General features: G+C 71.6%; 57 protein-coding genes (1 of these 57 only partly in view). 42 read left to right on the forward strand and 15 right to left on the reverse strand.

All coding sequences use genetic code 11. The features are described 5' to 3' along the window. Positions 1–48: 48 nt before the first annotated feature. The 3 genes from mycP (at position 49) to ABZW18_RS19620 (ending at position 2,839) form a co-directional block, all read left to right on the forward strand. Entirely contained in the window at positions 49–1,203 is a 1,155-nt protein-coding gene (gene mycP / locus ABZW18_RS19610) for a type VII secretion-associated serine protease mycosin (protein ID WP_356189085.1), read from the forward strand. A 22-nt stretch (positions 1,204–1,225) separates the two neighbouring features. Then, entirely contained in the window at positions 1,226–1,969 is a 744-nt protein-coding gene (locus ABZW18_RS19615) for an SseB family protein (protein WP_356188984.1), read from the forward strand. A 96-nt stretch (positions 1,970–2,065) separates the two neighbouring features. Then, positions 2,066–2,839 carry an MIP family channel protein gene (locus ABZW18_RS19620; RefSeq protein ID WP_356189087.1) on the forward strand — a complete coding sequence of 258 codons (774 nt, stop codon included), beginning with the start codon at positions 2,066–2,068 and terminating at the stop codon, positions 2,837–2,839. Between the two features lie 23 nt (positions 2,840–2,862). Here ABZW18_RS19620 and ABZW18_RS19625 read toward each other — a convergent pair whose 3' ends face one another. Next, positions 2,863–3,252, reverse strand: coding sequence for a DUF1844 domain-containing protein (locus ABZW18_RS19625; protein ID WP_356188986.1), 390 nt, complete (start codon positions 3,250–3,252; stop codon positions 2,863–2,865). Positions 3,253–3,635: 383 nt separating this feature from the next. On the opposite strand from ABZW18_RS19625, the gene infC reads away from it, so the two are divergent. The 9 genes from infC (at position 3,636) to ABZW18_RS19670 (ending at position 12,553) form a co-directional block, all read left to right on the forward strand. Next, complete coding sequence (infC, locus tag ABZW18_RS19630; protein WP_356189089.1) at positions 3,636–4,283, forward strand: translation initiation factor IF-3; 648 nt, start codon at positions 3,636–3,638, stop codon at positions 4,281–4,283. 126 nt (positions 4,284–4,409) lie between these two features. After that, on the forward strand, positions 4,410–4,604 hold the full coding sequence (gene rpmI, locus ABZW18_RS19635; protein ID WP_014175142.1) for a 50S ribosomal protein L35: 195 nt from the start codon (positions 4,410–4,412) through the stop codon (positions 4,602–4,604). Positions 4,605–4,705: 101 nt separating this feature from the next. Then, a complete protein-coding gene (rplT, locus tag ABZW18_RS19640) occupies positions 4,706–5,089 on the forward strand; it encodes a 50S ribosomal protein L20 (RefSeq protein ID WP_006141703.1) in 384 nt (127 codons plus the stop codon). A 152-nt stretch (positions 5,090–5,241) separates the two neighbouring features. After that, on the forward strand, positions 5,242–6,096 hold the full coding sequence (locus ABZW18_RS19645) for an RNA methyltransferase (RefSeq protein ID WP_356188988.1): 855 nt from the start codon (positions 5,242–5,244) through the stop codon (positions 6,094–6,096). A 44-nt stretch (positions 6,097–6,140) separates the two neighbouring features. Next, the gene (locus tag ABZW18_RS19650) at positions 6,141–7,271 is read left to right on the forward strand and encodes an ATP-binding protein (protein ID WP_356188990.1); all 1,131 of its coding nucleotides are present in this window, start codon (positions 6,141–6,143) and stop codon (positions 7,269–7,271) included. A gap of 151 nt (positions 7,272–7,422) precedes the next feature. Then, positions 7,423–8,547 (forward strand): phenylalanine--tRNA ligase subunit alpha, encoded by a 1,125-nt coding sequence (gene pheS, locus ABZW18_RS19655; protein ID WP_356188992.1) that lies wholly within the window; start codon positions 7,423–7,425, stop codon positions 8,545–8,547. Then, complete coding sequence (gene pheT, locus ABZW18_RS19660) at positions 8,547–11,075, forward strand: phenylalanine--tRNA ligase subunit beta (RefSeq protein ID WP_356188994.1); 2,529 nt, start codon at positions 8,547–8,549, stop codon at positions 11,073–11,075. The genes pheS and pheT overlap by 1 nt, the downstream gene beginning before the upstream one ends. A gap of 246 nt (positions 11,076–11,321) precedes the next feature. Next, positions 11,322–11,663 (forward strand): metalloregulator ArsR/SmtB family transcription factor, encoded by a 342-nt coding sequence (locus ABZW18_RS19665; protein ID WP_356188996.1) that lies wholly within the window; start codon positions 11,322–11,324, stop codon positions 11,661–11,663. Beyond that, positions 11,660–12,553, forward strand: coding sequence for an SRPBCC family protein (locus ABZW18_RS19670; protein WP_356188998.1), 894 nt, complete (start codon positions 11,660–11,662; stop codon positions 12,551–12,553). Before ABZW18_RS19665 ends, ABZW18_RS19670 begins: the two co-directional genes overlap by 4 nt. A 136-nt stretch (positions 12,554–12,689) precedes the next feature. On the opposite strand, the gene ABZW18_RS19675 is transcribed toward ABZW18_RS19670, so the two are convergent. After that, complete coding sequence (locus ABZW18_RS19675; RefSeq protein WP_356188999.1) at positions 12,690–14,144, reverse strand: PLP-dependent aminotransferase family protein; 1,455 nt, start codon at positions 14,142–14,144, stop codon at positions 12,690–12,692. Between ABZW18_RS19675 and ABZW18_RS19680 the strand changes: the two genes are divergently transcribed. Together ABZW18_RS19680 and ABZW18_RS19685 are read left to right on the forward strand one after the other, a co-directional pair. Next, complete coding sequence (locus tag ABZW18_RS19680) at positions 14,143–15,039, forward strand: DMT family transporter (RefSeq protein WP_356189001.1); 897 nt, start codon at positions 14,143–14,145, stop codon at positions 15,037–15,039. The genes ABZW18_RS19675 and ABZW18_RS19680 overlap by 2 nt on opposite strands. A gap of 108 nt (positions 15,040–15,147) precedes the next feature. Further along, the gene (locus ABZW18_RS19685) at positions 15,148–15,354 is read left to right on the forward strand and encodes a DUF1918 domain-containing protein (RefSeq protein ID WP_356189003.1); all 207 of its coding nucleotides are present in this window, start codon (positions 15,148–15,150) and stop codon (positions 15,352–15,354) included. A gap of 22 nt (positions 15,355–15,376) precedes the next feature. Here ABZW18_RS19685 and ABZW18_RS19690 read toward each other — a convergent pair whose 3' ends face one another. Next, positions 15,377–16,627 carry a family 10 glycosylhydrolase gene (locus ABZW18_RS19690; protein ID WP_356189005.1) on the reverse strand — a complete coding sequence of 417 codons (1,251 nt, stop codon included), beginning with the start codon at positions 16,625–16,627 and terminating at the stop codon, positions 15,377–15,379. Positions 16,628–16,805: 178 nt separating this feature from the next. On the opposite strand from ABZW18_RS19690, the gene ABZW18_RS19695 reads away from it, so the two are divergent. Continuing rightward, complete coding sequence (locus ABZW18_RS19695) at positions 16,806–17,663, forward strand: 3-hydroxybutyryl-CoA dehydrogenase (RefSeq protein WP_356189007.1); 858 nt, start codon at positions 16,806–16,808, stop codon at positions 17,661–17,663. 390 nt (positions 17,664–18,053) lie between these two features. Next, a complete protein-coding gene (locus tag ABZW18_RS19700) occupies positions 18,054–18,311 on the forward strand; it encodes a hypothetical protein (protein WP_356189009.1) in 258 nt (85 codons plus the stop codon). A 15-nt stretch (positions 18,312–18,326) separates the two neighbouring features. Here ABZW18_RS19700 and ABZW18_RS19705 read toward each other — a convergent pair whose 3' ends face one another. The 3 genes from ABZW18_RS19705 to ABZW18_RS19715 form a co-directional block, all read right to left on the reverse strand. Then, positions 18,327–18,857: an NUDIX hydrolase gene (locus tag ABZW18_RS19705; RefSeq protein ID WP_356189010.1), complete on the reverse strand. Its 531-nt coding sequence runs from the start codon at positions 18,855–18,857 to the stop codon at positions 18,327–18,329. A gap of 61 nt (positions 18,858–18,918) precedes the next feature. Beyond that, positions 18,919–20,256 (reverse strand): transcriptional regulator, encoded by a 1,338-nt coding sequence (locus tag ABZW18_RS19710; protein WP_356189012.1) that lies wholly within the window; start codon positions 20,254–20,256, stop codon positions 18,919–18,921. A gap of 91 nt (positions 20,257–20,347) precedes the next feature. Continuing rightward, positions 20,348–21,289 (reverse strand): hypothetical protein, encoded by a 942-nt coding sequence (locus tag ABZW18_RS19715; RefSeq protein ID WP_356189014.1) that lies wholly within the window; start codon positions 21,287–21,289, stop codon positions 20,348–20,350. Positions 21,290–21,459: 170 nt separating this feature from the next. On the opposite strand from ABZW18_RS19715, the gene ABZW18_RS19720 reads away from it, so the two are divergent. Then, positions 21,460–21,813, forward strand: coding sequence for a hypothetical protein (locus ABZW18_RS19720; RefSeq protein ID WP_356189016.1), 354 nt, complete (start codon positions 21,460–21,462; stop codon positions 21,811–21,813). 27 nt (positions 21,814–21,840) lie between these two features. Here ABZW18_RS19720 and ABZW18_RS19725 read toward each other — a convergent pair whose 3' ends face one another. Then, positions 21,841–22,704, reverse strand: a complete 864-nt coding sequence (locus tag ABZW18_RS19725) for a polysaccharide deacetylase family protein (RefSeq protein WP_356189017.1) — start codon at positions 22,702–22,704, stop codon at positions 21,841–21,843. 250 nt (positions 22,705–22,954) lie between these two features. Between ABZW18_RS19725 and ABZW18_RS19730 the strand changes: the two genes are divergently transcribed. Continuing rightward, on the forward strand, positions 22,955–23,308 hold the full coding sequence (locus tag ABZW18_RS19730; protein WP_356189019.1) for a YciI family protein: 354 nt from the start codon (positions 22,955–22,957) through the stop codon (positions 23,306–23,308). Between the two features lie 8 nt (positions 23,309–23,316). Next, complete coding sequence (locus tag ABZW18_RS19735) at positions 23,317–24,540, forward strand: RNA polymerase sigma factor (RefSeq protein ID WP_356189091.1); 1,224 nt, start codon at positions 23,317–23,319, stop codon at positions 24,538–24,540. A gap of 116 nt (positions 24,541–24,656) precedes the next feature. On the opposite strand, the gene ABZW18_RS19740 is transcribed toward ABZW18_RS19735, so the two are convergent. Continuing rightward, positions 24,657–25,490 (reverse strand): alpha/beta fold hydrolase, encoded by an 834-nt coding sequence (locus tag ABZW18_RS19740; RefSeq protein ID WP_356189021.1) that lies wholly within the window; start codon positions 25,488–25,490, stop codon positions 24,657–24,659. A gap of 277 nt (positions 25,491–25,767) precedes the next feature. Beyond that, the gene (locus ABZW18_RS19745) at positions 25,768–26,547 is read right to left on the reverse strand and encodes a LysR substrate-binding domain-containing protein (protein ID WP_356189023.1); all 780 of its coding nucleotides are present in this window, start codon (positions 26,545–26,547) and stop codon (positions 25,768–25,770) included. 58 nt (positions 26,548–26,605) lie between these two features. On the opposite strand from ABZW18_RS19745, the gene ABZW18_RS19750 reads away from it, so the two are divergent. The 8 genes from ABZW18_RS19750 (at position 26,606) to ABZW18_RS19785 (ending at position 35,268) form a co-directional block, all read left to right on the forward strand. Continuing rightward, entirely contained in the window at positions 26,606–27,010 is a 405-nt protein-coding gene (locus ABZW18_RS19750; protein WP_356189025.1) for a DUF5997 family protein, read from the forward strand. A gap of 701 nt (positions 27,011–27,711) precedes the next feature. Next, a complete protein-coding gene (locus tag ABZW18_RS19755) occupies positions 27,712–28,902 on the forward strand; it encodes an FAD-dependent oxidoreductase (RefSeq protein ID WP_356189027.1) in 1,191 nt (396 codons plus the stop codon). Positions 28,903–28,912: 10 nt separating this feature from the next. Continuing rightward, a complete protein-coding gene (locus ABZW18_RS19760) occupies positions 28,913–29,851 on the forward strand; it encodes a sigma-70 family RNA polymerase sigma factor (RefSeq protein ID WP_356189029.1) in 939 nt (312 codons plus the stop codon). Positions 29,852–30,284: 433 nt separating this feature from the next. Continuing rightward, positions 30,285–31,313, forward strand: a complete 1,029-nt coding sequence (gene argC / locus ABZW18_RS19765) for an N-acetyl-gamma-glutamyl-phosphate reductase (protein WP_356189031.1) — start codon at positions 30,285–30,287, stop codon at positions 31,311–31,313. A 97-nt stretch (positions 31,314–31,410) separates the two neighbouring features. Next, on the forward strand, positions 31,411–32,601 hold the full coding sequence (argJ, locus tag ABZW18_RS19770) for a bifunctional glutamate N-acetyltransferase/amino-acid acetyltransferase ArgJ (protein ID WP_356189033.1): 1,191 nt from the start codon (positions 31,411–31,413) through the stop codon (positions 32,599–32,601). Further along, on the forward strand, positions 32,598–33,506 hold the full coding sequence (gene argB / locus ABZW18_RS19775; RefSeq protein WP_356189035.1) for an acetylglutamate kinase: 909 nt from the start codon (positions 32,598–32,600) through the stop codon (positions 33,504–33,506). Before argJ ends, argB begins: the two co-directional genes overlap by 4 nt. Further along, a complete protein-coding gene (locus ABZW18_RS19780; protein ID WP_356189036.1) occupies positions 33,503–34,696 on the forward strand; it encodes an acetylornithine transaminase in 1,194 nt (397 codons plus the stop codon). Before argB ends, ABZW18_RS19780 begins: the two co-directional genes overlap by 4 nt. Before the next feature lie 5 nt (positions 34,697–34,701). Then, the gene (locus tag ABZW18_RS19785; protein WP_356189038.1) at positions 34,702–35,268 is read left to right on the forward strand and encodes an arginine repressor; all 567 of its coding nucleotides are present in this window, start codon (positions 34,702–34,704) and stop codon (positions 35,266–35,268) included. 110 nt (positions 35,269–35,378) lie between these two features. Here the strand turns inward: ABZW18_RS19785 and ABZW18_RS19790 are convergent, their stop codons facing one another. Genes ABZW18_RS19790 through ABZW18_RS19800 form a run of 3 tightly spaced genes read right to left on the reverse strand, consistent with a single transcriptional unit; the run spans position 35,379 to position 38,055 of the window. Then, the gene (locus tag ABZW18_RS19790) at positions 35,379–36,113 is read right to left on the reverse strand and encodes an FAD:protein FMN transferase (protein ID WP_356189093.1); all 735 of its coding nucleotides are present in this window, start codon (positions 36,111–36,113) and stop codon (positions 35,379–35,381) included. Positions 36,114–36,144: 31 nt separating this feature from the next. Then, positions 36,145–36,714 (reverse strand): FMN-binding protein, encoded by a 570-nt coding sequence (locus ABZW18_RS19795; protein WP_356189040.1) that lies wholly within the window; start codon positions 36,712–36,714, stop codon positions 36,145–36,147. Between the two features lie 12 nt (positions 36,715–36,726). Then, positions 36,727–38,055, reverse strand: coding sequence for a ferredoxin reductase family protein (locus ABZW18_RS19800; protein ID WP_356189094.1), 1,329 nt, complete (start codon positions 38,053–38,055; stop codon positions 36,727–36,729). Positions 38,056–38,290: 235 nt separating this feature from the next. Between ABZW18_RS19800 and ABZW18_RS19805 the strand changes: the two genes are divergently transcribed. The 6 genes from ABZW18_RS19805 to ABZW18_RS19830 all read left to right on the forward strand — a co-directional run bounded on the left by ABZW18_RS19805 (position 38,291) and on the right by ABZW18_RS19830 (position 45,480). Further along, on the forward strand, positions 38,291–39,484 hold the full coding sequence (locus tag ABZW18_RS19805) for an argininosuccinate synthase (protein WP_356189042.1): 1,194 nt from the start codon (positions 38,291–38,293) through the stop codon (positions 39,482–39,484). A 152-nt stretch (positions 39,485–39,636) separates the two neighbouring features. Next, positions 39,637–41,094, forward strand: a complete 1,458-nt coding sequence (gene argH, locus ABZW18_RS19810; RefSeq protein WP_356189044.1) for an argininosuccinate lyase — start codon at positions 39,637–39,639, stop codon at positions 41,092–41,094. A 222-nt stretch (positions 41,095–41,316) separates the two neighbouring features. Then, positions 41,317–42,288, forward strand: a complete 972-nt coding sequence (locus ABZW18_RS19815) for an aldo/keto reductase (protein WP_356189046.1) — start codon at positions 41,317–41,319, stop codon at positions 42,286–42,288. A 96-nt stretch (positions 42,289–42,384) separates the two neighbouring features. Then, the gene (locus ABZW18_RS19820; RefSeq protein ID WP_356189048.1) at positions 42,385–43,209 is read left to right on the forward strand and encodes an alpha/beta hydrolase; all 825 of its coding nucleotides are present in this window, start codon (positions 42,385–42,387) and stop codon (positions 43,207–43,209) included. Positions 43,210–43,357: 148 nt separating this feature from the next. After that, positions 43,358–43,909, forward strand: coding sequence for a helix-turn-helix domain-containing protein (locus tag ABZW18_RS19825; protein ID WP_356189049.1), 552 nt, complete (start codon positions 43,358–43,360; stop codon positions 43,907–43,909). Continuing rightward, a complete protein-coding gene (locus ABZW18_RS19830) occupies positions 43,906–45,480 on the forward strand; it encodes an MFS transporter (protein WP_356189051.1) in 1,575 nt (524 codons plus the stop codon). Before ABZW18_RS19825 ends, ABZW18_RS19830 begins: the two co-directional genes overlap by 4 nt. A 162-nt stretch (positions 45,481–45,642) precedes the next feature. Here ABZW18_RS19830 and ABZW18_RS19835 read toward each other — a convergent pair whose 3' ends face one another. Next, positions 45,643–46,311, reverse strand: coding sequence for a lysophospholipid acyltransferase family protein (locus ABZW18_RS19835; RefSeq protein ID WP_356189053.1), 669 nt, complete (start codon positions 46,309–46,311; stop codon positions 45,643–45,645). Positions 46,312–46,581: 270 nt separating this feature from the next. On the opposite strand from ABZW18_RS19835, the gene ABZW18_RS19840 reads away from it, so the two are divergent. From ABZW18_RS19840 to ABZW18_RS19850, 3 genes are all read left to right on the forward strand, one after another. Beyond that, positions 46,582–47,727, forward strand: coding sequence for a glycerophosphodiester phosphodiesterase (locus ABZW18_RS19840; protein ID WP_356189055.1), 1,146 nt, complete (start codon positions 46,582–46,584; stop codon positions 47,725–47,727). Between the two features lie 294 nt (positions 47,728–48,021). Beyond that, on the forward strand, positions 48,022–48,603 hold the full coding sequence (locus tag ABZW18_RS19845) for a sigma-70 family RNA polymerase sigma factor (RefSeq protein WP_356189057.1): 582 nt from the start codon (positions 48,022–48,024) through the stop codon (positions 48,601–48,603). 117 nt (positions 48,604–48,720) lie between these two features. Further along, positions 48,721–49,224: a GNAT family N-acetyltransferase gene (locus ABZW18_RS19850; protein ID WP_356189058.1), complete on the forward strand. Its 504-nt coding sequence runs from the start codon at positions 48,721–48,723 to the stop codon at positions 49,222–49,224. 30 nt (positions 49,225–49,254) lie between these two features. On the opposite strand, the gene ABZW18_RS19855 is transcribed toward ABZW18_RS19850, so the two are convergent. Together ABZW18_RS19855 and ABZW18_RS19860 are read right to left on the reverse strand one after the other, a co-directional pair. Continuing rightward, complete coding sequence (locus tag ABZW18_RS19855; protein WP_356189060.1) at positions 49,255–49,710, reverse strand: hypothetical protein; 456 nt, start codon at positions 49,708–49,710, stop codon at positions 49,255–49,257. Next, positions 49,703–50,071, reverse strand: coding sequence for a hypothetical protein (locus ABZW18_RS19860; protein ID WP_356189061.1), 369 nt, complete (start codon positions 50,069–50,071; stop codon positions 49,703–49,705). The genes ABZW18_RS19855 and ABZW18_RS19860 overlap by 8 nt, the downstream gene beginning before the upstream one ends. Before the next feature lie 133 nt (positions 50,072–50,204). On the opposite strand from ABZW18_RS19860, the gene ABZW18_RS19865 reads away from it, so the two are divergent. From ABZW18_RS19865 to cbiE, 6 genes are all read left to right on the forward strand, one after another. Continuing rightward, entirely contained in the window at positions 50,205–50,855 is a 651-nt protein-coding gene (locus ABZW18_RS19865) for an HAD family hydrolase (protein WP_356189062.1), read from the forward strand. Positions 50,856–51,260: 405 nt separating this feature from the next. Continuing rightward, positions 51,261–52,325 (forward strand): ATP-binding cassette domain-containing protein, encoded by a 1,065-nt coding sequence (locus tag ABZW18_RS19870; protein ID WP_356189064.1) that lies wholly within the window; start codon positions 51,261–51,263, stop codon positions 52,323–52,325. Further along, positions 52,322–53,074, forward strand: a complete 753-nt coding sequence (locus ABZW18_RS19875) for a methionine ABC transporter permease (RefSeq protein WP_356189066.1) — start codon at positions 52,322–52,324, stop codon at positions 53,072–53,074. Before ABZW18_RS19870 ends, ABZW18_RS19875 begins: the two co-directional genes overlap by 4 nt. 109 nt (positions 53,075–53,183) lie before the next feature. Beyond that, entirely contained in the window at positions 53,184–54,041 is an 858-nt protein-coding gene (locus tag ABZW18_RS19880; protein WP_356189068.1) for a MetQ/NlpA family ABC transporter substrate-binding protein, read from the forward strand. Positions 54,042–54,215: 174 nt separating this feature from the next. Next, positions 54,216–54,854 carry a GNAT family N-acetyltransferase gene (locus ABZW18_RS19885; protein ID WP_356189070.1) on the forward strand — a complete coding sequence of 213 codons (639 nt, stop codon included), beginning with the start codon at positions 54,216–54,218 and terminating at the stop codon, positions 54,852–54,854. Positions 54,855–55,131: 277 nt separating this feature from the next. After that, a protein-coding gene (cbiE, locus tag ABZW18_RS19890) for a precorrin-6y C5,15-methyltransferase (decarboxylating) subunit CbiE (protein ID WP_356189072.1) crosses the window boundary here: on the forward strand, positions 55,132–56,088 show its 5' portion. Its footprint extends 288 nt past the window's final position; the window shows 957 of its 1,245 coding nt (coding positions 1–957); the start codon lies at positions 55,132–55,134; its stop codon lies off the right edge, out of view.

Here is a 56,088-nt window from a genome sequence, read left to right on the forward strand (position 1 = left end):
CGGACGGTCGTCGGCGCCGGACCCCGCCGCTGGGCCCGCGCCGCCGCGCTGATCAGCACCTCCGCCGCGCTCGCCCTGCTGCCCGCCGTACCCGCCCAGGCCGACGCCATACGGAGCCAGGAGTGGGCCCTCGACGCGATCAGGGTCGAGGACGCCTGGCGCCTGACCAAGGGCGAGGACGTCACCGTCGCCGTCCTCGACACCGGTGTCGACGACCAGCACCCCGACCTCGCGGGCCAAGTCCTCCCGGGGAAGGACCTGGTCGGCTTCGGGGCCGGCCGCGGTGACCGGCCCTGGGCGCGGCACGGCACCGCCATGGCCGGAATCATCGCGGGCGGGGGCCACGGCCCCGGCCGCCAGGACGGCGTCCTCGGTGTCGCCCCCGAGGCGAAGATCCTTCCGGTCCGGGTGATCCTCGAGGACGGCGATCCGGCCCGGAAGAAGGCCCGCGGGGTACGGGGCAGCGCGCTCGCCGAGGGCATCCGCTGGGCAACCGACCACGGCGCCGACGTGATCAACCTCTCGCTCGGTGACGACAGCAAGTCGGCCCATCCCGAGCCCCAGGAGGACTCCGCCGTCCAGTACGCGCTGAGCAAGGGCGCCGTCGTGGTCGCCTCCGCGGGCAACGGCGGTGAGGAGGGCGACCACATCTCCTACCCGGCCGCCTATCCCGGCGTGATCGCCGTGACCGCGGTCGACCGGAACGGCAACCGCGCGCCCTTCTCCACCCGCCGCTGGTATGCCACGGTCTGCGCACCCGGCGACGATGTCGTCATCGCCGACCCGGACCGCCGCTACTACGAGGGCTGGGGCACCAGCGCCGCCGCCGCCTTCGTCTCCGGCTCCGTCGCGCTCGTCCGCTCCGCGCACCCGGACCTCAGCCCCGTCCAGATCAAGAAGCTTCTCGTCGACACCGCGCGCAACAGACCCGAGGGCGGGCGCAGCGACGACCGCGGCGCCGGACTGGTCGACCCGGCGGCGGCGATCAAGGCGGGCGGGAAGCTGAAGGCCCGTCCGCAGCAGCCGGCTTCCGCACCGTACGAGCAGCGCTACTTCGGCGCCGGACCCGACGAGGACGGCGTCGCGGGCGCCGCGACGGGTGTGCTCGCGCCGATCGCGGGCGGCGTGGGCGCGGTCCTCGTGGTCGGCGCCGTCGGACTCTGGCAGGCAGGCCGCCGCAGGACGCCCGGACAGTTCCGCTGACCCGGGCCGATACCCTCCTTCCGTGGCGCTCAAGAACATCCCGGATTCCGGATTCTCCGACGACGACGGCAATGCCGACCCCCGGCTTGCGGCGGCGCTGGCCGCGTACGCCGAGGACCGTGCCGCGGAACCGCAGGTGCTGTCCGCCCTGCCCGCCGCCCGGCTGCTCGTGCCGGTGGTCGCCGTCCTCGGTGAGGTGGAGATGGGACCCGACGGGCTGCGGCGCGAGAAGACCAGCGACATGGCGGTGCCGACCCTGGAGGGCCCCGGCGGCCGCCGGGCGCTGCCCGCGTTCACCTCCACCGCGTCCCTGGCCCGCTGGGACCCCGAGGCCCGCCCGGTGGCCGTACCGCTGCACCGGGCGTTGCAGGCCGCCGCCCACGAACAGGCCGACACCGTCGTACTCGATCTCGCGGGACCGGTGCCGTACCAGCTGACCGGACCCGCGCTGCTCGCCCTCGCCGAGGGCCGGGACAGCGCCGACCCCTTGGCCGACCCGGCCGTAGCCGAGGCCGTACGGACCGTGCTGGCCGGTGAGCCCGGCGTGCTGCTGGCCCACCTCGCCCCGGGCGGCGGCGCCGACGGCACCCTGGCACTCGGCCTCGCGCCGGAGGCGCCGGCCCGTGAGGTGGCGCAGCGGGTCGCGGCCGCACTGGCCGGGGACGAGGTGCTGCGGGCCCGGCTCGTACGCGGCCTGGACCTGGCGCTGCTGCCCCCGGACACCGCGCTCCCCGGGGAACCGCTCTTCGTCCGACAGGCGTCTTGATCTGATTCGCCCCACAATGCAAGGAGACTTTGTGATCTTTGCTGAGGAGGCGAGATGGCCGAGACGACGACGCGCACGACCGGCAGGGCGCAGCCGATCGATACGCGCACGGTCGCGGCGGAATTCCTCGGAACCCTGCTGCTCGTGTTCTTCGCGGTCGGCTCGGCCGTCCTCGGCGCCGAGTACGTCGGTACCGTCGGCATCGCACTGGCCTTCGGCTTCGTCCTGCTCGCGCTTGCCTACGCGCTGGGCCCGGTGTCCGGCTGCCACCTCAACCCGGCGGTCACCCTCGGCTTCCTGCTCGTCCGCCGCATCACGCCCCGGAAGGCCCTGGAGTATGTGATCGCGCAGCTCGTCGGTGCCGTCGCCGGCGCCGCGCTGCTCTTCATGGTGGCCAAGCAGGTGCCGGGCCTCGAGACGACCGGAGCCTTCGGCACCAACGGCTACGGGTACCGGTCGGCGGTGGGAATCAACATCTTCGGCGCGTTCGTCACCGAGATCGTGCTGACCTTCCTGGTGGTCTACGTCTATCTGACGGTGACCCGCAATCTGGTGCTGGTCGGCCTCGCAGGGCTGCCGATCGGTCTGGCCCTGGCCGTCACCAACCTGGTCGGCATCCCGCTCACCGGCACGTCGGTGAACCCGGCGCGCAGCTTCGGCCCCGCGCTCTTCGCCGGCGCGGACGCGCTCGCGCAGATCTGGCTGTTCCTGATCGCACCCCTGGTCGGCGGGGCGCTCGCCGCGCTGGTGCACGGCTTCACGCACCCCGCCGAACCGGTCGGCGTCACCCGCGCGGCGACCGGGGCGCCCGAGCAGGACCCTCCGGGGCCGGACGTGCCCCCGCCGGACGCCAAGCCGGATCAGCCGTAGACCGGGTCAGCCGTATACCCGGGTCAGCTGTAGAGAGGCCCGGTGAACTTCTCGCCCGGCCCCTGGCCAGGCTCGTCCGGCACCACGGACGCCTCGCGGAAGGCCAGCTGGAGCGACTTCAGCCCGTCCCGCAGCGGCGAGGCGTGGTACGAGCCCACCTCGGTCGCGCTGGCGGTGACCAGTCCCGCCAGCGCGGTGATCAGCTTCCGCGCCTCGTCCAGGTCCTTGTGGTCCTTACCCTCCTCGGCGAGGCCCAGGTTGACCGCGGCCGCACTCATCAGGTGCACGGCGACCGTGGTGATCACCTCGACGGCGGGCACGTCCGCGATATCGCGGGTCATCGTGTCGAAGTCGGGCGCCTGCCCCTCTTTCTCGGGCTTCGGCTGCTCAGGGGGCGGGGTGGCGTCGCTCATGGCTCTGGCTTCACTTTCGGTGGGCGGTTGGCCTCAGCCTATGGCCCTCACCGGCTCGAGTGGGGGCCGCCCCCGGACGCTGGTATGCTTACTGATTGACCGGCCGGACATGCATGTGCCCGGCCCGCAAGTGGAGGCTCCGATCTCCCACCTGGCCGACCTCTGAGGTCGGCGGGTCACCGGTCAGGCAGGGCCCGTCGTTCCGTACGGACGACGTGGAGCTGCCCGATGCGCCCCGCGGTAAGACGCGGCGGTGTTCCGGTTCGTGAGGAGCCCCGCCTGTGTCCCGTCCGGGGCGTTTTTCACGTCCGGGTGCGGGGGTCGACAGACAGACGTACGCGGCTGTCCGCCAGACATTCGCGTGGTGCAACCGAGGAGGCCCCATCAGCGCCGAGCCCCGCATCAACGACCGGATCCGAGTCCCCGAGGTGCGACTCGTCGGTCCCAGTGGCGAGCAGGTCGGCATTGTGCCGCTTGCCAAGGCACTGGAGCTTGCGCAGGAGTACGACCTCGACCTCGTCGAGGTCGCGGCGAGCGCCCGCCCGCCCGTGTGCAAGCTCATGGACTACGGCAAGTTCAAGTACGAGTCGGCCATGAAGGCCCGTGAGGCGCGCAAGAACCAGGCGCACACGGTCATCAAGGAGATGAAGCTCCGGCCGAAGATCGACCCGCACGACTACGACACCAAGAAGGGTCACGTCGTCCGGTTCCTCAAGCAGGGCGACAAGGTCAAGATCACGATCATGTTCCGTGGGCGCGAGCAGTCCCGCCCCGAGCTGGGTTTCCGGCTGCTGCAGCGGCTGGCGGAGGACGTCCAGGACCTCGGTTTCGTGGAGTCCAACCCGAAGCAGGACGGTCGAAACATGATCATGGTTCTCGGTCCGCACAAGAAGAAGACCGAGGCAATGGCCGAAGCCCGCGAGGCGCAGGCCGCCCGTAAGGCGGAGCGCCAGGGGGTTGCTCACATGGACCAGTCCCCGGGCCACTCGGACTCGCTCGAGGAGCCTTCCGAGCACCCCGCCGAGGCGTGACACCGGGGCCGCAAGGCCCGCCCCGGGGCAGCTGCCCCGGACCCGACCCAGACAGCTGACGCTTTCGCATGCCGGTTTCACCGGTTGACCGAACCGGAAGCGCCACCGACGAGGAGAGACGGCGACATGCCGAAGAACAAGACGCACAGTGGTGCCAGCAAGCGCTTCAAGCTCACCGGCTCCGGCAAGGTGATGCGCCAGCGCGCCGGTCGCCGCCACCTTCTCGAGCACAAGCCGTCCACGCTGACGCGCCGCCTTGCCGGCAAGACCGAGATGGCCCCGGCCGACGCCAAGAAGATCAAGAAGCTTCTCGGCAAGTGATGTCACCGCCCCCGAATCTCAGGGGCGAACGTCGGGCACCGGGACCTATTCGATTCCGGGCCGCGTGAGTCACCCCGCGGCCCCGTACAAGGAGTTAACAAGTGGCACGCGTCAAGCGGGCAGTAAACGCCCACAAGAAGCGCAGGGCGATCCTCGAGCAGGCCAGTGGCTACCGTGGCCAGCGCTCCCGCCTGTACCGCAAGGCCAAGGAGCAGGTCACCCACTCCCTGGTCTACAACTACAACGACCGCAAGAAGCGCAAGGGCGACTTCCGGCAGCTGTGGATCCAGCGGATCAACGCCGCCGCCCGCGCCAACGGCATCACCTACAACCGCTTCATCCAGGGTCTGAAGGCTGCCAACGTCGAGGTCGACCGCAAGATCCTCGCCGAGCTCGCGGTCAACGACGCCAATGCCTTCGCCGCACTCGTCGAGGTGGCGCAGAAGGCGCTGCCGAGCGACGTGAACGCGCCGAAGGCCGCCTGACCGAGGCGCACCCCGAGCGTGAACGGACCCGCAGGCCCCGGCCTGCGGGTCCGCCGCTTTTTGCAGCCGCCCCTTCCCGTACGCCGCCCCGTCCGCAGTCCGCACGGCAGTCGAAGAAGTCCGAAACAGTTCCAAGGAGTGAGCCGCCGCCGATGGGCCCCGCCGAGCCGATCTCCCCGCGTTCCCCCCGCGTCGCCGCCGCCCGCCGGCTGGCCCGCCGCAACTTCCGCGTGAAGGAGCGCCGGTTCATCGCCGAGGGCCCGCAGGCCGTACGCGAGGCGGCCCTCCACCGCAGCGGCGGCGAGCCCACCCTGACCGAGCTCTTCGCGACCGCCGATGCCGCCGAGCGGTACGCGGACATCGTCGAGGCTGCCCACGCCGCCGGAGCGCGCGTCCACAGCGCCGCCGACGAGGTCGTCGCCGAGATCTCGCAGACCGTGACCCCGCAAGGGCTCGTCGGTGTCTGCCGGTTCCTGGACACGCCGTTCGAGGGGATTCTCGCGGCCCGCCCGAAGCTCGTCGCCGTCCTCGCCAACGTCCGCGACCCCGGCAACGCGGGGACCGTACTGCGCTGCGCCGATGCCGCCGGAGCCGACGCCGTGGTCCTCACCGACGCCTCCGTCGACCTCTACAACCCCAAGTCCGTACGGGCCTCGGTCGGCAGCCTCTTCCACCTCCCCGTCGCGGTGGGTGTGCCCGTCGAGCGGGCCGTACAGGGCTTCAGGGACGCCGGAGTACGGATCGTCGCCGCCGACGGCGCGGGCGAGCGCGACCTCGACACCGAACTCGACGAGGGCGTCCTCGGCGGCCCCACCGCCTGGATCTTCGGCAACGAGGCGTGGGGCCTGCCGGAGGAGACCCGGGCCCTCGCGGACGAGGTCGTACGCGTCCCCATTCACGGCAAGGCCGAGAGCCTCAATCTCGCTACCGCTGCCGCCGTGTGCCTCTATGCATCCGCTCGTGCGCAGCGTGCTTCCGGAGGGTGCCGCTCCGTCACCTCGAACTAGTAGGGTTGCGGCCCGGGGGGCCGTAAAGAGGGGGGTGTGGGGATATGGACGTCGGAACTTCGGCTCCGCGCACGGATGGTGCGAACGCACCCGGCTCCCTCGCCGCCTGGGACCCCGGCCTCATGCCACTCGGTCTGAGCCCCGACGACCTGCCTGACGGCCTCATCGTGGCCGACGAGACCGGCCGGGTCTTCTGCTTCAACGCCGCGGCGGCCCGGATCACCGCCCGCCGCCCCGAGGACGTGATCGGCCTGCCGGTGGATCGCGCGCTGCCGCTGGAGGACCTCGACGGCCGCCGCTGGTGGACCGTTACCGATCCGTACGGCGGCCTCGCCACCCGCATCGGGCAGCCCGAGCGCAATCTGCTGCTGCCCGGCGGCCGCGAGGTGCTGGTCTCCGCGCGCTATGTACGCAGCCGGCCCACCGGGCCGGTGCACCGGCTGGTGGTCTCGCTGCGCGGCACCGAGGCGCGCCGCCGCACCGAACGCAGCCACGCCGAGCTGATCGCCACCGTCGCCCATGAGCTGCGCTCCCCCCTCACGTCGGTGAAAGGGTTCACCGCGACACTGCTCGCCAAGTGGGAGCGGTTCACCGAGGACCAGAAGAAGCTGATGCTGGAGACCGTGGACGCCGACGCCAACCGGGTCACCAGGCTGATCGCCGAGTTGCTCGACATCTCCCGGATCGACTCCGGCCGGCTGGAGATCCGCCGCCAGCCGGTGGACATGCCGACCGCGGTGCACCGGCATGTACAGGGGCACATCGGAGCAGGTCAGGACCCCGATCGTTTCCGGATCGCCCTGGTGCGGCCGCTGCCCGACCTGTGGGCCGACCCGGACAAGGTCGACCAGGTGCTGGCCAATCTGCTGGAAAACGCGGTGCGCCACGGCGAAGGAAGGGTCACCATTGAGGTGGCACCCGCCCCCACCCGTACCGCAGAAGGAACGGCAGTCACCGTGAGCGACGAAGGCCCCGGCATCCCCGAGGAGTCGATGAGCCGCGTCTTCACCCGCTTCTGGCGGGGCAGCAAGCGCGGCGGCACCGGGCTGGGCCTGTACATCGTGAAGGGCATCGTGGAGGCACACGGCGGCACGATCGAGGTCGGCCGGGCCTCCGGCGGCGGCGCCCAGTTCCGATTTACGTTGCCCGTGGGCACGCCGGCCTTCATGACCTGAGCGTCCCCCGGGCTCCTCCGCCCCCCACCTCCGGTGGGAGCACCCCCGCCTCGCGCCCCGTAGACTCGACCTTTGGCACCCCGGGCAGCCTCGGCAGCCCTGCCACCGAGCGTGGGCAGCGCCACCCAGCCAATCGGAAACACGGGAAGAGATGTCGGCACCCAATAAGTCGTACGACCCTGTTGAGGTCGAGGCACTGAAACCGGAACAGATCGCCCGCATGCGCGACGAGGCGCTCGCCGCCATCGCCGCGGCCGGCGACCTCGAGGCTCTGCGCGAGGCCAAGGTCGCCCACGCCGGCGACCGCTCGCCACTGGCGCTGGCCAACCGAGAGATCGGCGCGCTCCCGCCACACGCCAAGGCCGACGCGGGCAAGCGGGTGGGAGGCGCCCGCGGTGAGGTCAATCGTGCCCTCAAGGCCCGTCAGGAGGAGCTGGAGGCCGACCGCGACAACCGCGTACTGGTCGAGGAGGCAGTGGACGTCACGCTGCCGTACGACCGCACCCCGGCCGGCGCCCGGCACCCGCTGACCACGCTCTCCGAGCGCATCGAGGATGTCTTCGTGGCCATGGGCTACGAGGTCGCCGAGGGCCCCGAGGCCGAGGCCGAGTGGTTCAACTTCGACGCGCTGAACTTCCCGCCGGACCACCCGGCCCGCGCCATGCAGGACACCTTCTTCGTCCAGGGCCCCAAGGGCGCGGACGAGGACTCCGGTGTCGTGCTGCGCACCCACACCTCGCCGGTGCAGGTCCGCAGCATGCTCGACCGCGAGCCGCCCATCTACGTGATCTGCCCCGGGCGGGTCTTCCGGACGGACGAGCTGGACGCCACCCACACCCCGGTGTTCCACCAGGTCGAGCTGCTCGCCATCGACGAGGGCCTGACCATGGCCGATCTCAAGGGCACGCTGGACCACATGGTGCAGGCCCTGTTCGGGGAGGGCATGAGCACCCGGCTCCGCCCGAACTTCTTCCCCTTCACCGAGCCGTCCGCCGAGATGGACATGCAGTGCTACGTGTGCCGCGGCGAGTCGGTCGGCAACCCGGACCGTCCCTGCCGCACCTGCGGCAGCGAGGGCTGGATCGAGCTCGGCGGCTGCGGCATGGTCAATCCGCGGGTGCTGATCTCCGCGGGCATCGACCCGGAGAAGTACAGCGGATTCGCCTTCGGGTTCGGCATCGAGCGGATGCTGATGTTCCGCCACAACGTCGAGGACATGCGAGACATGGTCGAGGGTGACGTGCGTTTCACCCGGCCTTTCGGGATGGAGATCTGATGCGGGTCCCGCTTTCCTGGCTGCGGGAGTACGTCGACCTGCCGGCCGGTGAGACCGGTCGTGACGTACAGGCCAAGCTCGTCGCCGCAGGGCTCGAGGTCGAGCGGGTCGAGCACCTCGGCACCGGCCTCAAGGGCCCCTTGGTGGTCGGCAAGGTGCTGGCCATCGAGGAACTGACGGAATACAAGAAGCCGATCCGCTACTGCCAGGTGGACGTCGGCGACGCTGGGGGAGGGACCGAGGAGCCGCAGAACATCGTCTGCGGCGCCCGGAACTTCCGCGTCGGCGACAAGGTCGTCGTCGTCCTCCCCGGCGCCGTACTGCCCGGTGGCTTCCGGATCTCCGCGCGCAAGACGTACGGCAAGACCTCCGAGGGCATGATCTGCTCGGTGAGCGAGCTGGGCATGTCGGACGAGCACGACGGCATCATCGTGCTCCCGCCCGAGCACGAGGTGGGCAGCGACGCCATCGAGCTGCTGGAGCTCGTCGACGACGTCCTCGACATCGCCGTCACCCCGGACCGCGGCTACTGCCTGTCGATGCGGGGCGTCGCCCGCGAGACCGCCACCGCGTACGGCCTGCCGCTGCGCGACCCGGCGCTGCTCGACGTGCCCGCGCCCAACTCGTACGGCTATCTGGTCAAGGTCGCCGACCCGGTGGGCTGCGACCGTTTCACCGCCCGTACGGTCACCGGTCTCGACCCCGAGGCGCGCTCCCCGATCTGGCTGCAGCGGCGGCTGGAGAAGGCCGGAATGCGCCCGATCTCGCTCACCGTCGACATCACCAACTACGTGATGCTCGAACTCGGCCAGCCGCTGCACGCCTACGACCGGTCGCGGTTGGACGGGCCGATCGGGGTACGACGCGCCACGCCGGGGGAGAGGTTCACCACCCTCGACGGCACCAAGCGGGTCCTCGACTCCGAGGACCTGGTGATCACCGACAGCTCCGGCCCCATCGGGCTCGCGGGCGTCATGGGCGGTGCCGACACCGAGATCGCCGACCCGGTCACCCACCCGGAGACCGGCGAGGTGCAGGGCACCACCGACGTCATCATCGAAGCCGCGCACTTCGACCCGGTCGCCATCGCCCGCACCTCCCGCCGCCACAAGCTGTCCTCCGAGGCGTCCAAGCGCTTCGAGCGCGGAGCCGACCCGCAGGCCGCGTCGGCGGCGGCGCAGCGGACCGTCGACCTGCTGGTCCTGCTCGCCGGGGGCACGGCCGAAGCCGGCGTAACCGAGGTCGTCACGCCCAGCGGCCCACGCACCATCAGCATTCCGGCGGACCACCCCGACCGGGTCGCGGGTGTGGAGTACGGCCGCGAGACCGTCGTCCGCCGCCTCCAGCAGGTCGGCTGCGATGTCTACGGGCAGGACGAGCTGATCGTCACCGCCCCCAGCTGGCGGCCCGACCTCCGCGACCCCAACGACCTCGCCGAGGAGGTCATCCGGCTCGAGGGCTACGAGAACCTGCCGTCGACCCTGCCGAAGCCGCCCTCAGGCCGCGGCCTGACCGGCCGGCAGCGACTGCACCGCCGGGTCGGCCGCGCACTCGCGGGTGCGGGCTGTGTGGAGGCGCTGAACTACCCGTTCATCAACGAGTCGGTCTTCGACGACCTGGGCCTCGCCGCCGAGGACCCCTCCCGCCGCGTGGTGAAGCTGGTCAACCCGCTCTCCGACGAGGAGCCTGCGCTGCGCACCGCGCTGCTGCCGGGCCTGCTCGGCGCGCTGCGGCGCAACGACGGGCGCGGCTCGCACGACCTCGCGCTCTTCGAGACCGGCCTGGTCTTCCGGGCGAGTGAGGAACCGCGCAGCGCCGCCATCCTGCCTGTCGACCGGCGCCCCACGGACGAGGAGATCGCCGAGCTGAACGCGGCGCTGCCCGAGCAGCCCCGGCATGCCGCCGTGGTCCTCGCCGGGGCGCGCGAGCAGTCCGGCTGGTGGGGCAGGGGCCGCCCGGCCGAATGGGCGGACGCCGTCGAGGCGGCCCGTACGATCGCGCGCGAAGCGGGAGTCCAACTCCTGGTCCGCCAGGGCCAGTACGGGCCGTGGCACCCGGGCCGCTGCGCGGCACTGTCCGTGCTGAGCGACGGAGCGGAGCAGATCGTCGGCTTCGCGGGGGAGCTGCACCCGCGGGTGGTCAAGACGCTGGGACTCCCGGAGCGCACCTGCGCGATGGAGCTGGACCTCGACCGCCTTGAGCGGGCGGGCAGCGACACCGTCCAGGCTCCCCATGTCTCCGCCTTCCCCGTCGCCACCCAGGACGTCGCGCTGGTCGTGGACAACAGCGTTCCGGCGGCCGATGTGGAGGCCGCGCTGCGTGATGGCGCGGGCCAACTGCTGGAGTCACTGCGGCTGTTCGACGTCTTCACCGGCGAGCAGATCGGCGAGGGCAAGAAGTCACTGGCGTACGCGCTGCGCTTCCGCGCCTCGGACCGGACGCTGACCGTGGAGGAGGCGTCCACGGCCCGCGACGCCGCCGTCACGGCCGCCGCCGAGCGCACCGGAGCCGTGCTCCGCGGGGCGTAGCAGCCTGCGTCACGCGGCAACGATTCGATGGGGTGCACCCGGTCCGCCGGGGGCACCCCATCGTGCTGCCATGACCCTGTCCGGCGCGCCGGGCCCGGTGAGCCGCACCCGGACCGGGACCACGGGCACCAGCGCCGCGGCGGAGGCGGCCCGCCGGCGGGGTAGTGCCGGTTCCGTCGGCCACTCCATCTGCATGGCGCACTACATGCCATTGCAGTTATATATCTGAAGGCGTATGTTCGAGAGGTGGCCATACCTTTCGATGTGCTTGCCGAGCCGGCCCGGAGGCGGATCCTGGATCTGCTCCTGGAGCGCCCCCGCCTGGTCGGTGAACTCACCGACCACCTCGGACTGACCCAGCCGGGCACCTCCAAGCATCTACGGGTGCTGCGCGAGGCCGGGCTCGTGAAGGTCCGCAGGGACGCCCAGCGCCGGTGGTACGAGCTGCGGCCCGAGCCCCTGGCGGAGGTCGACGCCTGGCTCGCCCCCTACCGGCGCCTGTGGGAGGAGCGGCTCGACGTACTCGAACGACACCTCGATTCGATGCCGGACGCACCGCCGGACATCGACCGGAAGGATCAGTCATGAAGGAAACGCTGACCACGGTGGAAGGCCGCCCCGTCCTGAGAATCGAGCGGAGGCTCTCGCACCCGCCCGAGAAGGTCTGGCGAGCCATCACCGAGCCCGAACACCTCAGCCGGTGGTACCCGTTCACGGCCACCGAGCTCGATCTGTGCCTTGGCGGGAGGATCCGCTTCGACGACGGGCGGGGCACGGCCATGGACGCGGTCGTCACCGAGCTCGACCCGCCCCGGCTCTTCGCCTTCAGCACCAACGCCCCGGCGGAGATGAGCCGGGAGAGCGCGGACCTGGTGCGCTTCGAGCTGAGCCCCGAGGGCGCGGGCTGTCTGCTGGTCTTCACCCAGGTCTTCGACGACCGTTACGCCGCCGCCAGTTACGCGAGCGGCTGGCAGGTCTGCCTCGACGCGATGGAGGCGGTGGTCGACGGCCGGCCGGTCGAGCCCGGCTACCCCGTGGCGGAGCTGCACGACGCGTACTTCGAGAAGTTCGGCCTGGACAGCGGGACCGTCTCGGAGACCGCCGACGGCTGGCTCGTCCGTTTCGAGCGGCAGCTCACCCAGCCGGCCGAGAAGGTGTGGACGCTGCTCACCGGTGAGGAGTCCGCGGGGCCCGAGGTCGGCGGCCCGGTGCCGCAGTCGTTCACCAGCGCCAAGGTGCCCGCCGGAGCGGTCACTTCGGTCAAGGCGCCGGCGCTGCTGGAGTACGAGTGGCGGACCGGCGGACACACGGGCGGCCGGGTCCGCTGGGAACTCTCCAGCGGTACGGGGCACGGCGCCCGCCTCGTCCTCACCCAGACCGGTCCGGGCGGCCATCGGGCCGACCGCTCGACCGCTCTGGCGGCCTGGCGGAAACGGATCGCCCGGCTCGCCGAGGACCTGCGCGGACTGCCCCGCTGAACGCTGAACCGGGCTGATCCCGTGGCGGCCGCGCGGCGGGCAGCCCCGGGCCGGCCGCCCGCCCCCGACCCACTGTGTCCTGCCCCGAGCGGTGGGGCAGCGCCGGCCGGAGGGCGCCGCGGCCCGCGATGCGATGTCAGCCGATCACCTCGGCGCAGGCCGTGCGGAGTCGGCGTACGCCCTCCGCGATCTCCCCCGTACCGGCCACGCCCGCGAAGCTCAGCCGCAGGTAAGGGGCAGGCGGTTCGGCCGCGGAGTACGGTCTGCCGGGCGCGACCGCCACGCCCGCTCGGAGGGCGGCGCCGACCACCGCGTCCTCCTCCGCGCCGTCGGGCAGCCGCAGCCACAGGTGGTAGCCGCCCGAGGGGACATGGCCGAGGCGGAGGTCCGGGAGCTCCCGGCGTACGGCCGTGGCCATCGCCTCGCGTCGGGTGCGCAGCTCCGCGGCGACAGCGCGCAGATGGCGGCCCCACACCGGTGCCCCGACGAGCTCCAGGGCGGCCTCCTGGAGCGGTCGCGGGACGAAGAAACTGTCGACGACCTGGATGGCCCGCAGTCTGGACTGCACCGGACCGCGGGCGGCGAGTGCGCCGACCCGCAGGCTGGGGGAGGTGACCTTGGTGAGCGAACGGACATGGACGACGACACCGTCGGGGTCCTCCGCCGCGAGCGGTGGCGGCAGCGTCCCGGCGTCCTCGTGGACGAGATGGCGGGCGAAGTCGTCCTCCACCACGAACGCCCCCGCCTCGCGCGCGGCCCGCAGCACCCCGCTGCGCCGCTGCGGCGACAGAAAGGCGCCGGTCGGATTCTGGAACAGCGGCTGGCAGACGAACACCCGGGCCCCCGTGGCGCGGAAGGCGGCGGCCAGCAGTTCGGTCCGTACGCCCTCGGCGTCCACCGGGACCGGCACCGGACGCAGCCCGGACGCCCTCGCGACCGCGAGCATCCCCGGGTAGGTGGGTGACTCGACGAGGACGGCGGCCCCGGGCGGGGCGAGCGCGCGCAGCGCTGTGGTGAGGGCGCTCTGGCCGCCCGCGGTCACCAGGACGTCCGAGGCGCCGATCGGGCCGCCCGGCCCGCCGATCTCCCGGGCGAACCACGCGCGCAGCTCGGCCAGCCCCTCCATCGGCGGACGGCCCCAGGCGCCCGGCCGGCGTCCCGCCCTGGCGAGGGCGGCGGCCAGGGCACGTTCCGGCTGGAGGGCGGGATGCAGATAGCCGCCGTTGAACTCGATGACGCCGGGCGGGGGAGCGGCGAGGGTGGCGAGCACTCCCGAGGCGTCGACGCTACGCGGCACCGGTTCGCCGGAAGCCGCCGCCGATTCGGCGCTGAGGGAGAGCTCCTGCCAGGACGTATCGCCCGGCTCTGGAGCCTTGGGGCGCGGCTGCGCCCGGAAGGCCCCGGCACCGGGGCGGGTGACGACCAGCCCCTCGGCGGCCAGGACGGCCAGCGCCCGGGTGACCGTCACCGGGCTCACCCGATAGCGGTCCACCAGTGCACGGCTCGACGGCAGCTTCTCGCCGGACGAGTAGCGGTCGACCTCTTTCCGCAGGAGATCGGCCAGCTCGGCAACACTGCTACGCTCCTGCATGACAGTACAAGATAGCGCTACTGCTCCGTTCGCGATAGCGGCGAGGAGCGGAACCCTCCTCGCCGCCCTGGGCGTCGGAGCCTTCTCCCTCACCTTCCCGGCGACGGCCTGGGCCCTGGAGGGCCTCGGCCCCTGGACCGTGACGACCGTGCGCATGGTCCTCGCCGCCCTCATCGCGGGCAGCTGCCTCCTGGCGCTGCGCGTACCGCTCCCCGAGCGCTGCCACCTCCCCGGCCTGCTCGTCGTGGCGGCCGGCGTCGTCATCGGCTTCCCCCTCCTCACCACCCTCGCGCTGACCTCGTCCTCGACCTCCCACGCCGCGGTGGTCGTGGGCCTGCTGCCGCTCACCACCGCCGCGTTCTCCGCCGTACGCACCGGGGCCCGGCCCTCCCGCACCTTCTGGCTGGCCGCGCTCGCAGGAGCGGCCGCCGTCCTCGCCTTCGCCCTCCTGCAGAGCGGCGGCGCACCGACCGCCGGTGACCTCTACCTCTTCGCCGCACTGCTGGTGTGCGCCGCGGGCTATACGGAGGGCGGGCGGCTCGCCCGCCATCTGCCGGGCTGGCAGGTCATCGGCTGGGCGCTGATCGTCTGCCTGCCGCTGGCCGTGCCCGCCGCGGCTCTCGCGCTGATCGCGGAGCCCGTACGGCTCACCCCGCACGCCGTCATCGGACTGCTCTGGGTGGCCGCGGGCTCCCAGTTCCTCGGCCTGCTGCTCTGGTACCGCGGGATGGCCGCGATCGGCGTCACCCGCGCCAGTCAGCTCCAGCTCGCCCAGCCTCTGCTGACCCTGGTCTGGTCCGTGTCGCTGCTGGGCGAACACCTCACCGCCGCCGCCCCGCTCACTGCTCTCGCCGTACTCGTGTGCGTCGTGGTCACCCAGCGCGCGCAGACCTGACCGGATGCACGCAAGGGTGCACGAATCGGCTTCGGTCATAGACTTACGACCACGGAGCGCCGCACTCTCGGAACAGGCGCAGTACCCCCAAGCGGGAGGTCACGGCAGATGGAAGCCAAGAAGGGCGACACACTGCTCGTCCACGGCAGGACCGTCGGTCACCACGACCGCAAGGCCAAGATCGTCGAGGTGCTGGGAGACCACGGCGCACCGCCGTACCGGGTGCGCTTCGAGGACGACGGCAAGGAATGCCTGGTCTCCCCGGGCCCCGACTCCGTCGTCCGGCACAAGGGCTCGAAGATCCCCGGCCGGTAATCCCGGCAGCGTCCCGTACCGCTCAGCGCGGCGGGCGCACCGGCGTCGGATAGTGGTCGGCGACCACCCGGGACATCGCCCCGTTGCGGTCGACGGCCACTTCCGTGGCGGAGAAGAAGACATTGCCGCGCACCTGCGGCCAGTCCTTGTCGAAGGTGAGATGGCGGGACAGCTCGGCAGGGTCCTGCCAGGGAGCAGGCTGCGCCGGATCGCCCGCCTTGTACAGCGCCTCACCGATGTAGAGATCCACCCCGGTGCCCTCCACCACCTCGGACCACCAGGGCACGAGCTTCGCGTAGTCGGCGACCTCGAAGCCGATGTTCCAGTAGACCTGCGGGACGATGTAGTCGATCAAGCAGGTACGGACCCATTTACGGGTATCGGCGTACAGATCGTCGTAAGTCTGCACTCCGGCACGGGTGTCGGAACCGGCCGGGTCGGTTGCCCGGTTGCGCCAGACGGCGAACGGGCTGATGCCGAAGCGCACCTTCGGCTTGATCTTCTTGATCCGGGCGGTGGTCTCGCTGACCAGCCGGTCCGTGTTGTCACGCCGCCAGGCGCCCCGGTCGGGGAAGCCGGCGCCGTGCTCGGCCCAGGCCGCGTCGTCGTCGAAGACCTGACCGGCGACCGGGTACGGGTAGAAGTAGTCGTCCCAGTGCACGGCGTCGATGGCGTACCGCCGCACCGCGTCGAGGATGGCGTCCTGCACGAACCGCCGGACCTCGGGCAGCCCCGGGTTGTAGTACAGCTTGCCGCCGTACGGCACCACCCACTCCGGGTGCACGCGCGCGGGGTGCGTCGGGACCAGCCGTGACGGGTCGGTGTGGTTGGCGATCCGGTACGGGTTGAACCAGGCGTGCAGCTCCAGGCCCCGCCGGTGGGCCTCGCGAACCGCGAAGCCCAGCGGGTCCCAGCCCGGGTGCTTCCCCTGCTCGCCGGTCAGATACTGCGACCAGGGCTCGTACGGGGAGGGCCACAGGGCGTCCGCGGTGGGCCTGACCTGGAAGATCACGGCGTTCAGCCGCCGTCGGACCGCCGTGTCGAGGAAGCCGATCAGCTCCGTCCGCTGCTGCTCCGCGGTGAGTGAGGGCCGGGAGGGCCAGTCCCGGTTGGCCACGGTCGCCAGCCACATACCCCGGAACTGCCGTTTCGGCCGGCGAATGACACCCAGCTCCCCGCCCGGGGCGTACGCCACCGCGTCACCCGCCGGCAGCAGTCCTGCCAGCGCGCCCGCCGCCCCCGCGGTGAAGCCTCTTCGTGTGATGTGCCACATACGCTCGCCCCCTGCTCGCCGGATTCTTCCCGCGTATGGCACAGCATGCGCGCCCCGGCCACTTCGGGACAGAACCGTGCGGAGTAACGTCTGGGTCCGAGGCAGACGTCCGGGGTCCACTTGCCGAAGGCCAGGGGGAGCCGTCTGCCGGCCGAAGAAGATCAGCGAAAGGCACGATGTGACCGACATCGAACGCGTCGGAGTGGTGGGCTGCGGCCAGATGGGCGCGGGCATCGCGGAGGTGTGCGCCCGTTCCGGCCTGGAGGTCATCGTCGCGGAGACCACCGGCGAGGCCCTGGAGATCGGCCGCACGCGCTTGACGAACTCGCTCGGCAAGGCCGCGGAGCGCGGCAAGATGACCGAGGAGGAGCGCGACGCGGCACTGGGGCGGCTGAGCTTCACCACCGACCTGGGGGAGTTCGCCGACCGCGATCTGGTCATCGAGGCCGTCGTCGAGAACGAGCAGGTCAAGGTCGAGATCTTCCAGATCCTCGATCAGGTCGTGACCCGCCACGACGCGATACTCGCCTCCAACACCTCCTCCATCCCCCTGGTGAAGCTGGCCGTCGCCACCTCCCGGCCGGACCAGGTCATCGGCATCCACTTCTTCAACCCGGCGCCCGTGCAGCGGCTGGTCGAGCTGATTCCGGCGCTGACCACCAGCGACGAGACGATCCTGCGGGCGGAGAAGCTCGTCGGTGATGCGCTCGGCAAGCATGCGATCCGGGCTCAGGACCGCTCCGGCTTTGTCGTCAATGCCCTTCTCATCCCTTATCTGCTCTCCGCGATCCGGATGTTCGAGTCGGGCATCGCCAGCCGTGAGGACATCGACAACGGCATGGAGATGGGCTGCGCCCACCCCATGGGACCGCTGAAGCTCTCCGATCTGATCGGCCTGGACACCGTCGCCTCCGTCGCCCAGTCGATGTACGAAGAGTACAAAGAGCCGCTGTACGCCGCTCCCCCGCTGCTCCAGCGGATGGTCGACGCGGGCCGGCTCGGCCGCAAGACGGGGTCGGGCTTCTACCCGTACTGAGCCTGTAGGGCAGTCCCCGGCCGGCGCCGGTGCTCGACTGCGGCTGCCCCGGTCGGCCGGCCGCGGGCCGCCGGCCCCCGCCCCGTTCGCCATGACCGTACGAACGGGCCCGGGGCCGCCGGCTCGGGGGAAGACCCACGGCCGGTCACGGGGCGGCTCCTTCGAGTCGCATGACGATTCAACCGCTCTGTGCGGCGGCGCGGCAGGGTGTGCGACCGTCCAGTGCGGGTGCCGCGTTCACACGGGGCGCGCGGCGGGTGCCCGCATATTCCTTCCGCACACTCTCCCGCCCTGTCCTGCCCCGCTGTTGACTCGGGGCGTACGGCTGACAGGCGGGCCGCGCCCATGATGGCCGCCGCGTGAAGACGACTCCGCTGAGGGAGCGCACTCGTGACCACCGAACCCGAGCAAGCCGTGGTAGCCGCGGAGCTCGCGGAACTTCGCCGGATCCTGGATGTGGGCCTCGCCCGTATCGACGGCCAACTCGCCCTGCTCGCCCAGCGGAACGATCAGACGGATCGTGACCTGGCCGAACTGGCGGTACGGGTCGCGGCGTTGGAGCACAGCCGCTGGCCGATACCCTCCGTGGCCGCGCTCACCGGTCTGAGCGCGCTCGCGGTCACGGCCTGGCAGGCCACCGGCCACTGACGGGGGCAGATCCGGTCAGCCGAGCCGGATGTGGTGCAGAAGGAGCAGCGCCGCCGCCATGTTCGCGGCCGGGACGTCGCCGCGCGCGACCATGTCGGGGACCAGCTTGAGCGGCACCCACTCGCGCCGGTCCGACTCGAAGTCGTCCTCGGGATGACCGACGTACACGGCCTCGTCGGCCCAGTAGATGTGGTGCCGGGCGTCGGTGAGCCCGTTCGACGGCTCGACGGTCAGCAGACGGCGCAGCGCGCCGGGACGCCAGCCCGTCTCCTCCTCCATCTCCCGGGCCGCGGCGACCGCGATGTCCTCACCGTCCTCGACGACCCCGGCGGCGAGTTCCCAGCCCCAGGTGTCGGTGATGAAGCGGTGCCGCCACAGCAGCAGCACCTCGTTGGCGTCATTGACCGCGGTGGCCGCGGCGACCGGGCGCAGCCGGATCACGAAGTGATCGAGGTGCCGGCCGTCGGGGAGTTCGACGTCGGCGAGGTTGACCCGGAACCAGCGGTTCTCGTACACGGTCTGCTCCCTGAGGTTCTTCCATCGCACGCGTCCGCCACCTTCCGCCGTGTCGATGGCAACATTCGCAGGATCCGGGCAGACCGCGCGCTCACAGCGGAACGCGCAGTGCCCCGTCGATCAGTTCGGCGGCCTCGGATGTCGCCGCGCACCTGCTCGCGACGAGATGCTCCCGTACGGCGCGGAGCCGGTCCCGAAGGCGCTGGGACTCCATGCCGCGGGCCCGTTCGGTCATCTCCACCGCGGTGGCCACGGCTCGGTCGGCGTCGCCCTGCCGCAGCTCGATATGAGTGAGCATGGCCAGCCGGTGGACCCGGCCCCGGTCGTGGGCGGGGGTGTCGACGGCGGCCGCGGCATGCTCACGGGCCGCTGACAGCTCGCCGAGGCTCAACAGGGCTTCCGCGACCTGGACATTGACCAGTCCGGGCTGCACATAGCCGGTCTCGGCGGGCTCCTGGCCACGCCGGATGCGCCCGGCCGCGGTCTCGGCGCGCCGGATGCAGGACAGGGCGCTCGCCCCGTCGCCGAGCCGGGCGTACGCCTTGGCCTGCATCGCGTACAGATCCGCGGCGAGGGCCGGGGTGATGTGCGGACCGGCGGCGCGCAGCGCGGACTCGGCGAAGGCGACGGCCTGCCGGTACTCGCACATGAACAGGGTCTGGTTGACGAGCAGGGCGATGACGTACGCGCCGAGTCCGCGGTCGCCGCTGGCCTTGGCGAGCCGCAGCGCCTGGTGGAAGTAGCGCTGCGCCAGACCGTGGACGTCGGAGTCGTACGCACAGATACCGGCGACGGCGACCAGCCCGCCGGTCGCCCGGTGCAGCTGGCGGCCGGTGGCGTCGGTGTAGCTGCCCCGCAGCAGCGGCGCCGTCTCGGAGTTGAGGAAGCCGACGATCCGGGCCCTGGTCGCGACACCGCCCGCCTTGCGGTACATCTGCTCGTAGTGTGCGCGGGCGGCCCGGAGCATCTCGATGTCGGCCATGCTGACGTGGGTCCGGCCGTGCCGGGAGACATCGGAGTCCTCGGGCGGGTTCTCCCACTCCCAGACCGGGATGACCGCCGGGGTCCCGGTGAGCGCGGGGGCGCTCACGACATGCGGCCGCTGCTGCTCGTCGGACCGCCACAGCGCGGTGGCCCGCTCGACGAAGCCGGACAGCGGGGTGCTGGGGGTGTGGCCGGTGCCGGGGGTGCCGAGACCGATGTCGTGCAGGGTCAGCGCGCGGTGCAGGCGCTCGCCGAGGACCTCGCAGATCAGGTCCGGCACCTGGCCGCGGGGCCGCTGGCCCTTGAGCCAGCGGGCGACAGCGGTGTGCTCGTAGCGCAGCGCCATGCCGCGGGCGCGGCCCGCCTCGTTGATGTGCGCGGCCAGCCCCGCGTGGGAGATGCCTGCTTCGTCGAGTACGGCGTCGAGCAGGGTGTTGGGCTCCATGCTGCCCTCCCGTGGAGCTCGGTGGACACAGCGTAATGGAGTCGTGCGCACACGGGGTGTGAACCGGCCGCCCCCGTAGGCGAGTTCGCGCTCAGTGGTGTCCGTGACCCCTGCCGCCGACACCGGTCAGGTGCGGCAGCAGCACGGTGCGGTGCGCGTGCACTCCGGCTGTCTCGGCCGAGTCGCAGGAGGCGACGACGGGGGTACCGGATGCGGCGATCCGGCGCAGCGCAGACCAGACGCGGTGGCGTCCGCCGGCGTCGAGCCCTTCGCCGGCGGAGTCGACCAGGAGGGCGGCGGGAGTGTCCAGGAGGGCCAGGGCGAGGGCGAGCAGCAGCTGGTCGGCGGGGTGCAGGTCGGCGTAGCGGGCGTGTGAGGGCAGGGCGCCGGGTACGTCGTCCCGGGATCCGCTGCTCACTGTCAGACCGACGGCGGCCAGCGACCTGCCGGTCGGGTCCCCTTCGGCCCGCTGTCCGGTGCGCAGGCTCGCGAGGGAGAGGAGCTCGCCGACCTGAAGGCACGGATCAGGCAGGACGGCCTCGTGCAACGGCGCGTTCGCTGTTACGGCTCCGGGGTTCGCGCCTTCGCCATCCCGGGCGGCCCCAGTGCCGGCGCGGGGAGCGCCGCCAAGTCCCGTATCCGGACCCCGGTGTGGGCCGTTCGGGCCGACGAGGGCCGGATCCGGGACTTCGCCCATCCGGGGATCACGGAGCTGGGATGCGGCTCCGGCCCCCTCCTGAGCTGCCCGTAGCCGGATGCCGGTGGCCGCGGTGAGACCGGCGGCTTCTTCGCTGGAGGCCGGGGCGGCGGACTCGCCGGCGCGGACGAGTACGGCGCGGCCTCCCGCCGACTGCCGGTCGCCGAGGCCACGGAGCAGAGACATGCGGCTTGGGCCGACGGGCCCGATGACGGCGAGGAGTCCGCCTCCGGGCGCCCGCCGCGCCGTTGCGTGCGCGGGCGCGCTCTCGGAGTCGCGCAGACGGTGGCCGTCTGCGGTGGGGGGCGTCCCGACACCGGTTGTCGCTGCGCCCATGCTGCCCTCTTCTCGGCCTGGTCGGTTTGGCCATACATCTACCAAGAGCGACAGGAATCGGCCGTGCGGCGCTCCGGGCGGGCGGTCCGAGGCGCTCGATCGGCGGCGGGGGAGTGGCGGGGGGGAATGGACGGAAAGCGGTCTCACTCAACCGCCTTGTTGCCGCCGCCATGGTGCACTGCCCGGCCGAGGGCCTCGAGATGCTCGAGGCCCTCGAGTCCGACGGGTGCCTGGCGGGGCACCACCGTCTGTACGTGGTCCGGGCCCGTCTCTTCGAAATGGCAGGCGACCGGCAGGCCGCCGTGGAGAACTACCGCGTGGCGGCGAGCCGTACGACGAGCCTCCCGGAGCGGCACTACCTCAGCATCCGGGCCGCACAGCTCGCCGCGGAGTCCGCACCGGCCTCGAACGGCCGTGCCCCACGTGGCAAGCGTGCCGCGCGTGCCTCAGGGCCGAGAAAGACTCCGAGCAGGAGGCCGTCGTCCGGGGCCGGGCCTGCCGTGACGTACGCCCGGGCGTCGTGACGTACCTCCCGTGTACCGGCCTGCTCCCTACTCGGTTTCCGTGTCGACGAGGCTGCGCAGGTCGATGATCCGGTAGCCGCGGTCGTGGATGGCGTCGATGATCTCTGGGAGGGCCTCGGCGTCGAGGACGGTTCCGCCTCCGTCGGGCGTACCGACGTGCATCTGCACGATCTCTCCCGGCGTCAGGGCGTCCATGGCCCGGGTGACGACCTTCTGGACGGTCATACCACCGGCGGTGCCGAGGTAGCCGTTGGTGTCGGCGGTGAACTCGATGTCCGCGAAGCCCAGCGCGTTGACTCCCGCGATCCCTTGCGGGGTGGTGGCGCCGTAGGGGAAGCGGAAGAACGGCGCCGGCTCCGCCCCGGTCGCCGCACGGATCGCCCGGTCCGTGCGCAGAACCTCGTCCTCCGCCTCCTGGCTGGTGAGATCGTCGAACGACGGATGGTTGTAGGAGTGGTTGCCGATCCCGTGCTCGGCCGCCATCGCCCGCGCAACCTCGGGGTGGGTATCGGCGAACTTCCCGGTCAGGAAGAACGTCGCCGGCACTTTCCGCTCGCGCAGGACCGACAGGACCGTGTCCACTCCGGCGCCGTCCCAGGCAGCGTTGAAGGTCAGCGCGACCACCCGTTCCGTGGTGGGAATCTTCCGGATCTCCGAACCGAAGAGATCCTCCACCGGCCCCGCGGCCGTGCTGCGCACCGGCTGCTGGGCCGTACCGGAATCCGTCACGGCGCTGGTGGCGAGGGGGCCGGGTACGGGGGTGTGCCCACTCGCCGGGAGAGCCACCGCCCCCACCATCGCGGCAGCGGCAACGGCGCCGACCGACAGGCGGCTGAAGGCCCTTGGCCTGCGGGCAGCGATGACGCCCGCCCCGGCGGGCGTCCCGGTCATGGCAGTCACGGCACGCGAGACTGAGGAAGCAAAGCGGTACATACCAGGACAATGCACCACTCTTGTCAACGGCCGCATGCTGTGTGGCCCAGGCGTGTGGCGCGCCGACGTCCCTCCGATGCGCGTCGAGGCGATCCGGGACAGCAGGGTCGTGCCTCATGTCGATCCGGCCGGTCGGCGTTCGTATAGAGGGTGAGAGGCCGGGGCCAAGCCGGCCCCGTACCGTCGAAAGCATTGAGGAGGAGCAGCCATGAAGCAGTACCTGCTCAGCATCTACCAGCCCGACGGGGACCCGCCGCCGCCCGAGGTCCTGGATCCGATCATGCGGGACGTCGAGGCCCTGAAGGCCGAGCTCAGGGCAGCCGGCGCCTGGGTGTTCTCCGGGGGCCTGCACCCGCCGAGCACGGCCACCGTGCTGCGGCTGAAGGACAACGAGGTGCTCACGACCGACGGCCCGTACGTCGAGGGCAAGGAGCACATCGGGGGTTTCGCGGTCATCCAGGCGCCCGACCTCGACGCCGCGCTCGAATGGGGCCGCAAGTTCGCCCGCGCGATCACCCTCCCGATCGAGGTCAGGCCGCTGGAGTACGGAACCTCCGAGTGACGTCCGGCATGCCGGACGTATCCGCATCGGAGATCGAGCGCGTCTTCCGCGAGGAGTACGGTCGCGCGGTCGCCGTCCTGGTCCGTGTCTTCGGTGACATCGATGTCGCCGAGGAGGCGGTCCAGGACGCGTTCACCACGGCGGTGGAGCGGTGGCCGTCGACCGGACTGCCCCCGAGCGCGGCCGGATGGATCATCACCACTGCCCGTAACCGGGCGATCGACCGCCTGCGCCGGGAGGCGTTCCGCGCGGACCGGCACGCGCAGGCCGCCCTGCTGCATGCCCGCGACGGACCGGCCGGGGAGGGCCCCGTGCGCGACGACCGGCTACGCCTGATCTTCACCTGCTGCCACCCCGCGCTCGCCCCCGCCGCCCAGGTCGCGCTGACCCTCCGGCTCCTCGGCGGGCTCACCACCGCGGAAATCGCCCGCGCCTTCCTGGTGGCGGAGCCGACCATGGCCCAGCGACTGGTCCGGGCCAAGGGCAAGATCCGCGACGCGGGCATCCCCTACCGGGTCCCGTCCGATGCCGACCTGCCGGACCGGCTACGGGCCGTGCTGGCCGTCATCTACCTCATCTTCAACGAGGGCCATACGGCGAGCTCGGGCGAGACGCTCGTCCGCGAGGACCTCTGCGCGGAGGCCACCCGCCTCGGCCGGCTCCTCGCCGAGCTCATGCCCGACGAGCCGGAGGCCATGGGACTGCTCGCGCTGATGCTGCTCGTCGAGTCGCGCCGGGCCGCGCGCTCCACCCCCGACGGCCGGCTCGTGCTGCTCGCCGACCAGGACCGCGGCCTCTGGGATCGCGATCTCATCGCCGAAGGCCAGACCCTCGTCCGGCAATGCCTGCGGCGCGACCGGCCCGGCCCGTACCAGATCCAGGCGGCGATCAACGCCGTGCACAGCGACGCGCCGACCGCGGCCGCCACGGACTGGTGGCAGATCCTGCGGCTGTACGACCAGTTGCTCGTCATTGCCCCGAGCCCCGTCGTGGCCCTCAACCGCGCGGTCGCGGTGGCCGAGGTCGAAGGACCGGACGCGGCGCTCGCCCTCGTCGACGGCCTCGACCTCGACAGTTACCACCTGTTCCACGCCATCCGCGCCGACCTGCTCCGGCGCCTGGGCCGCGATGCCGAGGCGGTGCTCGCGTACGAAGCCGCGATCGCCCGCACCGAGAACGCGGCCGAACGCGACTTCCTGCAACGAAGCCGTCACGCACTCGACCGGGCTTGACCCGGGGCCACCTGCCGGAACAGAGCCGGGCCCGCCCCGTACGAGGCTCAGGGCCGCCGCATCGAGCGCCACGCTTCGGCTGAGGTGCGCAGCCACAGCGCGGGCGGCGGACGGTGTCAGGACCGGATGCCACCGACCTCACGCCAGAACGCGTCGACCCTGGCGTTGAACAGGTCAGGGGACTCCTGGAAGGGCTGGTGCGCCTCACCCGGCAGCACCTCGAAGTCCGCGCCCGGAATCGCCTCGGCCACGATCCGCCCGAGCCGCGGAGGCGCGGAGATGTCGAGCTCACCGGCCAGTACGAGGGTCGGTGCGGTGATGCCGGGCAGGCGGTCGAACGTCTCATGCGTCATAAAGGGCTCGAGCTGGCGCTGAAAGGCCTCGGCGGACTGCGGGTGCGGGAAGGCCAGCGTCTCGTCTATGAACTGCTCCACCATGCCGTTCGCGTGGGCGCGCGGGGTGTAGATCCAGAGCAGGAACGCCTCGAGCATGGCACGCTCGCTCGGCGCCTCGGCGGCGAGCCAGTGCCAGAAGCGGGTCATGGAGCGGGAGTACGCGTCCAGTTGGGCCCAGGTGCTGACGAGGACGAGGCTGCGGACGAGCTCTGGGTGGCGGAGCGCCAACTCCTGGGCGATCAGGCTGCCGCCCGAGAAGCCGGCGACATGAGCGTGCTCCACCTGGAGCGCCCGCAGCAGCGCCGCGGCGTCGTCGGCCATCATCGGCACCGACAGCGGCCCCTCGGGCAACGGCGTCCGCCCTGACCCCCGGTTGTCGAAGGCGATGATCCGGTAACGGTCGGAGAGCCCGTCGAGCTGCGCCTGCCATACCTCTGCGGGATCGCTCAGCCCGGCGACGAGCAGCACATCGGGCCCTCGGCCCCGGCGCTCGACCCAGATCCCGAGCCCTTCGGCGTCTACCCGCTCGCCCATGGCACGCACCTCCACCTCCATGGTCGGATCCCCGCGCCCCCGCTGCACGGCGGGGGCGCCGGGGGAGCGGCAGGAACTGGACCGTCGCTCCGGCGTCTGCCCCCGGGTCCTCCTGTGACTGAGCTCGGTAGGGGCACGGCCGGCGACTGCACGAACCAGAGCGCGCCGCGCACGGTGCCGTGCGGGCGGTACGCCGATCCGTTCGGCGAGGTCAAGGCCGATCGCTACGGTGCGGGAGTGGACGAACCGGCGGATCCGGCCGGTGCGCGCCCGCAGCCTCCGCCGCGCGACGCCGGGGCTACGACCGGCGGCGCGGTTTGCCGCGCTTGCTGCCTTTGGGGCCACCGGAACTGCTCCGTGGGCTCCTGCCGGTCGACTTGCCGGCTGACGTTTTCCGCCGTGCACCGCCCGTATCGGGGCGCTTGCGCTTCGGCTGTGCAGGGGCCGGGGCCGGGGCCGAGGCCGGGGAGCGGCCCCGCGAGCTGTTGACGGTCCGCCCGCGGACGATCCCGATGAAATCCTCCACCATGTCGGTGGTCTCGTCCTCCGGCCACGACAGCGCGATGCGCGACTCGGGGGCGTCCGAGACCGGCCGGTACGTGAGGTCCTTGCGGTGGTGGAGGCGGGCGAGTGACTGCGGGACGACGAGCAGTCCCACTCCTGCCGCCACCAACGCGACGGCGTCCGCCGTCGTGGCGGGGCGCTCGTTCGCGGGCCGTCCCGGCCGGCGCTCCCACTCGAGGGTGTCGTCGAGGGGATGCAGCACGATGTCGTCGGCCAGATCCTCGGCGGACACCTCGTCGACCGCCGTCACGACATGATCCTTCGGGACCACGACCACGGTCGTCTCGGTGTAGAGGGGGATCGCGCTGAGGTCCGTACGGTCGATCGGCAGCCGGACGAAGCCCGCGTCGGCGCCGCCACTCCGCAGCAGGTCGGGGGCTTCAGCGGCGGGCACCGCGACGAGAGTCAGCGGGACTTCGGGCAGCCGCTCGTTCCAGATCCGCACCCACTTCGTGGGCGTCACCCCCGGGACATACGCGAGCCGGAACGAACGGGATTCTTCCGAGCCAGTCACCCGGCCAGGTTACCGGCCGTGGTCGGAGGTAGCGCACACGCTCGATACCCTTGACACCATGACGTCGCACCAGACCACCCAAACGATGAAGCCCGCAACCGCGGCGAAGAAACTGGGTGTGTACCTCGAGGCCACCCCCACCGAGTTCCAGGAGGGTGTCATCTCGCGCACCGAGTTGAGTGCGCTGCAGGCCGATCCGCCCGAGTGGCTGCTGGAACTGCGACGCAACGGCCCGCACCCCCGGCCGGTGGTCGCGGCGAAGCTGGGCGTCTCCATTTCGGGTCTGGCGCGTGGCGGAGTCACAGACCCGCTCACCACGGAGCAGATCGACGCGTTGAAGCGGGACAGCCCCGAGTGGCTGCAGCAGGAACGCGCCACCCAGGCCGAGGTCCGGAAAGAAGCGGTGCGCATCAAGGAGAAGAAGGCGGAACGAGGCGATCAGCCCCGCCGACCGCGTTCCTGACCTCCACCCCTCGACGCTGCCTGGTTCGCGGACAGCGGCCACCCGAACCGCTTGCTCGTGCCGTCGGCGTCATCTTCAAGGACCCACACCTGCAGCGTGACGTCGTCCTCGCCGCCGGCCGGCCAGGTCAATCGTGAACGTTCTCCGCACAGCGGACGGCTGAGCGCCGTTCGAACTCGGGTTGTGGCACTCACGGACGCTGTGGGTGATCTTCACCCGCGAAGTGAAGATCACCCACAGCGTCGTTTCCGCGGGCGGATCAGCTCCACACAGGCCCCGTCTTCCACCTCGCAGTCCAGTCCCGTCGCCGGGACCACCCCGGTTTCCGTATCCGGCCATTCCGACGCCGTCGGGCTGATGGTGTGCGGTGCGGCGACATGCCATCCGGCCTGCGGACCGATGGCACCATGCCTCCAGGCAGTCTCATGTCCTGCTGTGACTGAGCAGCCGATCTGGCCCTTTAGCCCTTGAGTTGGCCCGTCTGAGCGTCGGAGTTGGCCCCGTGTGACGCCGACCGATAGTTGGCCATCTCGATCCGTAGTTGGCCATCGCCCCGGTTCGACTGCCCAAGACAGGCCCAAGCGCCTGTCGGAGGCTCAGCCGCTCGTCTTAGTTCGGTGACCCGCATCACACCCGGCTCCTGTCAGCAATCGGGGCGCCGTCTCGTTCGAAGGGCACGCGAACGAGACAGGAGCAACGCCATGAAGCACCGCATCGTCGTACTCGGCGCCGGATATGCCGGGGCCTTCGCCGCCGGAAACCTGGCCCGCCGGCTCTCCCCCGCCGACACCGAGATCACCGTCGTCAACGCCGTGCCCGACTTCGTTGAGCGGATGCGGCTCCACCAGCTCGCGATCGGCCAGGACCTCGCGTTCCGCAAGCTCGCCGACGTATTCGCGGGCACCGGGGTGCGGCTGCGCCTGGCGCGCGTCACCGGCGTCGACCCCGAGCGCAGTACCGTCGCCGTGACCGGCGAGGACGGCGATGGCGAGCTCGCGTACGACACGCTTCTCTACGCGCTCGGCAGCTCCGTAGCCCACCGTGGCGTCCCCGGCGTGGCCGAGTACGCCCTCGATGTGACCGGCCGGTCCTCGGCGCTGCGTCTGCGCGAGCGCCTGGCCGGCCTGGGCGAGGGCGGCACCGTGCTGGTCGTCGGTGAGGGGCTGACCGGCATCGAGACCGCCACCGAGTTCGCCGAGTCCCGGCCCGACCTCTCGGTCGCGCTCGCCGCCCGCGGCGAGCTGGGCGCCTGGCTCTCCCCGAAGGCCCGCCGTCACCTGCGCCATGCCTTCGACCGGCTCGGCATCACCGTCCACGAGCACACCGGCATCGAAGCCGTCGAGCCGACACGGGCGATCGCCGTCGACGGTACGGCCATCCCGGCCGACGTGACCGTGTGGTCGGCCGGGTTCGCCGTGCACCCCATCGCGGCCGCCAGCGGCCTGGAGGTCGCCGAGACCGGCCAGATCGTCGTCGACCGCACCATGCGCTCGGTCTCGCACCCGGACGTCTACGCCGCCGGTGACTGCGCCTACGCGATCGGCGAGAACGGCCGGCCGCTTCCGATGTCCTGCGCCTCGGCCGGCTTCACCAACATGCAGGCGACCGCCGCGATCATCGCGCGCCTGACGGGCAGCGAGGTCCCGACCACCGGGCTGAAGTACCACGGCAACCACATCAGCCTCGGGCGGCGGGACGCGATCTTCCAGATGGTGGACGGGGACGTCCGGTCGAAGTCCTGGTACCTGGGCGGCCGGGCCGCCGCGCGGCTCAAGTCGGGCGTGCTCAAGGGGGCCGGGTGGGGCATCGCCCACCCGACCTTCGGCATGCCGAAGCGCAAGCGCCGCCTGGCCACCGCGCCTGACCGGGCCGGTGTAAGGGCCGCCGCATAGGCTGTCCCGCATGGACAGCGCAGCCATCGATCGGTTCGAGGCCAGCCGGGGCCGGCTGGCCTCGCTCGCGTACCGTCTGCTCGGCTCGGCCGCCGATGCCGAGGACGCCGTGCAGGACACGTTCCTGCGCTGGCAGGCCACAGACCGCGAACGGGTCGAGGTGCCGGAAGCGTGGCTGACCAAGGTCGTCACCAATCTCTGCCTCGACCGGCTCCGCTCGGCGCAGGCGCGCCACGAGCGAGCGGCCGGTGCCTGGTTGCCCGAGCCGCTCCTCGAGGGCGACCCGATGCTCGGCCCGGCCGACACCTTCGAGCAGCGCGAATCGGTGTCCTTGGCCGTACTGACCCTCTTGGAGCGCCTCTCGCCGGTCGAGCGGGCCGTCTACGTCCTGCGTGAGGCCTTCTCGTACAGCCACGCCGAGATCGCCGGGATCCTCGACATCACCGAGTCCGCGAGCCAGCAGCACATCCACCGGGCCCGGATCCGGGTCGCCGCCGAGCGCCGCCGCGGCGGCGTGGCCGACCCCGCGTCCGCGCGCCGGGTCGTCGAGGAGTTCCTCGCCGCCGCCACGTCGGGGCGCACCGAACGGCTGGTGGCGCTGCTCACCGACGACGTGACGGCGGTCTCGGACGGCGCCGGACTGGGCAAGCGGCTGTTGCGGTACAAGACGCGCGAGCGGGTCGCCTCCTACGTGCGGGCCGGCTTCAAGCCCACGCCGGCGAAGCGGCGGCTGGCCGGCGGCTCGCCCGCGATCCATATCGCGCTGGTCAACGGCTCCCCGGCCGTCCTCGCCGTGGTCGACGACCGGGTCGTGGGCGCCGTGGCGTTCGAAGTCAGCGACGGCAAGGTCGCGTCCCTGCGCGGCATCGCCGCCGCGGACCGGCTCGCGCGCCTCAACGAGGCCTGGCGGCAGCACGAACCCGACGCGCCGGTCATCAACGCATGGTGACCAGAGCCACCGGAATCCAGTGACCTGAGTCGGAGCGAGGACGGCATCCCTTCGGCCCCCGCGCTGCACAGCAGCACGGGGGCCGAAGCACGTCGGTCTCCCGAATCAGACTCGGCCATGCAGTTCGGATCCCCGATGGCCAACTCGCCGACGAGGACGAGGGTGACGTGCATGCTCATGAAGACCCGGATCAGATCGAGGGTGTCCTGATCGTCGGCCCGGTGAAAGGCGGAACGGATTCGTACGAAGACCGCACAGCGCAGCGACGGTGCGGCTACCCTGCGGGCCGACTCCGACGCTCAGACGGGCCAACTCAAGCGCTAAAGGGCCAGATCGGCTGCTCAGTCACACCTGCCCCGCTCGGGCCGCCCGGGACTCCATTGCATAAAGCTGTCACATTCCGTATAGTCATGCCATCGATGAGGAGGTTTCGATGGCAGTGCGAGCGGCAGTGGCCGGAGCGAGCGGATACGCGGGCGGGGAACTGCTGCGTCTGCTGCTCGGGCACCCCGGGGTCGACATCGGTGCCCTGACCGGCAACACCAACGCAGGTCAGAAGCTCGGCGCGCTCCAGCCGCACCTGTTGCCGCTCGCCGACCGGGTCCTGCAGCCGACCACCACGGAAGCTCTCGCGGATCATGACGTGGTCTTCCTCGCGCTGCCGCACGGGCAGTCCGCCGCGGTCGCCGAGCAGCTCGGCGGCGATGTGCTGGTCGTCGACATGGGCGCCGACTTCCGGCTCAGTGACGCGGAGGACTGGGAGAAGTTCTACGGGTCCCCGCACGCGGGCAGCTGGCCGTACGGCCTCCCCGAGCTGCCCGGCGCACGTACCGCGCTGCAGGGCTCCCAGCGCATCGCGGTTCCCGGCTGCTATCCGACCGCCGTCTCGCTCGCGCTCTTCCCGGCGTACGCGGCCGGGCTCGCCGAGCCGGAGGCAGTGATCGTCGCGGCCTCCGGCAGCTCCGGCGCGGGCAAGGCGCCCAAGCCGCACCTGCTGGGCAGCGAGGTCATGGGCTCCATGAGCCCCTACGGCGTCGGCGGCGGCCACCGCCACACCCCCGAGATGATCCAGAACCTCTCGGCGGTCGCGGGCGAGCCGGTCACCGTCTCCTTCACCCCCACCCTCGCGCCCATGCCCCGCGGAATCCTCGCCACCTGCACGGTGAAGGCCAGGCCCGGCACCTCGGCGCGGCAGGTCCGCGAGGCGTACGAGAAGGCGCTGGCGGCCGAACCGTTCACGCATCTGCTGCCCGAGGGCCAGTGGCCGTCCACCGCCGCTGTCTACGGTTCCAACGCCGCGCAGGTGCAGATCGCGTACGACGAGGCGGCGGGCCGCATCGTCGTGATCAGCGCCATCGACAACCTCACCAAGGGCACCGCGGGCGGAGCGGTGCAGAGCATGAACATCGCCCTCGGGCTCCCCGAGGAGCTGGGACTCTCCACGATCGGGGTCGCTCCGTGAGTGACGCACGCGCGGCCGCCGGGCCGCAGGCGAGCACGGTGCCCGTACCTCTGTGCCGCGGGGGCGGAGAAGCGAACAACAAGGAGTTGGAGCCGCAGTGAGTGTCACGGCAGCAAAGGGATTCACAGCGGCGGGCATCCCCGCCGGAATCAAAGCCAACGGCAACCCGGACCTGGCGCTCGTCGTCAACAACGGGCCGCGCCGGGCCGCCGCGGGCGTCTTCACCTCCAACCGGGTCAAGGCCGCCCCCGTCATCTGGTCCGAGCAGGTCCTGCGGGGCGGTCAGGTGTCCGCCGTGATCCTCAACTCCGGTGGCGCCAACGCCTGTACGGGCCCCCTCGGTTTCCAGGACACCCACGCCACCGCCGAGAAGGTGGCAGAAGTCCTCGAGGGACACAGCGCGGCCGAGATCGCCGTCGCCTCCACCGGCCTGATCGGCATCCGACTCCCGATGGACAAACTGCTGCCCGGAGTCGAGAAGGCCGCGGCCGAACTCTCCGCGCACGGTGGCGAAAAGGCCGCCATCGCCATCAAGACCACCGATTCGGTGCACAAGACGGCCGTCGCCGACGGCGGGAAGCCCTCCGGGGAAGCCGGGGCCGGGGCCGGCGGAGGCTGGACCGTCGGCGGCATGGCCAAGGGGGCGGGCATGCTCGCCCCCGGTCTGGCCACCATGCTCGTCGTCCTCACCACCGACGCCGACCTCGACTCCGCCGACCTCGACAAGGCGCTGCGCGACGCGACCCGTACGACCTTCGACCGGATCGACTCCGACGGCTGCATGTCCACCAACGACACCGTGCTGCTGCTCGCCTCCGGAGCATCCGGAGTGGTCCCGGACCACGACGAGTTCGCCGAGGCGGTCCGCACCGTCTGCGACGACCTGGCCCGTCAGCTGATCGGCGACGCCGAGGGCGCTTCCAAGGACATCCGTATCGAGGTGGTGGGCGCCGCGAGCGAGGACGACGCCGTCGAGGTCGGCCGCTCCATCGCCCGCAACAACCTCCTCAAGTGCGCCATCCACGGCGAGGACCCCAACTGGGGCCGGGTGCTGTCCGCGATCGGCACCACCTCCGCCGCCTTCGACCCGGACCGGCTGGGCGTCGCCATCAACGGCGTATGGGTCTGCAAGAACGGGTCCGTCGGCGAGGACCGCGATCTGGTCGACATGCGCTACCGCGAGGTCCGTATCACCGCCGACCTGGCCGAGGGCGGCGAGTCCGCGGTCATCTGGGCGAACGACCTCACCGCGGACTACGTCCACGAGAACAGCGCGTACTCCTCATGACCGCACGCAAGCACACCGCCCTGCCCAAGGCGCAGACCCTCATCGAGGCACTGCCCTGGCTGACCCGCCACCACGGCAAGACCGTCGTCATCAAATTCGGCGGCAACGCCATGGTCGACGAGGAGTTGAAGGCCGCCTTCGCCCAGGACGTGGTCTTCCTGCGGCACGCCGGGCTCAAGCCGGTCGTCGTGCACGGCGGCGGCCCGCAGATCAGCGCCCACCTCGACAAGCTGGGCCTGGTCTCGGAGTTCAAGGCCGGGCTGCGCGTCACCACCCCCGAGGCGATGGACGTCGTCCGGATGGTGCTCGCCGGCCAGGTGCAGCGCGAGCTCGTCGGACTGCTCAACCAGCACGGCCCACTGGCCGTCGGGATGACCGGCGAGGACGCGCACACCATGACCGCGACCAAGCGCTACGCCCAGATCGACGGCGAGAGCGTGGACATCGGCCGGGTCGGCGACATCGCCGAGATCGACACCGGCGCCATCCAGGCGCTGCTCGACGACGGCCGCATCCCGGTCGTGTCCTCCATCGCCCGCAGCGCGGAGGACCACCATGTCTACAACGTCAACGCCGACACCGCCGCCGCCGCGCTCGCTGCCGCGCTGAACGCCGAGACGCTGATGGTCCTCACCGACGTCGAGGGCCTGTACGAGGACTGGCCCAACAGCGACGACGTGATCAGCCGGCTCACCGCGAGGGAGCTGGAGAAGCTCCTTCCCGAGCTGGCCAGCGGCATGGTCCCGAAGATGGAGGGCTGCCTGCACGCCGTACGCAACGGCGTGAACACCGCGCGCGTGATCGACGGTCGGGTGCAGCACTCGATCCTGCTGGAGATTTTCACCGACGAAGGCGTCGGCACGATGGTCGTGCCCGACGGCGCCCGCGACGAGGGGGAAGCGTGACCAACCGGGAGCTGACACAGCGCTGGCAGGGCGCCCTGATGGACAACTACGGCACCCCGCGGCTGCCGCTGGTCCGCGGCGAGGGCGCCAGGGTCTGGGACGCCGACGGCAAGGAGTACACCGACTTCGTCGGTGGTATCGCCGTCAACGCCCTCGGCCACGCCCACCCCGCCGTCGTCCAGGCGGTCTCCGACCAGATCGCCACCCTCGGGCACGTCTCCAACCTCTTCGCCGCCGAACCCCCGGTCGCCCTGGCCGAGCGGCTGCTCCAACTCTCCGGCCGACCGGGGCGCGTCTACTTCTCCAACTCCGGCGCGGAGGCGGTCGAAGCCGCCTTCAAGATCGGACGGCGGACGGGCCGTACCCGCATGGTCGCCACCCTCGGCGGCTTCCACGGCCGCACCATGGGCGCGCTCGCGCTCACCGGCCAGCCAGGGAAGCAGGACCCCTTCCTGCCGCTCCCCGGCGAGGTCACGCATGTGCCGTACGGAGACGCCGACGCGCTGCGCGAGGCCGTCACCACCGACACCGCGCTCGTGATCATCGAGCCCATCCAGGGCGAGAACGGTGTGATCGTGCCGCCCAGGGGATACCTGGCCGCCGCCCGTGAGATCACCCGGGCCACCGGCACGCTGCTCGTCCTGGACGAGATCCAGACCGGCATCGGCCGTACGGGCCACTGGTTCGACCACCAGGCGCAGGGCGTCGAACCCGATGTCGTCACGCTCGCCAAGGGCCTCGGCGGCGGCCTGCCGATCGGCGCCACGGTCGCCTACGGGGAGGCCGCCGACCTGCTGACCCCCGGTCAGCACGGCTCCACCTTCGGCGGAAACCCGGTCGCCTGCGCCGCCGCGCTGGCCGTCCTCGACACCCTCCAGGCCGACGGGATCCTGGACCGGGTCAAGCGCACCGGCGAGCGGCTGCGCTCCGGAATCGAAGCGCTCGGCCACCCACTCGTCGGCGAAGTCCGCGGCGCGGGCCTGCTGCTCGGTATCGTGCTGACCCAGTCCGCTGCGCCTGACGTGCAGCGGGCGGCTCAGGAAGCCGGTTTCCTGGTGAACGCGGTCGCGCCCGGCGTGGTGCGGCTCGCCCCGCCGCTGATCGTCGGTGACGACGAGGTGGACGCGTTCCTCCGGGCGCTGCCGGACGTCCTCGATGCCGCAGACGGGGACCGACGATCCGGAGAATGACACCGATGACCGAGGCGAGAGAAACCGAGCGCGCCGGCCAGGAGCACGGCGGGCCCGAGCACGGCGGGCCGTCCGTGCCGCAGACCCGCACCGCCCGCCACCGCAGGATTGTCGACATCCTGTCCCGGCAGCCCGTGCGCTCACAGAGCCAACTGGCGAAGCTGCTCGCCGACGACGGCCTCTCGGTCACCCAGGCGACGCTCTCCCGGGACCTGGACGAGCTGGGCGCGGTGAAGATCCGTAACACCGGCGGGGAGCTGATCTACGCGGTGCCGTCCGAGGGCGGTTTCCGCACCCCGCAGGCCCCGCTCGGCGAGTCCGCGAAGGAGGAGCGGATGCGGCGGCTCTCCGGCGAACTCCTCATCTCCGCCGAGGCCTCGGCCAACCTCGTCGTCCTGCGCACCCCGCCGGGCGCGGCCCAGTTCCTGGCCTCGGCGATCGACCAGGCGGAGCTGCACGACATCCTCGGCACCATTGCCGGCGACGACACTCTGCTGCTCATCAGCCGGGCCCCGGACGGTGGCCGGGCTCTCGCGGAACACCTGCTGCGGCTGGCTCAGAAAGTGCGCTGAACGGACGCTGCCGGGCGCGGGTCGACCGACGTGTCACCCCACTGACTCACGGGCCCTGGACGCACGAAGGCTCACCCTCACCCATCCAGGGCCACTGCGCCGGTGTTTCCTCACCCCACCCGCGCGAACTGCCCGAAGCCCGCCGTGCTCCAGGTGTCGCCGAAGGCGGTGACGGCGAAGGCCTCCACACCCGGCAGTTCCTCCAGCCAGCCGCGGGAGGCCGAGCCCTGGGCGAACGCCGCGGTGGCCCAGGCGTCCGCCGCGGTCAGTCCGCGGGCCAGCACGGTGATCGAGGCGAGCCCGTCCCGGGGAGGAGCGCCGGTGTGCGGGTCCACCACATGGCAGCCGCGCTCCGCCGGGCCCGACGTGGCCACGGCGAGTTCCCCGGCCCCCTCCACCACGGCCACGAACCGGCCCGGGTGCAGCGGATCGCTGATCCCTATCCGCCAGGGCAGGCCGGGCTCGCGCTGGCCGCTCAGCTGGATGTCCCCGCCGCCGTTGATGCAGGTGTCGCTGACGCCGGCCGCGGCGAGCAGCCGTGAGGCTCGTTCCACCGCCCACCCCTTGACCAGCCCGGTGGGATCGAGCCCGCCCGCGTACCCGGTGCTGAACCAGCCGTGGCTGCGTACCTCCGCGGCCTCGCACAGCTCGAGCACCTCCACGACGAGCGGATCGCACTCGGCCGCGGTCAGCTCGCCGCGGGCCAGCCTGCTCAGCTCGCTGTCCGGCTTGTACGTGGAGAACAGCGCGTCCGCCCGGTGCAGCCAGCGCGCGGCCGCCTCGACCGCGGCGCCCGCCTGTGCGGCGGCCTCACCGCGGATGTCGAACGAGAACACGGTGCCCATCGCGTGCTCGATCCGGCGCAGCCGCCGGAGCTCAGACACCGGCCTTGTCCAGCGCGCTCTGCAGGGACGCGACATAGCCCTGGCTGGTGTACGAGGCGCCGGAGACCGCGTCGATCTCCGCGCTCTGCGCCGCCACCGCCGCCTGGTCGAGGCGGGGGACCGCGGAGGAGGTGATCTCCTTGGACCGTGGGGTGGACGAGGGGGACCGCACCGCCGTAGCCGCGGTCAGCCGGTCTCCGGACATGGTGATCTTGACCTGCACCACGCCGTAGTCGGTCTCCACGGCGCTCCCGGTGACCGTGCGCGGAGCGGCGCCGCCCCCTTGGGACGGCTCAGGCCGTTGCTCCTGCTCTCCCTGTTGCCCGGGGTCCTGCGGCTGTTCCGGAAGCTGGGGATCCGGTGCTGCCGGGTCGGATCCGGCGGACCGGGAGGGAACCGAGCCCGGTGCTCCCGTGGCCGGGGCCGTCACCCCCGCCACGGGTGCTCCGGCCTCTGTCGAAGTGCCCGGCAGCCCCGGCGACTTGAGAGCCAGCAGCAGGACGACGCCGGACACGGTGGCCGCGGTGGTCAGCAGGATGCGGCGTATCGGATGCTGTTTCATGGATTCACGGGCTCACAATTCGAAGGACTCGTGGTGGATACGGCGGGCCGGGACTCCGGCCTCGCGCAGGGCCGCGTAGGACTCCTCCGCCAGGCCCGGGGGCCCGCACAGGTACACGTCGTGACGTTCGATGTCGGGCAGCGCCCGGCTCAGGGTCTCCGCGCTGATCTCCGGGCGGGCGCCGTCCGGTCCGTTCACCGCGTACAGCAGCCGCGCGCCGCGCGCTTGGGCGATCTCCTTCAGCTCCTTCCACAGGGCCAGTTCCTCCTGGCTGCGCGCCCGGTAGAGCAGGGTCAGATCGCCGGGCCGCGCGGGGATCGCCTCGAAGAGGGCGCGCAGCGGCGTGATGCCGGCCCCCCCGGCGAGCAGCAGCACCTTGGCGCTGCGGCCGCGCTGCCGGCGAGCGGCGGTGAGGGCCCCGTACGGTCCCTCCGCCCACACCCTGGTGCCGGGCCGGAGCCCGGCCAGCGCCGCGCTGTGGTCGCCGGCCGCCTTGACGGTGATGCGCAGCAGCCCGGAGCTCGGCGGCGCCGACAGCGAGTACGGATTCGCGGTCCAGCGCAGCTTCGGCGCCAGGAACCGCCAGCGGAAGAACTGCCCGGCCTCCGCGCCCAGCCGGTCCAGCCGCCGTCCGCGGATGTTCACCGAGACGATGTCCGGCGACTCCTGGACGGTGGACTCCACGCGCAGCCGGTGCGTGAGGTTGAGGCGGACCGGGACCAGGACCCGGTACCACAGCACCAGCGCGGTCACCGTGCCGTACAGCGCGTACCAGGCGGTGCGGGCGGCCGGGACGGCGGCGAACTCGGAGCCGGTCGAGAGCTGGTGCCAGAAGGCGAGATAGACCGCCGCGTAGGTGAGGAGGTGGAGGTAGTACCAGGTCTCGTACCGCATCCGGCGGCGCACGGCGCCCGCCGAGACGGCGGCGATGACCAGCAGCAGGGCGGTCCCCACCGAGGCCTCGATCATGTCGGGGTAGTCGAGCACCACGGTGACGGCCTGCTCCACCACCCCGGTGCCCGCCTGCTCGGCGTACCCCCACAGGATCAGCAGCAGATGGGCGAGGAGAAGGAACACCGTGTAGCGGCCCGCCATCGCATGCCAGCGGGCCACCCGGTCGGAGCCGATCCGCCGCTCCAGCGCGGGCACCCGGGCCATCAGGGCGACCACCACGGCCGTGGCGTAGCCGGCCAGCAGGCCGGTGATCCGCCCCGCCCCGGTGAGCCAGTCGGCGGTGGCCACGACGGCTGTGGTGGTCTGCCACCACAGCCCGACCACGGCGGCGGCACCGGCCCACAGGAGTACGAGAAGTGGCGTGGCGGGGGAGCGGCGCGGCCGCATCCGCTGCTCGGCGCGGCGTCTGGCGGCCCTGCCGCCCTCGTAGATCGTGGCCAACGGTCCCGCCCTCCCCGGAGCGCCCCGGCACGGAATGCGAAACGCCGGGCTCGCACACTGGTACGCACGGGAGGCCCCGGATGCTCATCCGGGTCGGGACGACTCACGGAAGCGCGTTGACGAAACATACGGTGGAGTGCATACTTATACCCATCAGCGTATGCACCGTAAGGAGAAACCAGTGACCGAGCGCGTCGTACTCGCCTACTCGGGAGGCCTGGACACCTCCGTCGCCATCGGCTGGATCGCCGAGGAGACGGGCGCCGAGGTCATCGCCGTTGCCGTGGACGTCGGCCAGGGCGGCGAGGACCTGGACGTCATCCGCAAGCGCGCGCTCGCCTGCGGTGCTGTCGAGGCCGAGGTCGCCGACGCCAAGGACGAGTTCGCCGACGAGTACTGCCTCCCGGCGATCAAGGCCAACGCCCTCTACATGGACCGCTACCCGCTGGTCTCGGCCCTCTCCCGGCCGACCATCGTCAAGCACCTCGTCGCCGCCGCGCGGAAGCACGGCGCCACCACCGTCGCCCACGGCTGCACCGGCAAGGGCAACGACCAGGTGCGTTTCGAGGCCGGTATCTCCTCCCTCGCCCCCGACCTGACGTGCATCGCCCCGGTCCGGGACTACGCGATGACCCGGGACAAGGCCATCGCCTTCTGCGAGGACAAGAACCTCCCGATCGCGACCACCAAGAAGTCCCCGTACTCCATCGACCAGAACGTCTTCGGGCGGGCCGTGGAGACCGGCTTCCTGGAGGACATCTGGAACGCGCCGATCGAGGACGTGTACGAGTACACCGAGAACCCGGCCACCCCGCGCGACGCGGACGAGGTCGTCATCACCTTCAAGCAGGGCGTCCCGGTCGCCATCGACGGCAAGACCGTCACCGTGCTCCAGGCGATCCAGCAGCTCAACGAGCGGGCCGGCGCACAGGGCATCGGCCGGCTCGACATGGTCGAGGACCGGCTCGTGGGCATCAAGTCCCGCGAGATCTACGAGGCTCCGGGTGCGATCGCGCTGATCACCGCGCACCAGGAGCTGGAGAACGTCACCGTCGAGCGCGAACTGGCCCGCTACAAGCGGCAGGTCGAGCAGCGGTGGAGCGAGCTCGTCTACGACGGCCTGTGGTTCTCCCCGCTCAAGCGGGCGCTGGACGGCTTCATCGCCGAGGCCAACGAGCATGTGTCGGGCGACATCCGGATGACGCTGCACGGCGGCCGGGCGGTCGTCACGGGCCGGCGCTCCGAGGAGTCGCTGTACGACTTCAACCTCGCCACGTACGACAGCGGTGACACCTTCGACCAGTCGCTGTCCAAGGGCTTCATCGAGATCTTCGGCATGTCGTCGAAGATCGCCGCCAAGCGGGACCTCGCCTGACGGCAGCCCGGCGGACGCGACGCCCGACGGGCCCCTGACCGGCCTCACGGCGGCCCGGCCGGCATGACGGTAACGTCCGGTACCACCGCCGCCTCCCCGCCCTCGGTGGGGAGGCGGCCGCACGATCCGAGCCCATGCACGAGGAGCATCAGGTGAGCAACGGCGCTGAGTCGGCCGAGTCGACGCACAGGACGGCCGGTGACGTCCGGCTCTGGGGCGGCCGGTTCGCCGACGGACCGGCGGAGGCGCTGGCCAAGCTGTCGGCGTCGGTCCACTTCGACTGGCGCCTCGCGCCGTACGACATCGCCGGCTCCCGTGCCCACGCGCGCGTGCTCCACCGGGCCGGGCTGCTGACCGCCGACGAGCTCGAGCGGATGCTGGCGGGCCTGGACCGGCTCGAAGCCGATGTCCTCGACGGATCCTTCACCGGGACCATCGCCGACGAGGACGTCCACACCGCTCTGGAGCGCGGCCTCCTGGAACGGCTCGGCCCCGACCTCGGCGGCAAGCTCCGGGCGGGCCGGTCGCGCAACGACCAGGTCGCGACCCTCTTCCGGATGTACCTGCGCGACCACGCCCGGATCATCGGCGGCCTGATCGCCGACCTCCAGGGGGCGCTGACCGGCCTCGCCGAAGCCCACCCCGACGTCGCCATGCCGGGCCGCACCCATCTCCAGCACGCCCAGCCCGTCCTGTTCGCCCACCACGTCCTGGCGCACGCCCAGGCGCTCAGCCGCGACGCGGAGCGGCTGCGGCAGTGGGACCAGCGGACGGCGGTGTCCCCGTACGGCTCGGGCGCGCTCGCGGGCTCCTCGCTCGGGCTCGACCCGGAGGCGGTCGCCGCCGACCTGGGCTTCGAGGGCGGCTCATCGGGTAACTCCATCGACGGCACAGCCTCGCGTGACTTCGTCGCCGAGTTCGCCTTCATCACCGCGATGATCGGTGTCGACCTGTCGCGGATCGCCGAGGAGATCATCATCTGGAACACGAAGGAGTTCTCCTTCGTGACGCTCCACGACGCCTTCTCCACCGGCTCGTCGATCATGCCGCAGAAGAAGAACCCGGACATCGCGGAGCTGGCGCGCGGCAAGTCCGGCCGCCTGATCGGCAATCTGACCGGCCTGCTGGCCACCCTCAAGGCGCTGCCCCTCGCCTACAACCGCGATCTGCAGGAGGACAAGGAACCCGTCTTCGACTCCTGCGACACCCTCGAGGTCCTGCTGCCCGCCTTCACCGGCATGATGGCGACCCTCACGGTCAACCGTGAGCGCATGGAGGAGCTGGCACCGGCGGGCTTCTCGCTCGCCACCGACATCGCTGAGTGGCTGGTCAAGCAGGGCGTGCCGTTCCGGGTCGCGCACGAGGTCGCGGGCGAGTGCGTCAAGGAGTGCGAGGCGCACGGCATCGAGCTCGACCAGCTGACGGACGATCAGTTCGCCAAGATCTCGCCGCATCTCACGCCGGAGGTCCGTACGGTGCTCGACGTGCCGGGCGCCCTCGCCTCCCGCAGCGGCCGCGGCGGTACCGCGCCGTCGGCGGTGGCGGTCCAGCTCGCCGAGGTGAAGGCCGACCTGGCCCGGCAGCGGGAGTGGGCCTCGGCCAAGCGCTGACCCGCACCGCGCCTCGTCTCCCTCCCTCTCCGTACAACTCCGCACGCCACCGGCCGCCTCCGCACTCGGGAGCACCGGGCGGCGGCGTCCCGCCCACGCGCCGCCACGTACCTCCGGGGCGCCGAGCCGGAAGGCGCGGACGCGCGGTCGGCGGTGTGGTGTCCGACCCCACGGGTACGGTGGCGACATCTGTCCGCCGAACCACCAGCACGGGGGCCCACCATGGCGTTCACCCGCCTCGCCGAAGCGGCCACGCCGACCGCCCGTATCGGACTGGGCCTCGCCGCCGTCGGCCGGCCCGGGTACATCAATCTCGGCCGCGACCGGGACCTTCCGGTCGAGCGCACCGTCGACGCGCTGCGTGAACGCGCACAGGAACTGCTCGACACCGCATACGCGCGCGGCGTCCGCTACGTGGACGCCGCGCGTTCGTACGGGCGGTCGGAGGAGTTTCTCGCCGACTGGCTGCGGCGCCGTCCGGACGCGACGGACGTCGTGGTCGGCAGCAAGTGGGGCTACACCTACACCGCCGACTGGCGCACCGACGCCGACGTGCACGAGATCAAGGACCACAGCGTCGCGGCATTCGACCGCCAGTACGCGGAGACCCGCGGGCTCCTGGGGCCGAGGCTCGACCTGTACCAGATCCACTCCGTCACCCCGGACAGCCCGGCCCTTACCGACCGCGTACTCCACGACCGCCTGGCGCGCCTGGCCGCCGAGGGCGTCACCGTCGGCCTGTCCACCAGCGGCCCCGCCCAGGCCGACGCGATCCGCGCCGCCCTCGAGGTCACCGTGGACGGACAGCCGCTCTTCCGCACCGTCCAGTGCACGTACAACCTGCTGGAGCCCTCGGCCGGCCCGGCCCTCGCCGAGGCACACGAAGCGGGCTTGTGGATCATCGTCAAGGAAGCGATGGCCAACGGCCGTCTGGCGGCTCCGGACGCCCCGGCCGCGGTGGAACGCGTCGCCGAGGAGGTGGGCACCGGCCGTGACACCCTCGCGCTCGCGGCGGTCCTGCACCAGCCGTGGGCCGGCACGGTCCTCTCCGGTGCGGCCACGGCCGATCAGCTCGTCTCCAACCTCGAAGCCGCGACGGTTCGTCTCGACGAAGCGCAGTCGGCCCGCCTCGCGGAACTCCCCGAGGACCCCGCCGCGTACTGGCAGCACCGCTCGCGCCTGTCCTGGGCCTGAGCGTCGCTTCATCGGCCGGCCAGGCCCCGCTGTGCGCGGACCGGAACCCCATCGCGAGCCGGCAACCCACGACAACAGAGGGAGGGCGGGAGCCCGTTGAGTGACTGGCCGCTGAACGAGACGTACCGGAGCACTTCCGGTGAGGTCCGCTGGGGATCCCTCGGTGAGGCGGGGCTGCCGCCCGTGGTGCTGCTGCACGGCACCCCGTTCTCCTCGTACGTCTGGCGTGGAATCGCCCGCTCGCTCGCCCACCGCCACCAGGTCTTCTTCTGGGACATGCCCGGCTACGGGGCCTCGGACATGGCCGAGGGCCAGGACGTCTCCCTCGCGGCGCAGGGCGGGGTCTTCACCGGGCTCCTGGCCCATTGGGGACTGGACGAACCGGTGGTGGTGGCCCATGACTTCGGCGGTGCCGTGGCCCTGCGCGCCCATCTGCTGCACGGCGCGCGTTACCGGAGGCTCGCACTGGTCGACCCGGTGGCCCTGGCGCCGTGGGGCTCGCCGTTCTTCCGGCTGGTCGGCAGGCACGCGCCGGTGTTCGAGCAGCTGCCACCGGCGCTGCACCGGGCCCTGGTGCGCGAGTACGTGAGCTCCGCCAGCAGCCCCGGCCTGCACCCCAGGACCCTCGAGCGGCTCGTCGAGCCCTGGCTCGGCGACGCCGGGCAGCCCGCGTTCTACCGCCAGATCGCCCAGGCCGACCAGCGCTACACCGATGAGATCGAGGGCATCTACGGGACGATCGGCCTGCCGGTGCTCATCTGCTGGGGAGCGGACGACACCTGGATCCCACCGGCCCGCGGCCGTGAACTGGCCGCGCTGGTCCCCGGAGCCCGGCTGCATCTCATCCCGGGCGCGGGTCACCTCGTCCAGGAGGACGCTCCGGCCGAACTGACCGCCGCCCTGCTCGACTTCCTCGGCTGAGCCCGCGCTGGACTCCCCGAGGCCGGGCCCGCCGGGGAGCCGCCCCGGCAGGTGCGCGGCGCGACGGCGCGACCGCACTGAGTCATGTGAGGGATGCGTCAGCGTATCGAATGAGACATGGATGTCTCATTCGGGCTATGCTCGTCTCATGTCAGTCGATCGCGAACACGTGCTGCGGGAAGCCGCTGCCCTGCTCACCCGTAAGGCCACGGCCTCCATGGACGAGATCGCCAGGGCCGCCGGCATCAGCCGGGCCACCCTCCACCGGCACTTCGCCGGGCGGGATGCGCTCGTACAGGCGCTCGGGGTGATCGGCGTCCAGCAGGTGGAGGAGCGGCTGGCGGCGGCCCGGATCGAGGAGGGCGACCCTGTCGAGGCGGTGCGCCGGCTCGTTGCCGAGGCCATTCCCGTATCCGGCTTCCTGGCCTTCCTCTACGGCGAGAACCAGCTGTACGAGTCCGGGGCCATGGACGAGGGCTGGGAGCGGATCGACGAGCGGGTGGGGGCGCTGTTCCGGCGCGGGCAGGAACAGGGTCTGTTCCGGATCGATCTGACGCCCGCTTGGCTGACCGAGGCCCTCTACTCCCTGATCGCGGCCTCGGCCTGGACCGTCCAGGAGGGCAGGGTGGCGGCCAACGACGCCGGTTACATGGTCGCCGAGCTGTTGCTCGGCGGAATGATTCGGAGTGTGGAGAAGTGAGCAGCGAGACCGTGGAGCGTCCGGCGGGCGCCGCCGGGGCGATACACAAGGGGGCGCCGGGGCGGTGGCTCGCGCTCGCCGTCCTGGTGCTGGCCGTACTGCTGGTGGCGGTGGACGCGACCGTCCTCGGCCTGGCCACGCCGTTCCTCAGCGAGGACCTGAGGCCCTCCGGCAGCCAGCTGCTGTGGATCGGCGACGTCTACTCCTTCGTCATCGCCGGACTCCTGGTGTCCATGGGCAGCCTCGGTGACCGCGTCGGCCGCAAAAAGCTGCTGCTGAGCGGTGCGGTCGCGTTCGGCGCGCTGTCGGTGCTGGCCGCGTACGCCACCAGCCCCGAGATGATGATCGCCGCGCGGGCCCTGATGGGTGTCGCCGGCGCGACCCTGATGCCGTCCACCCTCGCTCTCATCCGCAACCTCTTCCCCGACCCCAAGGAGCGCAGCCTCGCGGTCGGCATCTGGGGCGCCATGGCCTCGGCGGGCGCCGCGGTGGGACCGGTCGTCGGCGGATTCCTGCTGGAGCACTTCTGGTGGGGCTCGGTCTTCCTGATCAATCTCCCCGTGATGGCGGTTCTCGTCCTCGTGGGCATCAAGCTGCTGCCGGAGTCCAGGAACCCCGCGCCCGGCCCGTGGGACCTGCCCAGCGTGGGCCTGTCGCTCGTCGGCATGGTCGGCGTGGTGTACTGCGTCAAGGAGCTTGCCGCGCACGGCATGCGCGGAGAGACCGCCCTCGCGGGCGTCGTCGGAGTACTGGCGCTCGTGGTCTTCGTCCGGCGCCAACTCACCCTCCGCGCACCCCTGTTGGACATGCGGCTGTTCCACCACCGCGGCTTCTCCGGAGCCGTGCTGGCGGACCTGCTCACCATCCTGGGGCTGTCCGGGCTGGTCTTCTTCCTCTCGCAGTTCCTGCAACTCGTGCAGATGCGGGAGCCGTTGGAGGCCGGGCTCGCCGAACTGCCCGCAGCGGTCGGCGCGGTGTCGGCAGGTCTGGTCGCCGGCGTCGTCGCCCGGCGCTCCTCGGTGCGTACGGTCGTGGCGGGCGGGCTCGCCGCGGTGGGCCTCGCCCTCGCCGCGCTCACCCTGCTGGAGGCCGGGACCGGCTACCCGGTGCTCGGTGCGGTGCTGCTCGTCGTCGGTGTCGGCGCGGGCTTCTCCTTCACCGTCACCGCGGATGTGATCCTCTCCAGCGTCCCCAAGGAACAGGCGGGCGCAGCGGCGGCGGTCTCCGAGACGGCGTACGAACTCGGCGCGGCGCTCGGCATCGCGCTCCTCGGCTCCCTGGTCACCGGCGTCTACCGCGACTTCACCACCCCGGCCGGTGTACCGGACGCCGCGGCGGCAGCGGCGCACGAGTCGCTGGGCGGAGCCTTTGAGTCGACGGCCGGACTGCCCGACGGTGTGAGCGCCGCACTGCTCTCCTCCGCGCGGGAGGCGTTCGTGGACGGACTGAGGATCGCCTCGGGCGTGGGCGCGGCGGTGCTCCTCGCGGCCGCGGTCGCGGCCTGGTACCTGCTGCGCGGCCAGCGGCTCGAGGGCGGCGTCGCCGAGCGCGGCGCCGGGGACGGCCGCTGACCGGTCGCGCGCCGCGTCTCCGACGGTGCCCCCGGGCCCCGGTGGTGCGCGACGTCCAACGGCGTCTCCGGCTTCGGCGCCATCGACCCCCGGACGCCGGCATGGGCTGTGCGGGACCACCCGGTCCCGTACAGCCCATGTATACGTTCTGCCCTGCGCGCCTCAGGCGGCCTTGGCCTTGGTGGCGTACATGTCCACGTACTCCTGGCCCGACAGTCGCATGACCTCGCTCATCACCTCGTCGGTCACCGCCCGCAGCACATAGCGGTCGCGGTCCATGCCCTCGTAGCGGGAGAAGTCCAGCGGTGCGCCGAACCGGACGGTCACCGGGCTGATCCGCGGGAGACCCTTGCCGCCCGGCTGCACCTTGTCGGTGCCGATCATCGCGAACGGGACCACCGGCGCGCCCGTCATCAGTGCCAGCCGCGACACGCCCGTACGGCCGCGGTAGAGGCGGCCGTCGGGGGAGCGGGTGCCCTCCGGGTAGATGCCGAAGACCTTGCCCTCCTCCAGTACGCGGCGGCCGGTCATCAGCGCCGCGACACCGCCGTGCCCGCCGTCCCGGTCGACCGGGATCATGCCGGAAGTGGTGAAGAACCAGGCCATCAGCCGGCCCTTCAGACCCTTGCCCGTGACGTACTCGTCCTTGGCGATGAACAAGACCTGCCGCTTCACCACCAGAGCCAGGAACATGGAGTCGATAAAGGTGACGTGGTTACCGGCGAGAATCACCGGACCGGTCCCGGCGATGTTCTCCACGCCCTCGACCTTCGGGCGGAACAGGACGCGCATGAGCAATCCGAGAAACGCCTTGAGCAGAATGCGGGACAACGGGCCCTCCGGTCGTGATGGTCGGCTGAGGCGTACTGCGGGGACCCGGTCCACCGCATGAGTACGCAGGTGGGACGATACTCGCGGGTCGCCCTGGTTGGCACATCCGGGTCGCCCTGGTTGGCACATCGGGTTCGTGCGTCCGATACCCAGTGTTGACTCGTGTTTCCACTGCGTTCCGTCCCATGTCTCCCTTGTGCAAGTCGGGGCCGCTTACGATCAACCCTTTGGCAGGTGCGTGACATCACACATTCACAGCGAGGAGTGTTCATGGAGCAGCAGCACGAGCAGCCGGGGCGGCGTGCCCTCCTGGGGGTCGCGGCCCTCGGTGCGGGAGCGGTCGTGATCGGCGGGGCGGGCACGGCGGGAGCCGCTGAGCGCACGGGAACCCCGCACCGAAGCGGGCTTCCCGTACCGACCGTGATCGCGCACCGCGGCGCCAGCGGCTACCGCCCCGAGCACACCTTCGGCTCGTACCAGCTCGCCCTCGACATGGGCGCGGACGTCATCGAGCAGGACCTGGTGCCCACCAAGGACGGCCACCTCGTCTGCCGTCACGAGAACGACATCACGGGCACCACCGATGTCTCCGCCCACCCGGAGTTCGCGGGTCGCAAGACCACCAAGACCGTCGACGGCAAGGCTCTCACCGGCTGGTTCACCGAGGACTTCACGCTCGCCGAGCTGAAGACACTCCGCGCCAAGGAGCGCATTCCGGCCACCCGGCAGGAGAACACCCTCTATGACGGCCGCTGGGACGTACCGACGTTCGAGGAAGTGCTGCGCTGGGCCGAGCAGCAGGGACGCCGCCGCGGCCGCCCGGTGTGGCTGCACGTCGAGACCAAGCACCCCAGCTACTTCCGCAAGCTCGGCCTCGGTCTCGAGGAGCCCCTGGCCAGGCTGCTCCGCACGTACGGCCGGCACCGCAAGAACTCGCCCGTCTTCCTGCAGTCGTTCGAGCCCAGCAGCATCCAGCGGCTCGGCAAGCTGGTGTCCTCGCCGCGTGTGGTGCTGCTCGACGCCGCCAACACCCGCCCCTGGGACTTCGTCGAGGCGGGCGACCCGCGCACCGTCGCGGACCTCGTCAAGCCCGAGGGCCTCAAATGGATCGCGGGCTTCGCGCAGGGCATCGGGCCGTGGCTGGACCTGATCATCCCGCGGGATGCGAGCGGCAAGCTCGGTACGCCGACGACGCTCGTACGGGACGCGCACGCGGCGGGGCTGATCCTGCACCCGTACACGATGCGCAACGAGAACAGCTTCCTGCCGGCCGACTTCCGGCGCGGCACGGACCCCAACGCCTACGGCGACGCGTTCGGCGCCTTCAAGACGTACTTCGAGACGGGCATCGACGGCATCTTCTCGGACAACGCCGACACGGCGCTGCTGGCGCGGGCGGACTTCCTCAAGGACTGAGGGCCGCGCAGCGGACATGAGTTCACCGGGCCCGGACGCTACGCGCGTCCGGGCCCGGTGAACTGCGGTCCGCGAGCGTCGCCCGGCGTGTGCTCGTCTGCGGCGGCTCCGGGCGGTGCCCCGCCCGTCGGCACGCGCGCGTGGTTGAGGCGCGGCAGCGTGTCCTGCTCGTACGGCTGGGCGGCCGGGCGGCTGGGCTTCCGGACGCCCGGGGGCGGGGGCCGCACCCACACGGACGGGTGAGTTGCGGGCCGCGGCGAAACCGGTGGGCCCGGAGACGGTGTCACGGCCGGTATGACACCGACCGACCTTCTCACCTCGTTCCGCCCGCTCCTCACCGCCGAGGCGGAAGCCGAGGCGCTCGGCACCGGCGTGGAGCCCGCGGACCTCGAACAGGGGGTCTGGCTGCGGTTGCTGGAGCACACCAGGGACGCCGGCCCGCCGGACGCGCCCGCCGACTGGCTGCGCGCCGCCGTACGCACCGAGGTACGCGGTGCGCGCCGCCGGGCGCGCAGGGAGGTGCCGTACTCCCCGGCAGCGGTCGGGGCAGCCGCCGGGCCGGCCGCGGAGTGGGAGGCACCGGCCGCCGACCGGATCGGCGATCCCACGGCAGCGGTCGAGGACCGGGTGCTCGCCGACGAGGCGGGCCGTGCCCTGCGGACCGCCGTCGCCCGCCTCCCCGGACGCTGCCCGGGGCTGCTGCGCGCGATGCTCTCGCCGAGGGACCCCACGTACCGCGAAGTCGCAGGTGAGTTGGGAATCTCACAAGGAAGTTTGGGGCCGGTACGTTCCCGTTGCCTTGGATGTTTGCGCAGAATGCTTCTGGCGGAGGTTGCGGCTCCTGAACTCCGGGGAAAGGGGGGAAAGGAGCGTTAGCCGACCGGCGCCACCGAGGCGGCGTGTACCCACGGCGCTCCGGTCAGGGCCCACGGTCCGGGCGCACCCACCACCCTCATCGCGCCCGGGCGGACCGACTAGGGGAGGCATGCGCACATGGGCATGAGCGTGACCATCTCTGCGGCGACCGAGCATGACGCCGAGCAGATTCTCAAGCTGCAGTACCTCTGCTACCAGCGTGAAGCGGAGATCTACGGCGACTACAGCCTCGAACCGCTCACCCAGAGCCTCGACGACCTCCGCGCCGAACTGAGCCAGGGCCGCGTGCTCGTGGCCCGGCTCGGCGACGAGGTCGTCGGCTCGGTGCGCGGCACCGTCGACGACCACGGCACAGCCAGCCTCGCGAAGCTGATCGTGCACCCCAGAATGCAGCGGCACGGGCTCGGCGGACGGCTGCTCGGCGCCATCGAGGCGCGGCTGGCGGAGGAGTTGGCGGCCAAGCGCTACCGGCTGTTCACCGGCCACCGCAGCGAGGGCAATCTGCGGCTCTACCGGAAGTACGGCTACGCGGCCATCGGCACGGAGCAGGTCTCGCGCAAGCTGAGCCTGATCACTCTGGAGAAGGACGCGACAGCGCAGGTTTTTGTGGCCAGCGCCTGACACCCGGTCAGCGAGCGGCCCGTCGGGCGGTCACGTCCGGCGGGCCCGCCGCAGCCAGAACAGCCCGGTCACCGGCAGCACCAGCGGCAGGAACAGATAGCCCATGCCGTAGTCGGACCAGACGGTGGCGTCCGGGAAAGCGGACGGCTCGACGAGCGTCCAGGTGCCGACACCCAGTACGCCGACCAGCTCGGCGGCGCAGGCGCCCATCGCCAGCCGGCGGGCGGTCTCGCCGCCGCGCACCAACGAGACCAGGATGAACGCGTAGACCAGCGCGGCTGCCGCCGACAGCACGTAGGCGAGTGGCGCCTCGTCGAACTTCATGATCATCTGGGCGATCGAGCGGGATGCCGCACCGACGGTGAAGACCCCGTACAGCAGCACCAGCAGCCGTCCCGGGCCCTCGCCGAGCTGCCGGCCCGCGGGGCCTTCCGGCGTCCCGGCCCCGCCGGCAGGCGTAGTGCCGGACGCGGTGGACTCAGGCACCGGTACCTCCCCAGATGTCGAACAGCCGCACCTCGAGCACGGCCAGCACCACCGCTCCGGCCGCGACCGTCACCGATCCCCACCGGGTCCGCTCCGACAGCGACAGGAAACCCGCCGCCGGCACGGCTGCCGCCGCGCCCAGCAGATACGCGACGAAGATGCCGGTACCGTCGTCCGGCTTCTCGCCGCGGGCCAGCCGTACGACACCGACGACCAGCTGCGTCAGCACGAGCACCGATACGACGGCCATGCCGATGAAGTGCCAGTCCTTGGTCGGCTGGTCCCGGTAGGCGGCGAGGGAGCACCACGCGGCGAGCGCCAGCGCCGCCGTACCGACCACGATCGTCAGCGCGTCGATCACCGGGGCCTCACCGGGGACCGGCGGGCCGCTGCTGCGGTGAGAAGCGGGCGGTCGACAAGCATGGGGAAGACTCTAATGCGCCCGATGGATCCCGCTGCGCCCGCCCCCGCAGCGGCACGTAGGCTCGCCGACCATGAAGTTCTCCGCTGACGCCCTGCTGTTCGACATGGACGGGACCCTGATCTCCTCGACGGCATCGGTGGTCCGCTGCTGGACGCGATGGGCGCAGGAATACGGCATTTCGGCCGAGGAGTTCGCGCGGGTCCAGCTCCACGGCCGCCCCGCGGTGGAGATCATCGCCGGACTGCTGCCATCCGGGCAGGTGCAGGAGGCCCTCGCCCGTATCGAGCAGCTGGAGGTCGAGGACGTGTCCGGTGGCGTGTCCGTCCTCCCCGGCACCAAGGAGCTGCTGGCCTCGCTGCCCGACAGCGGCTGGGCCGTCGTCACCTCCGCGACCCGGCGGCTCGCCGAGGCACGGCTGCACGAGGCCGGTATCCACCCCCCGCTGCTGATCGCCGCCGACGACATCACCCGCGGGAAACCCGACCCCGAGCCCTTCCTGCTCGCCGCGGCGAAACTCGGCGCCGGTCCCGCCCGCTGCGTCGTCTTCGAGGACGCTCCGGCCGGCCTGGAGTCGGGCCGCGCCGCGGGGATGCCCACGGTGGCCCTGACCACGACGCACGACCGGGAGGAGCTCTCCGCCGACGTGGTCGTGGCCGATCTGGCCTCGGTCTCCGCACTGGCCGCGGCCGCCGACGGGCTGGCGGTCACGGCCGCGGACTGAACGCTGTCCGCCAGTTGACCAGAACTGTCCGGCACCCGGACCGTGTGGACCGGGCGCCGTACGTGTCTGATTAACTGGCCCGCATGACCACGACGAGCAACCGCACCCCTGCGACCGAGGCGATGATGACGCCCGGTGCTCGTTGTATGTGTCGAATGTGCAACCGCTGAGGGCCCCCGCCTGAGCCTCGCGCCCCGAAGCGAGACCGGCCCGACCCTCCCTCCGGGGTGAGGACGGGCCCGGCCCACCTCCGCACGCCCCCTGCCGCAGATCGCGGCTGCCCCGCGTCACGGCCGCCTGTCCGGGATGACCCGGACCACCTCTCGCACCGTGCCGCGCTTCCAGAGAAATGCCCCGTGCCCGGCGGCGATCCCGCCGCGCACTCGACAGTGACGGAAAACCCCTGTGATCACCACGACGGGCCTGACGAAGGTCTACCGCTCACGAGACCGCGATGTCACCGCCCTGGACGGCGTCGACCTGCACGTCCGCGAGGGGGAGGTGTACGGCGTCGTCGGCAGGAGCGGCGCCGGCAAGTCCACCCTCATCCGCTGCGTGAACCTCCTGGAGCGCCCCAGCTCCGGCACGGTCACCGTCGGCGGCCAGGACCTCACCGCACTCGCCGGCCGAGGACACCGCGCGAACTCCGCACTGCGCCAGGCTCGCAGCGGCATCGGCATGGTCTTCCAGCACTTCAACCTGCTGTCCTCGCGCACCGTGCAGGCAAATGTCGAGCTGCCGCTGGAGATCCTCGGGATCTCCGGCAAGGACCGCTCGCGCAAGGCCCTGGAGCTGCTCGACCTTGTCGGTCTCACCGACAAGGCGAAGGCCTACCCGGCGCAGCTCTCCGGCGGCCAGAAGCAGCGCGTCGGCATCGCCCGGGCCCTGGCCGGCGACCCCAAGGTGCTGTTGTCCGACGAGGCGACCTCCGCGCTCGACCCCGAGACCACCCGCTCCATCCTCCAGCTGCTGCGCGACCTCAACCGGCAACTCGGGCTGACCGTGCTGCTCATCACCCACGAGATGGACGTCATCAAGACAATCTGCGACTCCGCCGCGCTGATGAAGAACGGCCGGATCGTCGAGTCCGGCACCGTCTCCGAGGTGCTGTCCACCCCGGGCTCGGAGCTCGCACAGGAGCTGTTCCCGGTGGGCGGCGAGGCGTCGGGCCCGGACCGTACGGTCGTGGACGTCACCTTCCACGGCGAGGCGGCCACCCGTCCGGTGATCTCGCAGCTGTCGCGTACGTACAACGTCGACGTCTCGATCCTCGGCGCCGCCATGGACACCGTCGCCGGCCGGCAGGTCGGCCGGATGCGGATCGAACTGCCCGGTCCTTTCGAGGAGAACGTCGTCCCCATCGGCTTCCTGCGCGAGCAGGGCCTGCAGGTGGACGTGGCCGAGACCGCCGTCGCAGCCGCCACCCCGGCACCCGCCGGCGCCGAACTCGTGAAGGATGGTGCCAAGTGACCTGGTCCGAGATGCAGCCCCTGCTGTCCGACGCCTGTCTCGACACCCTCTTCATGGTGGGCTGGTCCACGGTCTACGCCGTTCTCGGCGGTCTGCCGCTGGGCGTCCTGCTGGTGCTCACCGACCGCGGCGGCCTGCTGCAGAACGTCATGCTGAACAAGGTCGTCGGCGCGGTCGTGAATGTCGGCCGCTCGCTGCCCTTCTTCATCCTGATGATCGTGCTGATCCCCCTCTGCCGGGTCCTCATCGGAACCTCCATCGGGCCCAGCGCGGCCGTCGTACCGCTCGCCATCGGCGCCGTCCCGTTCTTCGCCCGGCTGGTGGAGACAGCGATCCGCGAGGTCGACCACGGCCTGGTCGAGGCCGCGCAGTCGATGGGCGGCGGAACCTGGACCATCGTCCTCAAGGTGCTGCTGCCGCAGGCGCTGCCCCCGATCGTCGCGGGTCTGACCACCACCGTCATCGCGCTCATCGGCTACTCCGCGATGGCCGGCTCGATCGGCGGCGGCGGCCTCGGCAACCTGGCCTACGTCTATGGCTACCAGCGCTTCGAGACCGGACTGATGCTCGTCACCGTGGTCCTGCTGATCGTCATCGTCAGCGCCGTGCAACTGCTCGGCGACCTGGCCGTACGGCAGCTGTCCCGCCGTGGCAGCTCCCGCTCCGCGCCGCCCGTACGGCTGCGGCTGCCGTGGTCCGGCAGGGCCGCCGGGGACGCCGAAGCCCTGGCGCTCGGCAAGACCTCCTGAGACCTCGCCACCGGCCCGCCACCGGCCCGCCACCGGCGCGGGGGCACACCCGAGCCCGGACCCTTCGCCGGGCGCACCACCCAGTGAAACCAAGAAAGAGGCACTCTTCGTGCGCAACACCGTCAAGATCACCGCTGCTGTCGCTGCCGCCGCCGCTCTCACCCTGGGCGCGGGCGCCTGCAGCGCTCCCTCCGACCCCGTCTCCGCTGCCGGCAAGGGCGCCAAGAACGCCCCACTCGTGGTCGGGGCCAGCCCGACGCCGCACGGCGACATCCTCAACTACGTCAAGGACAACCTCGCCGAGAAAGCGGGCCTCGAGCTGGAGGTCAAGGAGTTCAGCGACTACTCGCAGCTGAACACCGCCACCGAGAACGGCGATGTGGAGGCCAACTTCTTCCAGCACAAGCCGTTCCTCGACGACTTCAACAAGAAGAAGGGCACGCACATCGTGCCGGTGATGAACGTCCACGTCGAGCCGCTCGGCCTCTACTCCAAGAAGCTCGACGAGCTCTCCGGCATCAAGCCCGGTGACACCATCGCGGTGCCCAACGACGCCACCAACGAGGGCCGGGCGCTGAAGCTGCTCGCCGACCGCGGTGTCATCGAGCTGAAGGACGGCGTCGGCGCCGAAGCCGCCCTCTCCGACGTCACCGACAAGAAGGGCCTGAAGTTCGCCGAGCTGGAGGCCCCGCAGATCCCGGCCCGGCTGGCCGACGTCGACGCCGCCGTGGTCAACGGCAACTTCGCGATCGGCTCCAAGCTCAAGCCGTCGCGGGACGCGCTGGCCCTGGAGAAGGCGGAGGACAACCCGTACGCCAACTTCCTCGCCGTCAAGAAGGGCAGCGAGGACGACCCGCGGGTGCAGAAGCTCGCCAAGCTCCTCAACTCCGAGCAGGTCGAGCAGTTCATCTCCAAGAAGTTCGGCGACGGCTCCGTCATCCCCGCCTTCGGCCCGGCCACGTCCTGACGCCCCAACGGATCCGCAGGTCCAGGGCCCGTGCATCCCGTCCCGGGGTGCACGGGCCCTGAACGCACCGGCTGCGCACTGCACTTATCCTGCTCCGTACCGCACGCTGGGCGGGGGCCTGGGGGCATCCCCGGTCGAACCCGACCCAGACGGCCCCAGGTTATGGAGCAGCGCATGACTTCCACCTTCCCGGACATCTCCATCAGTACGGACCGGCTGGTGCTGCGCCCGTTCGAGGAAGCGGACGTACCCGCGCTCACGGACATGATGAACGACGAACTCGTCGTCACCTGGACCACCGTGCCCCAGCCGTTCACCACCCAGCACGCCCGCGACTGGGTCACCCGGGCCGCTCCGTCCGAGCGCACCCATGGGCGCGGTATCGCCCTCGCCGTCACCGAGTTCCTCACCCAGCGGCTCGTGGGCACCATCCGTCTGCAGAACACCGACTGGCGTTGCCTGTCCACCGAGGTCAGGCACGCCACCGCCCCCTGGGCGCGCGGCGAGGGCTATGCCTCCGAGTCGGTGCACGCCCTCGCCCAATGGCTCTTCCAGGACCAGAAGTTCGAACGGCTCGAGCTGCGCACCGCCGCCGACAACACCGCCTCGCTGCAGGTCGCCCAGAAGATCGGCTGCATCAGCGAGGGTGTGCTCCGCAACGCCTGGATAGCCCGTACCCGGACCGAGGACGGAGGTTGGACGGACATCCGCACCGACCTCATCGTCTGGAGCCTCCTCCCCGAGGATCTCGAGGGCATATCCGAGGAGATGGCCGAGATCGCCGGATACGCCGGCCGTCCCGACTGGAGCTGACGCACCCGTCCTGCCGGACACGCCGTGAGCCGAACCGCCGTATAGGGCATAGGGCAACACGTCCGTATTAATGGGGTGGTCGGCGAGATCCCCGCCGAGGACGGGAATGCCGGGATCCGTCGTCCGGAAGAAACGGTCGGCTGCCGGGCCGGCGGCCGCTACACCCTGTATCCGTACGATCACCAACGCATCCGCCCGAGCTGGTCGGTACCGCTCGATGTAGTCTCACTGCGTCCCGAAACGCGCCGAGCCCAGACGAGCCAGGAGAGTCCCGACGATGGCCGACCGTGTCACCGTGATCGGGTGGGACGGCTCGCCGCTGACTGCCGCCGCCCGCTCCGCACTCGGTGCCGCCACCCTCGTGGCCGGCGCCGGACACCATCTGGCGCTGCCCGAGGTCCCGCCCGCCGCCGAGCGCATCCGCCTGGGCAGCGTGAATCTCGCCGCCCGCCGCATCGCCGGCCACCGCGGCACGGCGGTCGTACTCGCGGACGGTGACCCCGGCTTCTTCGGTGTCGTACGGGCCCTCCGCGCGCCCGAGCACGGCCTTGAGGTCGAGGTGGTGCCCGCGGTCTCCTCCGTCGCCTCCGCCTTCGCCCGGGCCGGTATGCCCTGGGACGACGCTCAGATCGTCGTCGCGCACAGCCGTGATCTGCGCCGCGCCGTCAACGTCTGCCGCGCACACCCCAAGGTCGCCGTACTCACCTCGCCCGGTGCCGGCCCCGCCGAACTCGCCCTGCTGCTCGGCCCGGTGCACCGCACCTTCGTCATCTGCGAGGAACTGGGCACCTCCCGCGAGCAGGTCACCGTCCTCACCTCCGACAAGGTCGCCGACCACACCTGGCGCGACCCCAACGTCGTCATCTCCATCGGCGGGTTCCAGAGCGCCGCCGTACCGGGAGTGGCCGTCCAGGGCGGCAACTGGATCGCCGGCCGGGACCCCGGACAGCCGTCCGCCGTCCGCGGCTGGGCCATGCCCGCCGACGACTACGGGACGGCGGAACTCGGTGAGGGCGAGACCCCGCAGCTCCGGGCCGCTCAACTCGCTCGGCTCGGACCCCGCGTGGGTGATCTCGTCTGGGACATCGGCGCGGGCAGCGGCGCCGCCGCCGTCGAGGCCGCGCGGTTCGGCGCCGCCGTCATCGCCGTGGACCGGGACGCCGACGCCTGCGGACGTACGGTCGCGGTGGCCCGCCGCTTCGGCGTCCAGCTTCAGGTCGTTCACGGCATCGCA

It is taken from the genome of Streptomyces sp. NPDC004647 (genome assembly GCF_040609575.1).
Classification (GTDB): Bacteria; Actinomycetota; Actinomycetes; order Streptomycetales; family Streptomycetaceae; genus Streptomyces.

Excerpts from the sequence above, each read along its gene's own strand:
- ABZW18_RS19760 (WP_356189029.1), top strand. The coding sequence starts at position 28,913 with ATGGACAGCGCAGCCATCGATCGGTTCGAGGCCAGCCGGGGCCGGCTG.
- ABZW18_RS19685 (WP_356189003.1), top strand. The coding sequence starts at position 15,148 with ATGGAAGCCAAGAAGGGCGACACACTGCTCGTCCACGGCAGGACCGTC.
- ABZW18_RS19840 (WP_356189055.1), top strand. The coding sequence starts at position 46,582 with ATGGAGCAGCAGCACGAGCAGCCGGGGCGGCGTGCCCTCCTGGGGGTC.
- ABZW18_RS19865 (WP_356189062.1), top strand. The coding sequence starts at position 50,205 with ATGAAGTTCTCCGCTGACGCCCTGCTGTTCGACATGGACGGGACCCTG.
- ABZW18_RS19750 (WP_356189025.1), top strand. The coding sequence starts at position 26,606 with ATGACGTCGCACCAGACCACCCAAACGATGAAGCCCGCAACCGCGGCG.
- ABZW18_RS19825 (WP_356189049.1), top strand. The coding sequence starts at position 43,358 with ATGTCAGTCGATCGCGAACACGTGCTGCGGGAAGCCGCTGCCCTGCTC.
- ABZW18_RS19715 (WP_356189014.1), bottom strand. The coding sequence starts at position 21,289 with ATGGGCGCAGCGACAACCGGTGTCGGGACGCCCCCCACCGCAGACGGC.
- pheS (WP_356188992.1), top strand. The coding sequence starts at position 7,423 with ATGTCGGCACCCAATAAGTCGTACGACCCTGTTGAGGTCGAGGCACTG.
- argC (WP_356189031.1), top strand. The coding sequence starts at position 30,285 with ATGGCAGTGCGAGCGGCAGTGGCCGGAGCGAGCGGATACGCGGGCGGG.
- ABZW18_RS19800 (WP_356189094.1), bottom strand. The coding sequence starts at position 38,055 with ATGCGGCCGCGCCGCTCCCCCGCCACGCCACTTCTCGTACTCCTGTGG.
- ABZW18_RS19740 (WP_356189021.1), bottom strand. The coding sequence starts at position 25,490 with ATGGAGGTGGAGGTGCGTGCCATGGGCGAGCGGGTAGACGCCGAAGGG.
- ABZW18_RS19735 (WP_356189091.1), top strand. The coding sequence starts at position 23,317 with ATGCCGGACGTATCCGCATCGGAGATCGAGCGCGTCTTCCGCGAGGAG.
- pheT (WP_356188994.1), top strand. The coding sequence starts at position 8,547 with ATGCGGGTCCCGCTTTCCTGGCTGCGGGAGTACGTCGACCTGCCGGCC.
- ABZW18_RS19730 (WP_356189019.1), top strand. The coding sequence starts at position 22,955 with ATGAAGCAGTACCTGCTCAGCATCTACCAGCCCGACGGGGACCCGCCG.
- ABZW18_RS19885 (WP_356189070.1), top strand. The coding sequence starts at position 54,216 with ATGACTTCCACCTTCCCGGACATCTCCATCAGTACGGACCGGCTGGTG.
- ABZW18_RS19845 (WP_356189057.1), top strand. The coding sequence starts at position 48,022 with ATGACACCGACCGACCTTCTCACCTCGTTCCGCCCGCTCCTCACCGCC.
- ABZW18_RS19645 (WP_356188988.1), top strand. The coding sequence starts at position 5,242 with ATGGGCCCCGCCGAGCCGATCTCCCCGCGTTCCCCCCGCGTCGCCGCC.
- ABZW18_RS19690 (WP_356189005.1), bottom strand. The coding sequence starts at position 16,627 with ATGTGGCACATCACACGAAGAGGCTTCACCGCGGGGGCGGCGGGCGCG.
- rpmI (WP_014175142.1), top strand. The coding sequence starts at position 4,410 with ATGCCGAAGAACAAGACGCACAGTGGTGCCAGCAAGCGCTTCAAGCTC.
- ABZW18_RS19710 (WP_356189012.1), bottom strand. The coding sequence starts at position 20,256 with ATGGAGCCCAACACCCTGCTCGACGCCGTACTCGACGAAGCAGGCATC.
- ABZW18_RS19680 (WP_356189001.1), top strand. The coding sequence starts at position 14,143 with ATGACAGTACAAGATAGCGCTACTGCTCCGTTCGCGATAGCGGCGAGG.
- argB (WP_356189035.1), top strand. The coding sequence starts at position 32,598 with ATGACCGCACGCAAGCACACCGCCCTGCCCAAGGCGCAGACCCTCATC.
- ABZW18_RS19850 (WP_356189058.1), top strand. The coding sequence starts at position 48,721 with ATGGGCATGAGCGTGACCATCTCTGCGGCGACCGAGCATGACGCCGAG.
- ABZW18_RS19785 (WP_356189038.1), top strand. The coding sequence starts at position 34,702 with ATGACCGAGGCGAGAGAAACCGAGCGCGCCGGCCAGGAGCACGGCGGG.
- ABZW18_RS19725 (WP_356189017.1), bottom strand. The coding sequence starts at position 22,704 with ATGACCGGGACGCCCGCCGGGGCGGGCGTCATCGCTGCCCGCAGGCCA.
- ABZW18_RS19815 (WP_356189046.1), top strand. The coding sequence starts at position 41,317 with ATGGCGTTCACCCGCCTCGCCGAAGCGGCCACGCCGACCGCCCGTATC.
- ABZW18_RS19650 (WP_356188990.1), top strand. The coding sequence starts at position 6,141 with ATGGACGTCGGAACTTCGGCTCCGCGCACGGATGGTGCGAACGCACCC.
- ABZW18_RS19675 (WP_356188999.1), bottom strand. The coding sequence starts at position 14,144 with ATGCAGGAGCGTAGCAGTGTTGCCGAGCTGGCCGATCTCCTGCGGAAA.
- ABZW18_RS19670 (WP_356188998.1), top strand. The coding sequence starts at position 11,660 with ATGAAGGAAACGCTGACCACGGTGGAAGGCCGCCCCGTCCTGAGAATC.
- ABZW18_RS19720 (WP_356189016.1), top strand. The coding sequence starts at position 21,460 with ATGGTGCACTGCCCGGCCGAGGGCCTCGAGATGCTCGAGGCCCTCGAG.
- ABZW18_RS19625 (WP_356188986.1), bottom strand. The coding sequence starts at position 3,252 with ATGAGCGACGCCACCCCGCCCCCTGAGCAGCCGAAGCCCGAGAAAGAG.
- ABZW18_RS19790 (WP_356189093.1), bottom strand. The coding sequence starts at position 36,113 with ATGGGCACCGTGTTCTCGTTCGACATCCGCGGTGAGGCCGCCGCACAG.
- ABZW18_RS19795 (WP_356189040.1), bottom strand. The coding sequence starts at position 36,714 with ATGAAACAGCATCCGATACGCCGCATCCTGCTGACCACCGCGGCCACC.
- ABZW18_RS19755 (WP_356189027.1), top strand. The coding sequence starts at position 27,712 with ATGAAGCACCGCATCGTCGTACTCGGCGCCGGATATGCCGGGGCCTTC.